66 protein-coding genes and 2 other annotated features (1 of these 68 only partly in view) are annotated in these 55,524 nt (G+C 47.6%); of the genes, 1 reads left to right on the plus strand and 65 read right to left on the minus strand.

Annotated elements, in window-relative coordinates:
- Positions 1-388: 388 nt before the first annotated feature.
- Entirely contained in the window at positions 389-1,246 is an 858-nt protein-coding gene (locus tag ACTTK7_RS11295) for an HAD family hydrolase (protein WP_462868218.1), read from the plus strand.
- A 48-nt stretch (positions 1,247-1,294) separates the two neighbouring features.
- On the opposite strand, the gene ACTTK7_RS11300 is transcribed toward ACTTK7_RS11295, so the two are convergent.
- The 65 genes from ACTTK7_RS11300 to ACTTK7_RS11620 all read right to left on the minus strand — a co-directional run.
- A complete protein-coding gene (locus ACTTK7_RS11300; RefSeq protein WP_462868219.1) occupies positions 1,295-2,347 on the minus strand; it encodes a P-loop NTPase in 1,053 nt (350 codons plus the stop codon).
- Between the two features lie 193 nt (positions 2,348-2,540).
- Positions 2,541-2,933: a 30S ribosomal protein S9 gene (rpsI, locus tag ACTTK7_RS11305; protein ID WP_091616686.1), complete on the minus strand. Its 393-nt coding sequence runs from the start codon at positions 2,931-2,933 to the stop codon at positions 2,541-2,543.
- A 20-nt stretch (positions 2,934-2,953) separates the two neighbouring features.
- Positions 2,954-3,391, minus strand: a complete 438-nt coding sequence (rplM, locus tag ACTTK7_RS11310; RefSeq protein ID WP_322527231.1) for a 50S ribosomal protein L13 — start codon at positions 3,389-3,391, stop codon at positions 2,954-2,956.
- A 242-nt stretch (positions 3,392-3,633) separates the two neighbouring features.
- On the minus strand, positions 3,634-4,371 hold the full coding sequence (truA, locus tag ACTTK7_RS11315) for a tRNA pseudouridine(38-40) synthase TruA (protein ID WP_462868220.1): 738 nt from the start codon (positions 4,369-4,371) through the stop codon (positions 3,634-3,636).
- 19 nt (positions 4,372-4,390) lie between these two features.
- A complete protein-coding gene (locus ACTTK7_RS11320) occupies positions 4,391-5,188 on the minus strand; it encodes an energy-coupling factor transporter transmembrane component T family protein (RefSeq protein ID WP_462868221.1) in 798 nt (265 codons plus the stop codon).
- Positions 5,181-6,056, minus strand: coding sequence for an energy-coupling factor transporter ATPase (locus ACTTK7_RS11325; RefSeq protein ID WP_462868222.1), 876 nt, complete (start codon positions 6,054-6,056; stop codon positions 5,181-5,183). Before ACTTK7_RS11325 ends, ACTTK7_RS11320 begins: the two co-directional genes overlap by 8 nt.
- A 4-nt stretch (positions 6,057-6,060) precedes the next feature.
- Positions 6,061-6,864: an energy-coupling factor transporter ATPase gene (locus tag ACTTK7_RS11330; RefSeq protein WP_462868223.1), complete on the minus strand. Its 804-nt coding sequence runs from the start codon at positions 6,862-6,864 to the stop codon at positions 6,061-6,063.
- Between the two features lie 137 nt (positions 6,865-7,001).
- Positions 7,002-7,361 (minus strand): 50S ribosomal protein L17, encoded by a 360-nt coding sequence (rplQ, locus tag ACTTK7_RS11335; RefSeq protein WP_022794495.1) that lies wholly within the window; start codon positions 7,359-7,361, stop codon positions 7,002-7,004.
- A 36-nt stretch (positions 7,362-7,397) separates the two neighbouring features.
- The gene (locus ACTTK7_RS11340) at positions 7,398-8,342 is read right to left on the minus strand and encodes a DNA-directed RNA polymerase subunit alpha (RefSeq protein ID WP_462868224.1); all 945 of its coding nucleotides are present in this window, start codon (positions 8,340-8,342) and stop codon (positions 7,398-7,400) included.
- A gap of 131 nt (positions 8,343-8,473) precedes the next feature.
- Complete coding sequence (gene rpsK, locus ACTTK7_RS11345) at positions 8,474-8,869, minus strand: 30S ribosomal protein S11 (RefSeq protein WP_022794492.1); 396 nt, start codon at positions 8,867-8,869, stop codon at positions 8,474-8,476.
- A 26-nt stretch (positions 8,870-8,895) separates the two neighbouring features.
- Positions 8,896-9,264: a 30S ribosomal protein S13 gene (rpsM, locus tag ACTTK7_RS11350; RefSeq protein ID WP_022794491.1), complete on the minus strand. Its 369-nt coding sequence runs from the start codon at positions 9,262-9,264 to the stop codon at positions 8,896-8,898.
- An 18-nt stretch (positions 9,265-9,282) separates the two neighbouring features.
- Positions 9,283-9,396, minus strand: coding sequence for a 50S ribosomal protein L36 (gene rpmJ, locus ACTTK7_RS11355; protein WP_084687350.1), 114 nt, complete (start codon positions 9,394-9,396; stop codon positions 9,283-9,285).
- Positions 9,397-9,466: 70 nt separating this feature from the next.
- Complete coding sequence (gene infA / locus ACTTK7_RS11360) at positions 9,467-9,685, minus strand: translation initiation factor IF-1 (RefSeq protein ID WP_022794490.1); 219 nt, start codon at positions 9,683-9,685, stop codon at positions 9,467-9,469.
- Between the two features lie 3 nt (positions 9,686-9,688).
- Complete coding sequence (locus ACTTK7_RS11365; RefSeq protein WP_022794489.1) at positions 9,689-9,997, minus strand: KOW domain-containing RNA-binding protein; 309 nt, start codon at positions 9,995-9,997, stop codon at positions 9,689-9,691.
- Between the two features lie 250 nt (positions 9,998-10,247).
- Positions 10,248-10,901 carry an adenylate kinase gene (locus ACTTK7_RS11370; protein WP_022794488.1) on the minus strand — a complete coding sequence of 218 codons (654 nt, stop codon included), beginning with the start codon at positions 10,899-10,901 and terminating at the stop codon, positions 10,248-10,250.
- A 70-nt stretch (positions 10,902-10,971) separates the two neighbouring features.
- Positions 10,972-12,264, minus strand: coding sequence for a preprotein translocase subunit SecY (gene secY / locus ACTTK7_RS11375; protein ID WP_322527237.1), 1,293 nt, complete (start codon positions 12,262-12,264; stop codon positions 10,972-10,974).
- Positions 12,264-12,704, minus strand: a complete 441-nt coding sequence (rplO, locus tag ACTTK7_RS11380) for a 50S ribosomal protein L15 (RefSeq protein WP_022794486.1) — start codon at positions 12,702-12,704, stop codon at positions 12,264-12,266. The genes secY and rplO overlap by 1 nt, the downstream gene beginning before the upstream one ends.
- Before the next feature lie 35 nt (positions 12,705-12,739).
- Positions 12,740-12,925, minus strand: a complete 186-nt coding sequence (gene rpmD, locus ACTTK7_RS11385) for a 50S ribosomal protein L30 (protein WP_022794485.1) — start codon at positions 12,923-12,925, stop codon at positions 12,740-12,742.
- Positions 12,926-12,938: 13 nt separating this feature from the next.
- Positions 12,939-13,439, minus strand: coding sequence for a 30S ribosomal protein S5 (rpsE, locus tag ACTTK7_RS11390; RefSeq protein ID WP_022794484.1), 501 nt, complete (start codon positions 13,437-13,439; stop codon positions 12,939-12,941).
- Positions 13,440-13,459: 20 nt separating this feature from the next.
- On the minus strand, positions 13,460-13,819 hold the full coding sequence (rplR, locus tag ACTTK7_RS11395) for a 50S ribosomal protein L18 (protein WP_298788702.1): 360 nt from the start codon (positions 13,817-13,819) through the stop codon (positions 13,460-13,462).
- A gap of 45 nt (positions 13,820-13,864) precedes the next feature.
- A complete protein-coding gene (rplF, locus tag ACTTK7_RS11400; protein ID WP_462868225.1) occupies positions 13,865-14,401 on the minus strand; it encodes a 50S ribosomal protein L6 in 537 nt (178 codons plus the stop codon).
- Positions 14,402-14,433: 32 nt separating this feature from the next.
- Positions 14,434-14,832, minus strand: coding sequence for a 30S ribosomal protein S8 (gene rpsH, locus ACTTK7_RS11405; RefSeq protein ID WP_022794481.1), 399 nt, complete (start codon positions 14,830-14,832; stop codon positions 14,434-14,436).
- Between the two features lie 64 nt (positions 14,833-14,896).
- On the minus strand, positions 14,897-15,436 hold the full coding sequence (gene rplE / locus ACTTK7_RS11410; RefSeq protein ID WP_022794480.1) for a 50S ribosomal protein L5: 540 nt from the start codon (positions 15,434-15,436) through the stop codon (positions 14,897-14,899).
- A 31-nt stretch (positions 15,437-15,467) separates the two neighbouring features.
- The gene (gene rplX, locus ACTTK7_RS11415) at positions 15,468-15,791 is read right to left on the minus strand and encodes a 50S ribosomal protein L24 (protein ID WP_079475115.1); all 324 of its coding nucleotides are present in this window, start codon (positions 15,789-15,791) and stop codon (positions 15,468-15,470) included.
- A 47-nt stretch (positions 15,792-15,838) separates the two neighbouring features.
- A complete protein-coding gene (rplN, locus tag ACTTK7_RS11420; protein WP_079475114.1) occupies positions 15,839-16,207 on the minus strand; it encodes a 50S ribosomal protein L14 in 369 nt (122 codons plus the stop codon).
- Positions 16,208-16,239: 32 nt separating this feature from the next.
- Positions 16,240-16,506 carry a 30S ribosomal protein S17 gene (rpsQ, locus tag ACTTK7_RS11425; RefSeq protein ID WP_462868226.1) on the minus strand — a complete coding sequence of 89 codons (267 nt, stop codon included), beginning with the start codon at positions 16,504-16,506 and terminating at the stop codon, positions 16,240-16,242.
- A 23-nt stretch (positions 16,507-16,529) separates the two neighbouring features.
- Entirely contained in the window at positions 16,530-16,733 is a 204-nt protein-coding gene (gene rpmC, locus ACTTK7_RS11430) for a 50S ribosomal protein L29 (RefSeq protein WP_091616711.1), read from the minus strand.
- Entirely contained in the window at positions 16,723-17,157 is a 435-nt protein-coding gene (rplP, locus tag ACTTK7_RS11435) for a 50S ribosomal protein L16 (RefSeq protein ID WP_022794475.1), read from the minus strand. Before rplP ends, rpmC begins: the two co-directional genes overlap by 11 nt.
- Position 17,158: 1 nt before the next feature.
- Complete coding sequence (gene rpsC, locus ACTTK7_RS11440; RefSeq protein ID WP_462868227.1) at positions 17,159-17,818, minus strand: 30S ribosomal protein S3; 660 nt, start codon at positions 17,816-17,818, stop codon at positions 17,159-17,161.
- Between the two features lie 3 nt (positions 17,819-17,821).
- Complete coding sequence (rplV, locus tag ACTTK7_RS11445) at positions 17,822-18,163, minus strand: 50S ribosomal protein L22 (RefSeq protein ID WP_022794473.1); 342 nt, start codon at positions 18,161-18,163, stop codon at positions 17,822-17,824.
- A 23-nt stretch (positions 18,164-18,186) separates the two neighbouring features.
- Positions 18,187-18,465 (minus strand): 30S ribosomal protein S19, encoded by a 279-nt coding sequence (gene rpsS / locus ACTTK7_RS11450; RefSeq protein WP_022794472.1) that lies wholly within the window; start codon positions 18,463-18,465, stop codon positions 18,187-18,189.
- Between the two features lie 60 nt (positions 18,466-18,525).
- On the minus strand, positions 18,526-19,368 hold the full coding sequence (gene rplB, locus ACTTK7_RS11455; protein ID WP_462868228.1) for a 50S ribosomal protein L2: 843 nt from the start codon (positions 19,366-19,368) through the stop codon (positions 18,526-18,528).
- A 32-nt stretch (positions 19,369-19,400) separates the two neighbouring features.
- On the minus strand, positions 19,401-19,688 hold the full coding sequence (gene rplW / locus ACTTK7_RS11460; protein ID WP_022794470.1) for a 50S ribosomal protein L23: 288 nt from the start codon (positions 19,686-19,688) through the stop codon (positions 19,401-19,403).
- Entirely contained in the window at positions 19,688-20,311 is a 624-nt protein-coding gene (rplD, locus tag ACTTK7_RS11465; protein ID WP_091616714.1) for a 50S ribosomal protein L4, read from the minus strand. Before rplD ends, rplW begins: the two co-directional genes overlap by 1 nt.
- Positions 20,312-20,329: 18 nt before the next feature.
- Positions 20,330-20,971, minus strand: coding sequence for a 50S ribosomal protein L3 (gene rplC, locus ACTTK7_RS11470; RefSeq protein ID WP_022794468.1), 642 nt, complete (start codon positions 20,969-20,971; stop codon positions 20,330-20,332).
- A 43-nt stretch (positions 20,972-21,014) separates the two neighbouring features.
- Positions 21,015-21,326: a 30S ribosomal protein S10 gene (gene rpsJ / locus ACTTK7_RS11475; protein ID WP_027847395.1), complete on the minus strand. Its 312-nt coding sequence runs from the start codon at positions 21,324-21,326 to the stop codon at positions 21,015-21,017.
- A 320-nt stretch (positions 21,327-21,646) separates the two neighbouring features.
- Positions 21,647-22,837, minus strand: a complete 1,191-nt coding sequence (tuf, locus tag ACTTK7_RS11480; protein WP_022794466.1) for an elongation factor Tu — start codon at positions 22,835-22,837, stop codon at positions 21,647-21,649.
- A gap of 130 nt (positions 22,838-22,967) precedes the next feature.
- Entirely contained in the window at positions 22,968-25,046 is a 2,079-nt protein-coding gene (fusA, locus tag ACTTK7_RS11485; RefSeq protein ID WP_462868229.1) for an elongation factor G, read from the minus strand.
- A gap of 51 nt (positions 25,047-25,097) precedes the next feature.
- Entirely contained in the window at positions 25,098-25,568 is a 471-nt protein-coding gene (rpsG, locus tag ACTTK7_RS11490) for a 30S ribosomal protein S7 (RefSeq protein WP_022794464.1), read from the minus strand.
- A gap of 39 nt (positions 25,569-25,607) precedes the next feature.
- Positions 25,608-26,027, minus strand: a complete 420-nt coding sequence (gene rpsL, locus ACTTK7_RS11495) for a 30S ribosomal protein S12 (RefSeq protein ID WP_462868230.1) — start codon at positions 26,025-26,027, stop codon at positions 25,608-25,610.
- Positions 26,028-26,144: 117 nt separating this feature from the next.
- Entirely contained in the window at positions 26,145-26,396 is a 252-nt protein-coding gene (locus tag ACTTK7_RS11500; protein WP_022794462.1) for a 50S ribosomal protein L7ae-like protein, read from the minus strand.
- 77 nt (positions 26,397-26,473) lie between these two features.
- Positions 26,474-30,091 carry a DNA-directed RNA polymerase subunit beta' gene (rpoC, locus tag ACTTK7_RS11505; protein ID WP_462868231.1) on the minus strand — a complete coding sequence of 1,206 codons (3,618 nt, stop codon included), beginning with the start codon at positions 30,089-30,091 and terminating at the stop codon, positions 26,474-26,476.
- 122 nt (positions 30,092-30,213) lie between these two features.
- Positions 30,214-33,753: a DNA-directed RNA polymerase subunit beta gene (gene rpoB / locus ACTTK7_RS11510; protein ID WP_462868232.1), complete on the minus strand. Its 3,540-nt coding sequence runs from the start codon at positions 33,751-33,753 to the stop codon at positions 30,214-30,216.
- 573 nt (positions 33,754-34,326) lie between these two features.
- Positions 34,327-34,923 carry a class I SAM-dependent methyltransferase gene (locus tag ACTTK7_RS11515; RefSeq protein WP_462868233.1) on the minus strand — a complete coding sequence of 199 codons (597 nt, stop codon included), beginning with the start codon at positions 34,921-34,923 and terminating at the stop codon, positions 34,327-34,329.
- A 104-nt stretch (positions 34,924-35,027) separates the two neighbouring features.
- Positions 35,028-35,390, minus strand: a complete 363-nt coding sequence (gene rplL, locus ACTTK7_RS11520) for a 50S ribosomal protein L7/L12 (RefSeq protein WP_462868234.1) — start codon at positions 35,388-35,390, stop codon at positions 35,028-35,030.
- Positions 35,391-35,442: 52 nt separating this feature from the next.
- A complete protein-coding gene (gene rplJ, locus ACTTK7_RS11525) occupies positions 35,443-35,946 on the minus strand; it encodes a 50S ribosomal protein L10 (protein ID WP_462868235.1) in 504 nt (167 codons plus the stop codon).
- Positions 35,947-35,990: 44 nt separating this feature from the next.
- Positions 35,991-36,144: a sequence feature (ribosomal protein L10 leader region), on the minus strand.
- A 101-nt stretch (positions 36,145-36,245) separates the two neighbouring features.
- Complete coding sequence (gene rplA, locus ACTTK7_RS11530) at positions 36,246-36,944, minus strand: 50S ribosomal protein L1 (protein WP_022794456.1); 699 nt, start codon at positions 36,942-36,944, stop codon at positions 36,246-36,248.
- 120 nt (positions 36,945-37,064) lie between these two features.
- Positions 37,065-37,490, minus strand: coding sequence for a 50S ribosomal protein L11 (gene rplK, locus ACTTK7_RS11535; protein ID WP_462868236.1), 426 nt, complete (start codon positions 37,488-37,490; stop codon positions 37,065-37,067).
- Between the two features lie 179 nt (positions 37,491-37,669).
- On the minus strand, positions 37,670-38,203 hold the full coding sequence (nusG, locus tag ACTTK7_RS11540; RefSeq protein ID WP_091616735.1) for a transcription termination/antitermination protein NusG: 534 nt from the start codon (positions 38,201-38,203) through the stop codon (positions 37,670-37,672).
- Between the two features lie 55 nt (positions 38,204-38,258).
- The gene (gene secE, locus ACTTK7_RS11545; protein WP_022794453.1) at positions 38,259-38,456 is read right to left on the minus strand and encodes a preprotein translocase subunit SecE; all 198 of its coding nucleotides are present in this window, start codon (positions 38,454-38,456) and stop codon (positions 38,259-38,261) included.
- Positions 38,457-38,758: 302 nt separating this feature from the next.
- Positions 38,759-40,288 (minus strand): glycerol kinase GlpK, encoded by a 1,530-nt coding sequence (glpK, locus tag ACTTK7_RS11550; RefSeq protein ID WP_462868237.1) that lies wholly within the window; start codon positions 40,286-40,288, stop codon positions 38,759-38,761.
- 33 nt (positions 40,289-40,321) lie between these two features.
- Complete coding sequence (locus ACTTK7_RS11555) at positions 40,322-41,149, minus strand: MIP/aquaporin family protein (RefSeq protein WP_462868238.1); 828 nt, start codon at positions 41,147-41,149, stop codon at positions 40,322-40,324.
- A gap of 351 nt (positions 41,150-41,500) precedes the next feature.
- Positions 41,501-42,151 carry an RNA polymerase sporulation sigma factor SigH gene (gene sigH, locus ACTTK7_RS11560; protein WP_462868239.1) on the minus strand — a complete coding sequence of 217 codons (651 nt, stop codon included), beginning with the start codon at positions 42,149-42,151 and terminating at the stop codon, positions 41,501-41,503.
- Between the two features lie 79 nt (positions 42,152-42,230).
- Complete coding sequence (locus tag ACTTK7_RS11565; protein WP_462868240.1) at positions 42,231-42,743, minus strand: NYN domain-containing protein; 513 nt, start codon at positions 42,741-42,743, stop codon at positions 42,231-42,233.
- Entirely contained in the window at positions 42,740-43,492 is a 753-nt protein-coding gene (gene rlmB / locus ACTTK7_RS11570; RefSeq protein ID WP_462868241.1) for a 23S rRNA (guanosine(2251)-2'-O)-methyltransferase RlmB, read from the minus strand. Before rlmB ends, ACTTK7_RS11565 begins: the two co-directional genes overlap by 4 nt.
- Positions 43,489-43,905 (minus strand): Mini-ribonuclease 3, encoded by a 417-nt coding sequence (locus ACTTK7_RS11575; RefSeq protein WP_462868242.1) that lies wholly within the window; start codon positions 43,903-43,905, stop codon positions 43,489-43,491. Before ACTTK7_RS11575 ends, rlmB begins: the two co-directional genes overlap by 4 nt.
- 1 nt (position 43,906) lies before the next feature.
- A complete protein-coding gene (gene cysS, locus ACTTK7_RS11580) occupies positions 43,907-45,301 on the minus strand; it encodes a cysteine--tRNA ligase (RefSeq protein WP_462868243.1) in 1,395 nt (464 codons plus the stop codon).
- The gene (epsC, locus tag ACTTK7_RS11585) at positions 45,301-45,975 is read right to left on the minus strand and encodes a serine O-acetyltransferase EpsC (protein ID WP_462868244.1); all 675 of its coding nucleotides are present in this window, start codon (positions 45,973-45,975) and stop codon (positions 45,301-45,303) included. The genes cysS and epsC overlap by 1 nt, the downstream gene beginning before the upstream one ends.
- An 88-nt stretch (positions 45,976-46,063) precedes the next feature.
- Positions 46,064-46,279, minus strand: a binding site (T-box leader).
- A gap of 9 nt (positions 46,280-46,288) precedes the next feature.
- The gene (gene gltX / locus ACTTK7_RS11590; protein WP_462868245.1) at positions 46,289-47,749 is read right to left on the minus strand and encodes a glutamate--tRNA ligase; all 1,461 of its coding nucleotides are present in this window, start codon (positions 47,747-47,749) and stop codon (positions 46,289-46,291) included.
- A 53-nt stretch (positions 47,750-47,802) separates the two neighbouring features.
- Entirely contained in the window at positions 47,803-48,282 is a 480-nt protein-coding gene (gene ispF, locus ACTTK7_RS11595; RefSeq protein WP_462868246.1) for a 2-C-methyl-D-erythritol 2,4-cyclodiphosphate synthase, read from the minus strand.
- Entirely contained in the window at positions 48,282-48,977 is a 696-nt protein-coding gene (gene ispD, locus ACTTK7_RS11600; protein WP_462868247.1) for a 2-C-methyl-D-erythritol 4-phosphate cytidylyltransferase, read from the minus strand. Before ispD ends, ispF begins: the two co-directional genes overlap by 1 nt.
- 240 nt (positions 48,978-49,217) lie before the next feature.
- A complete protein-coding gene (locus ACTTK7_RS11605) occupies positions 49,218-50,342 on the minus strand; it encodes a PIN domain-containing protein (RefSeq protein WP_462868248.1) in 1,125 nt (374 codons plus the stop codon).
- 183 nt (positions 50,343-50,525) lie between these two features.
- Entirely contained in the window at positions 50,526-51,914 is a 1,389-nt protein-coding gene (radA, locus tag ACTTK7_RS11610) for a DNA repair protein RadA (protein ID WP_462868249.1), read from the minus strand.
- A 132-nt stretch (positions 51,915-52,046) separates the two neighbouring features.
- Positions 52,047-54,503, minus strand: coding sequence for an ATP-dependent protease ATP-binding subunit ClpC (clpC, locus tag ACTTK7_RS11615; protein WP_462868250.1), 2,457 nt, complete (start codon positions 54,501-54,503; stop codon positions 52,047-52,049).
- Positions 54,504-54,533: 30 nt separating this feature from the next.
- Positions 54,534-55,524 carry the 3' portion of a protein arginine kinase gene (locus ACTTK7_RS11620; protein ID WP_462868251.1) on the minus strand. 74 nt of this gene lie beyond the right edge of the window, so only the last 991 of its 1,065 coding nucleotides appear in the window; its start codon lies off the right edge, out of view — the gene reads right to left on this strand; its stop codon occupies positions 54,534-54,536.

Below are 55,524 nucleotides of genomic sequence, written 5' to 3' on the forward strand. Positions count from 1 at the left end.
GGCATCAGTGATGCCCTAAATGTGTTTCTTTTCTTTGGGGCTCTGGCTTGTCTTTCCTTTTCAAAGAACGATCTGCCGCTCAAAGCGACAATTAATATCATACCAAGTAGGTAAGTGAAAATCAACAACTTTTTAAGAAATTTATTATTTCCGTTTGCTGTTTTTTCGCTTCTCTCGGAAGCGCATGTACAAATATATCACCGTGGCTCTAAGTGGTCAACAATTTTTTATAATTTCTTTTAAAAAATGCAGAAATAAATTAACGTATAATTAGCTATTGCTTCCATAAGACCTTTTATAGGCCTTTCCTTTGCATTCTGATTACTAACTGCTGCTGATTTTATGCTATTCTAGTGGTATGTAATGGAAGAAAGGAGAGAATTGAACGTTGGCCGATATCCATTGGAATGATAAAGAATTATTGATTTTTGATCTGGATGGCACTCTATATGAGGATACTGAGCACTTTGATTATTATGCTGAACGGCTGGCTGCTTTTATTGAAAACAAAGACCGGCCTGCGTTTTTCTCCGAGTACGAAGCTGTTCAAAACGGTGAACGTGATCTGCAGATAGGTACAGCATATGATGCAGAAAACGACCGGATTCTCTATCTCGACCCGGTCACCACCCAACCAGTAAGAGTCGTCAATTGGAGCGGGAGAGAAATAAAACCTTCTGTTTGGGCGGAAGAGTATAAAAACCTTTCTTTTGACTTTAACAAAAAAATAGCTATCGGGGACGGGTGGTGGACGCCGCATGCCACTGCCAGACATTTTGGAGTTTCGAAAGAAGAAGCCTACGCCGCTTATGTGGAAACAAAAACATATATGTCGTCTGAAGCCTTCCAGCTTTCCCAGACCCCTTCGCTTCGGTCCGGCCTGCAATGGCTTCAATCTAATGGAAAGCAGATGGTGTTAGTCACCAACAGCGACGAAGAAGATGCAGAGTCCATTTTACAGCAATTAAACCTTCACGATCTGCTTCCTCCCTACACCAGAATTACTTCCGCCAACAAACCGGCAGAAACGAAAGCTCATTACGAACAATTATTGGAGGAGTACCGGGTGAACCCCCAGGAAACGATGGTCATCGGGGATAACTTAATGAATGATGTGATGCCAGGCGTTCTTCTCGGGATTGAAGGTATTCACATAGGCCCCTTAACTGATTCTCCTTCTAAATATATTTATACCGTTCCCTCTCTCCAACAGCCGATGGAAGAGCTCATTCAATATAATAAATAGAAAGAAGCCGCCTGCAGATATCTGCGGGCGGCTTCTGTTTATTGACTGCTATTCAACAGGCACTTTATTCATAATAGTGGACGCCAATTCATCATAAAGCTCACCGATTGGATGTTCCGGCTGATAAACAGACGGAGCAAATACGCTGTCGTCTTCAAGTGGCTGTCCCAATGGAATGCGGCTGAGAATTCCAACCTTTAACTCATCAGACAGACGGTCTGCCCCGCCCTCGCCAAAGACATATTCCTTCTCACCGCTTCGGCTTTCATAATAAGCCATGTTTTCAATGATTCCCAATACACGGTGGTTGGTTTTGATCGCCATTGCTCCGGCACGGGCTGCTACGAATGCTGCCGTCGGGTGCGGCGTAGTAACAATGATTTCCTGACTTTCAGGCAGGGTAGTGTGAACATCGAGTGCCACATCCCCTGTGCCTGGCGGAAGATCCAGCAGCAGGTAATCAAGGTCGCCCCACTCCACTTCGTTAAAGAAGTTGTTCAGCATTTTTCCGAGCATCGGGCCTCTCCATACTACCGGAGCGTTATCCTCCACAAAGAATCCCATCGAAATGACTTTAACGCCGAAACGCTCTACCGGATAGATTCGTTCATCCTGTACCTTCGGCCGTTCTTCAATGCCCATCATGTCCGGTACGCTGAAGCCGTAAATGTCTGCGTCGATAATACCTACTTTTTTTCCAGCACGGGCCAGCGCCACAGCTGTATTTACTGTAACCGTGGATTTACCTACTCCGCCTTTACCGCTTGCAATGGTAATAAACTGAGTTTTGTTATCCTCGGATAAAATTTTCGGCCCTTCTTCCCCTTTTAACCCTCCGGCTTTTTCTACTTCTTCGGGTTCAAGAGTCTCGAAGCGGAGTCCTACTGAGTCAGCCCCGGCCTCTTTGATCGTATCCACTACCTGCTGCTGCATCTGCATCTGTTCGGGAGTACCAGTCTTTGCCAATGCTATTTTTAAACGCACCTTGCTGTCATCTTTGACACTGATACTGCGGATGCCGCCGGTTTCAACAATCGGCTTGCCCAGATCAGGATCTTCTATGGACTGAAGTGCTTCGCGCACCTGTTCTTCTGTAATCACATTGCACACCTTCCTTCTCTAAACTATAGCTGTCACTATTGGAAACATTCCATATCTAGCATACCGTTTTTAAGAAGCATATTTCAAACGTTTACAACTAAAACCTGCTGTTTTTCTCTATATACAAGCAAAACAGATAAAAAGAAAACTCCCTCTGCTGAATGCAGAAGGAGTTTTCGGGTGAAGAGATGAATTAACGCTTCGAGAACTGTGGCGCACGACGTGCTGATTTGAGACCGTATTTTTTACGTTCTTTCATACGTGCGTCACGAGTCAGGTAGCCTTCAGATTTCAGTGTAGGACGGAAATCCGGGTCTACTTTCAAGAGAGCACGCGCTACTCCGTGACGAATAGCACCAGCCTGGCCGGTGAAACCGCCGCCTCTTACAGTTACTTTAATGTCATAAGAACCTTCCGTGCCTGTAGCAGCGAGTGGCTGTTTTACAACAAGCTTCAAGGTTTCAAGGTTGAAATACTCGTCGAGTTCACGGTCGTTTACAGTGATTTTTCCATCGCCTGGCTCAAGAAAAACTCTAGCCGATGAGTTTTTCCGGCGTCCAGTACCGTAATATTGTACTTGTGCCAAATGTAGTCCCTCCTTTTATTTTAACCGCGCAGCTGCAGTTCTTCTGGTTGTTGTGCGTGGTGCTTATGCTCTGGGCCTTCGTATACGAATAACTTCTTGCCTTGTTCGCGACCAAGAGTATTTTTTGGAAGCATGCCTTTAATAGCAATTTCGAGCATTTTTTCTGGTTTCTCACGGCGCATGTCGTCTGCGCGTGTAGATCTCAGTCCACCCGGATAACCGCTGTGACGGTGATAATACTTTTGAGAAAGCTTTTTCCCGGTCAAGTGGATTTTTTCTGCATTAACAATAATCACGTTATCCCCAACGTCGATGTGCGGGGTATATTGTGGCTTTGTTTTACCGCGAAGGATTGCAGCGACTTCACTGGCAAGACGTCCGAGTGTCTGGCCTTGTGCGTCTACTACGTACCATTTGCGTTTTACGTCGCCTGGCTTAGCCATGTATGTCGTACGCATAGTTGTTTCCCTCCTAAATCAATTCTCTGCCGATTATATCATCGATCATTTGTCATATTTACGCTCATCATTCCGTATCCCGGGGCAGTGGGACGTGAAATGCCAAATAACATCGTATAATAATAGGGGCCAAATGTCAATGTTAAAACACCAGGAAACGTTGTTTTTTTATAATCAATTTTCTTCGAATCCAGGTACGCTCTCAGCTGACCTTATAGGCTGTTAAAGCAAGGCTTTTTCTGTCAGTAATTCACTTTCCAAAGATACAGCCCGTGGCCGGGAGCGGTATTGCCTGCAGCTGCCCGCTCTTTTGCTTCAATAATGGACTTCATTTCTTCAGGGGAGCGGTTTCCCTTCCCTATTTCCAGAAGCGTTCCTACAGCAATACGAATCATATTATACAAAAAGCCTGATCCACGAAACGTAAACCACAGCTCTTCCCCATCGAACGCAGCATCCGCTTTATATACCGTGCGGGTTTTTTCCTTTACATCGGTATTGGCGGCGCAAAAGGAGGAAAAGTCGTGCTCCCCTTCGATGTAGCGGACTGCTTTCTGTACAGCTTCAACGTCCGTAGGATATGGGTAATAAAAGGCATGGTTCCGGCGGAACACATCCCGTTCCTTACGCAGCAGCACACAATACCGGTATTCTTTTTCCACCGCGTCAAAACGTGCGTGAAAATCCCCGGCGGCATATGCGGAATGCCAGACGTGGATATCTTTTGGCAGAAAGGACTCGAGGGCCTTTCCCCATTTGTGCTCCGGCAGCTGCAGCGGAGAATCAAAATGAAAGACCTGGCCTTTTGCATGCACGCCCGAATCTGTCCTCCCCGAAGCGTGAACCGGCACATGAACACCTTTATGCATTTTTTGAAGCGCCTCCTCGATTTCTCTCTGGACAGTCCGGCGTCCCGGCTGCACCTGCCAGCCTTCAAAAAACGTACCATCATATGCTACTGTTGCTTTCACTCTCGGCATTAGACTCTCCCCCTTTCGTTTACTGGCGTAAAAATAATAAAATAACTCCAAACACCGCAATCAGAAAACAGCATAAAGTATCTCTCCAGCCCCACACGAGCAGACGAAGCTTTGTCCGGCCTTCTCCTCCGTTATAGCCACGGGCTTCCATCGCATAGGCCAGATCCTCCGCCCGGCGGAAGGCACGTACAAATAACGGCACCAGGAGGGAGACGAACGCCTGCATCCTGTCCCGCATAGAGCCTTTGTTAAAATCAGCGCCACGGGCCGTCTGGGCTTTAATAATTTTTTCCGTTTCCTGCAGCAGCGTTGGAATGAACCGGATCGCAATCGACATCATCATCGCCACGTCGTAGGCAGGAAACTTAAAGCGCTCGAGCGGGGAAAACATTTGCTCCAATGCGTCTGTAAGGTCAATCGGACTCGTTGTCAGCGTTAAGAGCGATGTAAAGTATACGAGCAGGAGCAAGCGAAGCGAAATAAACAGCCCCTGGCGGATTCCTTCTTCATAAAACGAAAATACACCAACCGAAAAAAGAATATCGCCCTCTCTTGTAAAAAAAGCATGCAGAAAAAATGTTAATATCACTAAAATAAATACCGGAAACATGCCTTTACGGATATACCGAAATGGGACTCCGGAAAGAAAATAAACGGCTATCGCCGCCGCTCCGAAAAGCGCGTATCCGTTCCAGCTGTTCACAAGAAAAATGACGATGATCAAAAATAATACGGCGGCAATCTTTGCCCGGGGGTCCATATGATGAAGAAAGGAGCGCCCCGGCAGGTACTGTCCGATTATGACATTTTCAAACATGCGGCACCTCCCCGTTCTGAACCGCCTGCTCCCAGTAGTCGGCAGCTTCTGCCGGAGAAAGCTTATAATGCGGGAATCGGATGCCGCTGTCCCGTTCAATCTGCTGAAGCACCTGTACCTGTTCGGGGATATCCAAATCCATTTCCCGCAGCTTTTCCCGCTGGGCATAAATCGCTTCGGGCTCTCCCTGCATTCTGATCTCTGCATCGTCCATCACATACATGTATTCCGCAAATGCAGCCGCCTCTTCCATTTGATGCGTAATCATAATCGTCGTCGGCTGATACGCACGCTGCCAGTTCATAAAAAGCTCCAGAATTTCTTTTTGCCCCTGGGGGTCGAGCCCCGCGGTCGGTTCGTCCAGGATAAGAATATCCGGGTTGGTGGCAAGCACACCGGCTATTGCTACCCGACGCATCTGCCCCCCGCTCAGCTCGAACGGCGAGCGCTCCAGCAGTGTTTCACTGAGCCCGACCTGCTGCAGCAATTCGGGAAGCTTCTTTTGTATCTCTGCTACCTCCATTCCTTTGTTTTTCGGTCCGAATAATAAATCTTTTTCGACAGTTTCCTCAAACAGCTGGTGCTCGGGATACTGAAACACCATCCCCACGTGACTCCGAACCGTTTTGACCATTTTTCGTTTTGTCCTGGCCTCCAGCCGGTGATCTCCTACAGTTACCACGCCGGCGGAAGGCTTCAGCAGTCCGTTGATGTGCTGTACAAGTGTCGATTTCCCGGAGCCGGTACGCCCTATGACAGCTGTCACGGAAGAAGAGCGGAAGCAGGCATTTATGTTTTTGAGTGCCAATGTTTCAAACGGCGTTTTTTTCATATATACATGGCTTACGTTTTGAAAGTTCACATCCATGCAGCTACTCTCCTTCAACCATGGTACGGAGCGTACGTATCTCGATTCTCCGCTTCTTTGCTTCCCGGTAAAGCTGATATTTATACGGCAGGGGCATCCCTTCTGCCTCCATCCACTCCAGCTGGTCCGGAATGCTGGCCGTTGTTACATCTTTTTCAATTCGCCCTGCTTTCATAAACCAGATACGGTCGGACATGAAGGCTTCTTCGAGGTAATGGGTGATCGATACGATAGTGATCCCCGATTCCCGGCACAGTCGGTTCATTGTTTCCAAAATTTCTTTTCTGCCATTCGGATCAAGCATCGAAGTGGATTCATCAAACACCATCACCTGCGGACGCAAAGCAAGAATTCCGGCTATGGCCGCCCGCTGCTTCTGGCCCCCGGACAGGCGATGAGGCTCCATATGTAAAATATGCCCGATATTGACCCAGCGGCTGACTTCATCAATACGTTCAAGCATCACTTCGCGCGGAATTCCGGCGTTTTCCATCCCAAAAGCAATGTCATCCCGGACTGTCGGCGCCACAAACTGATGCTCCGGGTTTTGGAAAACCATGCCGACTTCCCGACGAATCATCTGCAAAGACGCCTCGTCCGTTGTTTTTTTACCCAGCACAAGCACTGCCCCCCCGGTTGGCTGGGCCAGGCCGTTAAAGAGACGGGAGAGTGTCGATTTTCCCGAACCGTTGGCTCCTATAATCGAAAGCCATTCCCCCTGATCGATTTTTTTATTTAATCCTTTCAACACCTTCCCGCTGCTCTCTGCATATTGGTATTCAAGATCCTGGAGTTCGATAATCGCCATGCCCTCTCCCCTCCCTTTAATGTTCGATTTTTGCATAGAAAAAAAGCAAGACGCAGTCTTTACAGACATCGTCCTGCCTCTTTTACATGTAACCTTCATTTGCAAATGAAAGAAATGTATAAACGAGGACTTCCCGTTTATACAAGTTCGATGATAGCCATTTCAGCAGCGTCCCCACGGCGCGGTCCGAGTTTCAGTACGCGCGTGTAGCCGCCCTGGCGGTCTTCGTAACGAGGACCGATTTCAGAGAACAGCTTCTGAACAGCATCCTGGCCTTCTTCGTTAGCTGTTTCCTTGCGAACAAATGCAGCTGCCTGACGGCGGGCGTGCAAATCTCCACGTTTTCCAAGAGTAATAATTTTTTCTGCGATCGGCTGTACTTCCTTCGCTTTTGCGTGAGTTGTTTCAATCCGGCCGTTAATAATGAGGTCGGTAGTCAAATCACGAAAGAGCGCTTTTCTTGCCGAAGTGTCGCGTCCAAGCTTTGAGTATGGCATTACAATTCCCTCCTTTGATCAAACAAATATTTATGATTAGTCCTCTTCGCGCAAGCCGAGGCCGAGTTCACCGAGCTTTTCCTGAACTTCTTCCAACGATTTGCGTCCGAGGTTGCGGACTTTCATCATATCTTCTTCTGACTTCTGCGTCAGCTCCTGCACAGTATTGATGCCTGCGCGTTTCAGGCAGTTATAAGAACGGACCGAAAGATCAAGCTCTTCAATTGTCATTTCAAGCACTTTTTCTTTTTGGTCTTCCTCTTTTTCCACCATAATCTCCGCATTCTGTGCCTGGTCGGTCAGGCCGATAAAGATATTCAAGTGCTCATTCATGATTTTTGCACCAAGGGATACCGCCTCTTCAGGACGGATGCTACCGTCTGTCCAGACATCCAACGTTAACTTGTCGTAGTTGGTAATCTGTCCGACACGGGTATTTTCCACCTGGTAATTTACACGCTCGACCGGCGTATAAATAGAATCAATGGGAATGACACCGATTGGAAGGTCGTCGCTGTTGTTTCCATCAGCCGGGACATAGCCGCGTCCGCGATGAGCGGTAAGGCGCATATGCAGGTTGGCGTTTTTCGATAAAGTAGCGATGTGAAGATCCGGATTCAGAATTTCCACGTCGCTGTCGTGCGTGATATCGCGTGCAGATATTGTGCCTTCACCCTGCACATCCACTTCAAGCACTTTTTCATCATCAGAGTACACCTTTAAAGCGAGCTTTTTCAAATTCAAAATAATGGTCGTTACGTCTTCAAGTACGCCTTCAATCGTAGAAAACTCGTGAAGAACCCCATCGATTTGAACAGTAGAAACCGCTGTTCCCGGTAACGAGGATAAAAGAATACGACGCAGGGAATTCCCCAGGGTAGTACCATAACCACGTTCCAATGGTTCAACAACAAATTTGCCAAACTTGGCATCTTCGCTCACTTCGACCGCTTCAATGTTAGGCTTTTCAATTTCGATCATTTGTTTGCGTACCCTCCTTCAAACGTCGTACATCCGGCAGCCGGTGCCGGAAAGTAAGGAAAACAGGAAAGCGAAATGCAAAAGCACCTCTTCCAGCCTGTCTCCTTTGCAATGGTCATGTTCGCTTTCAGTTATGCACGTGGACGTTTTGGCGGGCGGCACCCGTTATGAGGTACTGGTGTAACATCACGAATAACCGTAACTTCTACACCGGTTGCCTGAAGGGAACGAATTGCAGCTTCACGTCCAGCTCCTGGACCTTTCACTGTAACTTCTACGCTTTTCAATCCGTGTTCCATTGCAGCTTTGGTTGCTGTTTCTGCAGTCATTTGAGCTGCGAAAGGAGTGGATTTACGGGAGCCTTTAAAACCAAGCACTCCAGCGCTTGCCCATGCGAGTGTGTTCCCCTGCACGTCGGTAATGTTTACAATCGTGTTGTTAAACGTCGAGCGGATATGAGCCACACCTGACTCTATATTCTTGCGCTGACGGCGTTTACGTGGTGCGTTCGACTTTGCTTTTGCCATAATAGGTAACCTCCTTTATGAATAAATTATTTACGTTTGTTTGCTACGGTACGACGCGGACCTTTACGGGTACGGGAATTGTTCTTCGTGTTTTGTCCGCGAAGCGGCAGTCCACGACGATGACGGATTCCACGATAGCTTCCGATCTCCATCAAGCGTTTGATGTCGAGGGACGTTTCACGGCGAAGATCCCCTTCTACCGTATGGTTGTTATCAATAGCCGTACGGATACGGGCGAGCTCGTCTTCTGTTAAATCACGCACACGGGTGTTCTGGTCAACATCAGCTTCGTTCAGAACCTGAACTGCAAGCGATTTGCCGATGCCGTATACGTAAGTGAGTGAAATAGCAATACGCTTATCACGCGGAATATCTACTCCTGCAACACGTGCCATGCGGGCACCTCCTTTTTATTATCCTTGTCTTTGTTTATGCTTCGGGTTCGAGCAGATTACCATTACCGAACCTTTACGGCGAATAACTTTACAATTGTCACAAATCTTTTTAACGGAAGCTCTTACTTTCATTTTCCATTTACCTCCTTCACTGCATGCATGCCATGCATTGGTAAGAGTGCTCAAGAATGAACTTGCGGGTCTATTTGTAGCGGTACGTAATACGTCCGCGGGAAAGATCGTACGGTGAAATTTCTACAGTTACTTTATCACCAGGAAGAATCCGGATAAAGTGCATACGGATCTTACCGGAAACATGCGCTAAAATTTTGTGTCCATTTTCAAGCTCAACACGAAACATAGCGTTTGGAAGAGGCTCGACCACCGTACCTTCCATTTCAATAACATCATCTTTAGCCATGAATTAATTCTCCTTTTCAAATAAGGCTTCTTGTTCAAAAAAGGTGTAAAGAGCGTGCCGGATTTTCGCGTTAGTCACTCGGCCGGTTTCTATTAAACTCGACTGTACTTCCGGTGAAATATACGAAAGCAATTCTACGTGGGACGTGTTTTTCTTCTTTCCCCGATCGAACTTTCGTCTTTCCCCGTCCGCCAGCATCAGAAACTTATCATCCAGCACATCAATTACTACCGCGTACTGACCAGCTTCGCGCCCCCGGGTCACTCGAACGATTTGTCCCAGATCGGGTCGCCTTGACTCCGAATCTTTCATGCATGCATCCTCTTTTCCTTAGGCTTCGTTAGGATTTAGCAACCTGAAACCGTAATAAAAGGCCCAGGCTGTCCAACCATCGGAGAGGGTGTATACGTGTTTGCTCTAGGCAAATTCAGTGTACCCCTAAAATGATGGTATTGCATCATGTTCCCGGATCGTATCGATGAGATTCACGTTACTTATGAAACGATTCTGCCACATCGCACTTCCCGTATTATAACGAGTTCCCGACCCGTTTTACAAACAATCATGCACGAAGGTCTTTCAAGAGTGCTTCAATGTCATGAAATACTTTATCTATATCCTGATCTCCATCGATGTTACGGAGATATCCTTTTTCTTCATAGAAATCAATCAGCGGCTGCTGCTGCTCAATGTTTACTTCCAAACGGCGCTTAACCGTTTCCGGTTTATCATCATCGCGCTGAACGAGTTCACTTCCGTCTACATCATCAATACCTTCCTGCTTCGGCGGATTGTAAATCACGTGATAAGTCCTGCCTGAAGAAGGTGAAACGCGACGGCCGGTAAGACGTTCTTCAAGTTTTTCTTTTGGAACATCGATGTTCAGTACGTAATCGAGCTGCCTGCCCATATCCGCCAGCATTTTTTCCAGTGCACCGGCCTGAGCCGGAGTTCTAGGAAAACCATCGAGCAAAAATCCGTTTCGGCAGTCTTCTTTCTGCAAACGTTCTTCAACAATACCGTTTGTGACTTCGTCTGGAACTAAATCACCAGCATCCATGTAAGACTTTGCCTGTCTGCCAAGCTCGGTCTCTTCTTTAATGGCTGTGCGGAACATATCCCCAGTAGAAATGTGGGGAATATTGTATTCTTCACTAATTGTTGCAGCCTGCGTGCCTTTTCCAGCACCCGGCAGCCCCATCAATATCAGATTCACGCTATCTCCTCCAACGACTATTTTACCCGAAGGGAAGCGGCATAGGCGAGCTTCGTCTTCGAGGCCAATTCTATTTAATGAAACCGCGATAGTTCCGTTTAACTAACTGGCTTTCTACTTGCTTCATCGTTTCCAAAGCAACCCCTACAACGATTAGAAGGCCTGTACCGCCAATTTGAATCGACTGTGGGAGACCCATCTGTGTGATGAAAAAGACTGGAATGATGGCAACCACGGTTAAAAACAGGGCTCCGACGAATGTAAGCCTGTAGAGCGTCCGTCGGATGTACTTTTCAGTGGCAAAACCTGGGCGTATGCCAGGAATGTAGCCACCCTGCTTTTTCAGGTTCTCCGTCATTTGTTCGGGATTCACCTGCACAAAGGCATAAAAGTACGTAAACGCAATGATTAAAGCTGCATATACGACCATTCCTATAGGCTGCGTATAATCAAAGTTATTTACAATCCAGTTGGCAATCGCATTCTCTTCTCCAATAAAGCTTGCTGCTGTTGGCGGAAAAATAAATAAAGCCAAAGCAAAAATTACCGGGATAACCCCTGCAGCGTTTACTTTTAAAGGAAGGTGTGTCGACTGGCCGCCAACCGGGCTCCGTCCAACAGTTCGTTTTGCGTATTGAATAGGAATTTTGCGCAGCGCCTGCTGTACAAAAATGACGCCTACAATAATAGCAAGAACTGCTACTGCCAGAAGCGCTATAGTGATAATGCCTATATATAACTCTCCGCCAGCATCCTCGATCTGCGTCGCATAAATTTGGTTGATTCCATTAGGAATACCCGCCGCAATACCGGCAAAGATCAGGATAGAGATACCGTTCCCCACACCTTTTGCAGTGATTTGCTCACCAAGCCACATTAAAAAAGCCGTGCCGGCTGTCATTATCAACGCAATAAATATATACTTTGCAGCATTTGGGTCCGGAATAAGCCCTGGAAAATAGTTGTTAAATCCAACAGACATTCCAAGTCCCTGAACAAACGCAAGAACAATAGTAAAGTAACGGGTAAACTGATTAAGCTTCCGTCTTCCTGTTTCTCCCTGCTTTGCCCATTCCGAAAATTTAGGCACAACATCCATACGAAGCAATTGTACCACAATTGAAGCGGTAATGTATGGCATGACGCCCATCGCAAATATGGAATACTGCGACAGCGCCCCGCCTCCAAACGTGTTTAAAAAGCCAAATGCACTTGCCTCATCAGAGAAATTTAGCACCTGGCGGTTTGTTCCAGGCACCGGAATAAAACTTCCGATCCGAAATATAATCAACATGGCTAAGGTGAACAACACCTTGTTCCGAATGTCACTCACACGAAACATGTTGATAATCGTGCGGAACATTAGACCACCTCGGTTTTTCCGCCTGCTGCCTCAATTGCTTGCACTGCTGAAGCAGAGAACTTGTTCGCGTGCACCTGAAGCTCTTTCTCCAACTTGCCGTTGCCTAAAATTTTCACGCCATCTTTATACTTGCTGATTACGCCTTTTTCAAGCAACGCTTCTGGAGTCACTGTTGTACCATTGTCGAAGCTATTGAGCGTTTCCACATTAACAATAGCGTACTCTTTACGATTAATATTCGTAAAGCCGCGCTTTGGCAAACGCTTGAAGATAGGGTTCTGCCCACCTTCAAAACCTGGACGTACACCACCGCCGGAACGGGCGTTCTGCCCTTTTTGTCCGCGGCCGGAAGTTTTGCCGTTGCCGGAAGCCGGCCCGCGGCCTACACGGTTACGCTGTTTGTTTTTGCCTTTTGCAGGCTGAAGTTCGTGGAGTTTCATGCTGCCACCTCCCTGTCATTTAGGAATGAAATTTATTAGTTCAGTTCTTTTACCGTCAGCAGGTGAGCTACTTTGTTCACCATACCGCGGATTGCAGGATTGTCTTCTTTTACTACCGTACGGTTGATTTTATGCAAACCAAGTGTACGAACTGTAACACGTTGTTCTTCCGGGCGCCCGATCATGCTGCGGGTAAGGGTGATTTCCAATTGTTTGGCCATTTGCTTTCCCCCCTTATCCTAACAATTCTTCGACGCTCTTACCACGCAATTTAGCTACTTCTTCAGCTGTTTTCAAAGAAGTTAATCCGTTGATAGTAGCGCGAACCATGTTAATAGGATTGTTGGAACCGAGAGATTTCGACAGAATGTCCTGTACGCCGCCAAGCTCTAAGATGGCACGTACCGGTCCTCCAGCGATTACTCCAGTACCTTCAGATGCAGGCTTCAATAGAACGTTTCCTGCGCCGAAGTGACCAGTGATTTCGTGTGGAATAGTTGTGCCTACGATCGGAATCTGCACAAGGTCCTTCTTAGCGTTTTCTACCGCTTTACGGATCGCTTCTGGTACTTCAATAGCTTTTCCCTGGCCAAAGCCGACGTGGCCGTTGCGGTCTCCAACTACTACGAGTGCTGCAAAGCGGAAGTTACGTCCACCTTTTACAACTTTTGCGACACGATTGATGGTTACAACACGTTCTTCAAGCTCCAGTTTATTCGGATCAATACTTTGCATTCTTGTCCCTCCCTTACTTTTTAGAATTTTAGTCCGTTCTCGCGGGCTGCTTCAGCGAGTTCTTGAACACGGCCGTGATAAACAAATCCACCCCGGTCAAAAACGACTGTGTCATAGCCTTTTTCGGTAGCACGCTTGGCGAGAGTTTCCCCGATTTTACGGGCTGCCTCTTTATTGCCGCCATTTTCGATTCCGGAATTTTTCTCCATTGTCGATGCTGCTGCCAGAGTCACTCCTGCTTCGTCGTCAATCAGCTGCGCATAGATATGCTTTGCAGAACGGAAAACGTTCAGACGAGGACGTTCTGGTGTGCCGCTGATTTTACGGCGGATACTCATATGGCGTTTCTTACGTTTTTCATAACTTGTTGCTTGAGCCATCGTACAGTTCCTCCTTTCGTGCTTGTTGCGATGTTAATTAACCGATTATTTACCCGTTTTACCTTCTTTGCGGCGAACCTCTTCACCTTCGTAGCGGATTCCTTTGCCTTTGTAAGGTTCAGGAAGACGCACAGAGCGAATGTTGGAAGCTACTGCCCCAACGCGTTCTTTATCAATACCGCGGACGGTTACTTTCGTGTTGGAAGGTACTTCAATATCGATTCCTTCCTCGGAAACAAATTCTACCGGGTGGGAGTAACCAACGTTTAACACTAACTTCTCACCAGTCTTCTGCGCACGATAACCTACGCCGACGAGCTCGAGGTTCTTTTCGAACCCTTTTGTTACACCTTCTACCATGTTGTTTACAAGGCTTCGGGTCGTACCATGAAGCGAGCGGTACGTTTTATTGTCAGAAGGGCGTTCAAAAGTCACTTCCGACTCTCCAATATTCACAGTAATAACCGGGTGAAGATCACGGCTCAATTCACCTTTTGGTCCTTTAACTGTAACTGTATTTCCGTCTTTAGCGATTGTGACGCATTCTGGAATTTCGATTGGTTTCAGGCCAATACGAGACATATTGCACACCTCCGTTCTTTATAACGATTTTATTACCAAACGTATGCGAGTACTTCGCCGCCAACGTTTTGTTTTCTTGCTTCTTTATCAGACATAACGCCTTTAGATGTAGAAATTACTGCGATACCAAGTCCGCCCAGCACTTTAGGAACCTCGTTGGATCCTGCATAAACACGGAGACCTGGTTTACTGATACGTTTGATACCGGAAATGACTTTCTTGTTTTCCGTACCTGCTTTTAAGAATAAGCGGATCATTCCCTGTTTTTTATCATCAACATATTCAACGTCGCGGATGAAACCTTCCAGCTTGAGGATTTCAGCGATTTCTTTTTTGAGATTCGATGCAGGAAATTCTACTTTTTCGTGGTTCACCATGTTTGCGTTGCGGATACGAGTAAGCATATCAGCAATCGGATCTGTCATGACCATTTGAATACCTCCCTCCCAGTTACGGGGTCGTGCGCCGGCGCCTGCCGGCGTTTACGCGAATAATTTATTTTTGAAACGGCATGCCCATTTGATCGAGCAGCTCGTAAGATTCTTCATCTGTCGAAGCAGTAGTAACGATAACAATGTCCATTCCGCGAACTTTTTCTACCTGATCGTAGGAAATTTCCGGGAAGATCAATTGTTCACGCACACCGAGTGTGTAGTTGCCACGGCCGTCAAATGCTTTGTTTGACACCCCGCGGAAGTCACGGACACGTGGAAGCGTGACGTGAATTAATTTCTCCAGGAAGTCATACATACGTGCTCCGCGCAAAGTTACCTTTGCACCGATTGGCATACCTTCACGAAGTTTAAATCCTGCAATAGAACGTTTTGCTTTTGTAATCAAAGGCTTCTGCCCGCTGATTGCTTCCAGCTCTTCTACTGCTTTATCCAATGAGCGAGGGTTTTGTACTGCTTCCCCGACACCCATGTTAATAACAATTTTATCAACCTTCGGTACTCCCATTACGGAAGAGTAGTCGAATTTCTCGTGCAGACTCGGTACGATTGATGTTTGATACTTTTCTTTTAAAGCGTTCATTCGTGTGACCTCCTCTCGTCCTTTGTCTTACTTAGTTCAGGGCTTCACCTGATTTTTTGGCGACACGTACTTTTTTGCCGTTTTCCACTTTGTGACCAACACGTGTTGGTTCGCCGGATTTCGGATCAAGCGGCATAACGTTTGATACGTGAATGGCAGCTTCTTGGTTTAAGATACCGCCTTGTGGGTTTTCCTGAGAAGGCTTCGCATGTTTTTTCACGATGTTAACACCTTCGACGATTACACGTTCCTGTGCAGGCATTGCTTTAAGGATAACGCCTTCTTTGCCTTTATCCTTGCCGCTGATTACTTTTACTTTTTCACCCTGTTTAACATGAAGCTTATTTTGGGCCATTTTCGCACCTCCTTAACGGGACATCACGACTTCGCATGATATTTGTATTACAGAACTTCCGGTGCAAGGGAGATAATTTTCATATACTGCTCATCACGAAGCTCTCTTGCTACTGGGCCAAAGATACGTGTTCCACGTGGTCCTTTGTCCGTACGTACGATTACAGCTGCGTTTTCGTCAAAGCGAATGTAAGAACCGTCTGGACGGCGCACGCCGCTGCGGGAACGTACAATAACTGCCTGAACGATCTCGCCTTTTTTGACAACGCCCCCTGGTGTTGCTTGTTTGACAGAGCATGTAATCATATCACCGATATTAGCCGTTTTACGGCCGGAACCGCCTAAAACTTTTATGCACTGTACTTCGCGGGCACCAGAGTTATCCGCTACTCTTAAGCGTGATTCTTGTTGGATCATAGGTCACGGTACCTCCTTTCTTTAAAAACGATTTAAAGAATAACTGATTCTTCTATTACTTTTACGAGACGAAAACGCTTGTCTTTCGAAAGCGGGCGGGTTTCCATGATCTGGACGATGTCGCCAACTTTTGCAGTGTTTTCTTCATCGTGGGCTTTAAACTTTTTGGAGTCTCTGACACGTTTGCCGTACAACGGGTCTTTTTTATAAGTTTCAACAACAACAGCAATCGTTTTATCCATTTTATCGGATGTCACGCGGCCGTTATAAACCTTACGGTTGTTACGTTCTTCAGCCATAGTGGTTTAACCTCCTTTTCCTTTTAGCCTTTGTTCATCCCGAGTTCACGTTCACGCAACACGGTTTTGGCACGTGCAATATCTTTTCTTACAGTACGGATGCGGGCGGGATTTTCCAACTGACCAGTCGCTAATTGAAAACGAAGGTTAAAAAGTTCTTCTTTCAGGCTTTTTGTTTGGTCTTCGATTTCTACTGTGGTTAAATCTCTCAATTCATTAGCTCTCATTTGCCTCACCACCCACTTCTTCGCGTTTCACAAATTTCGTTTTAATCGGTAACTTGTGAGCTGCAAGTCTCAAAGCCTCACGGGCAATTTCTTCGTTAACCCCGGCAATTTCAAACATGATTTTTCCTGGTTTTACAACGGCTACCCAGCCTTCAGGAGAACCTTTACCGGAACCCATGCGGACTTCTAGGGGCTTCGCTGTATATGGCTTGTCCGGGAAGATTTTGATCCAGACTTTACCGCCACGTTTCATATAACGAGTCATAGCGATACGTGCAGATTCGATCTGGCGGTTCGTGATCCAGGAAGCTTCCACTGCCTGCAGTCCGTACTCGCCAAAGGTGATTTCTTTGCCGCCTTTTGCACGGCCTCTCATTTTGCCACGGTGTTCGCGACGATACTTTACGCGTTTTGGCAATAACATATTAGTTGCCTCCTTCCTCTTTGTTCGTTCCTTTCGTTGGAAGGACTTCTCCGCGATAAATCCAGATTTTTACACCCAGTTTACCGTACGTTGTATCTGCTTCTGCAGTTCCGTAATCAATATCTGCACGCAACGTATGGAGAGGTACTGTTCCTTCACTGTATCTTTCAGAGCGGGCGATGTCTGCGCCGCCTAAGCGTCCGTTTACTTCTGTCCGGATACCTTTTGCTCCTGCGCGCATCGTACGCTGAATAGACTGTTTCATTGCACGACGGAAAGAAATACGATTTTCAAGCTGGCGGGCAATGTTTGCCGCTACGAGACGGGCATCCATGTCTGCCTGCTTTATTTCTGCAATGTTAATGTGCACCCGTTTGTTAGTCAAATTGTTCAAGTCTTTACGGAGTGCTTCCACTTCCGAACCACCGCGGCCGATAACCATTCCTGGTTTCGCAGTATGGATCGTAATATTTACACGGTTTGCCGCACGTTCGATTTCCACAGTAGAAATAGAAGCGTCAACGAGCTTCGTTTCGATGTGACGGCGCACTCTGTAGTCTTCATGAAGCAAAGTCGCGTATTCTTTTTCCGAATACCATTTCGATTCCCAATCACGGATGACTCCAACACGAAGTCCGATAGGATTAACTTTTTGTCCCACGCGTTATCCCTCCTTTTTTTCTTCGACGATTACAGTAATGTGACTCGTACGTTTGTTAATGCGGCTTGCGCGCCCCATTGCCCGTGGACGGAAACGCTTGAGTGTTACTCCCTCGTCTACGAATGCTTGGCTGATGTAAAGATTTTCTGGTTCCATCTCATAGTTGTGCTCTGCGTTGGCGATAGCAGAGTTGATAACTTTTTCAACAATCGGAGACGCCGATTTTGGCGTGTTCTTAAGGATGGCAATAGCTTCTCCGACGGATCTTCCCCGGACTAGGTCTATCACAAGACGAGCCTTGCGGGGGGCGATACGGATCTGCTTTGCTACTGCTTTTGCTTCCATGTTTCTTTACCTCCCCTCAGGTCTTATCTTTTCGTTTTTCTATCGTCATTTTTATGGCCTTTAAACGTTCTTGTTGGTGCGAATTCACCAAGCTTATGGCCTACCATATCTTCAGATACATAAACAGGTACGTGCTTGCGTCCGTCGTACACTGCAATCGTGTGGCCGACGAATTCCGGGAATACTGTGGAACGGCGTGACCAGGTGCGAATAACTTCTTTATTGTTCGAATCGTTTAATCTCTCGATTTTATTCATCAAGTGCAAGTCGACGAAAGGTCCTTTTTTTAAACTACGACCCATGAGAGAACCTCCTTTCGCGATTAACCTGCGATTCCGGAGAACCGCAGCTTCATCTTTTTATTATTTTTTCTTATTACGGCGACGGCCCCGTACGATATATTTATTGGAATCTTTATTGCGTTTTCTTGTTTTGTAGCCAACTGCAGGCTGACCCCAAGGGGATACAGGTGCAACGCGTCCGATTGGCGCACGGCCTTCACCACCACCGTGTGGGTGATCGCTAGGGTTCATTGCGGAACCACGAACGTGTGGACGTTTGTTTAACCAACGGGAACGTCCGGCTTTACCGATGTTCACCAGTTCATGCTCTACGTTTCCAACCTGACCGACAGTTGCACGGCAGGAAGCTAGGATTAGACGGGTTTCACCGGAACGAAGACGCACGAGTACGTACTTACCTTCTTTACCGAGAACCTGGGCTTCTGCGCCAGCGGAACGAACGAGCTGTCCGCCGCGGCCCGGCTTCAATTCGATGTTATGAATAACAGTACCTACCGGAATATCACGAAGGTCCAATGCGTTACCAAGTTTGATATCTGCACTCGAACCAGCCATGATTTCCTGGCCAATCTTCAACCCTTTTGGAGCAAGGATGTACCGTTTTTCGCCATCAACGTAGTTGATAAGCGCGATATTTGCTGAACGGTTTGGGTCATACTCGATCTCAGCAACTTTACCTGGTACGTCGTTTTTATTACGTTTAAAGTCAATAACACGGTATTGACGTTTATGCCCGCCGCCCTGGTGACGACTGGTCATACGACCCTGGTTATTACGACCGCCTTTTTTGTGAAGCGGTTCAAGCAGCGAACGCTCTGGTGTTTCTGAAGTGACTTCGCTGTGCTTGTTTACCGACATGTGACGGCGGCCGTTTGTGGTCGGTTTATACTTTTGGATAGCCATGCTCATTACCCTCCTTCGTATCTATTTGTTAATTAAGCACCTTCGAAGAATTCAATATCTTCGCTATCTGCTGTAAGCGTCACGATCGCTTTTTTACGGTTGGGTTTATACCCTTCATGACGGCCAAAACGACGGAATTTACCTTTTTTGTTCATTGTATTTACTTTCTCTACCTGAACATCAAAGATTTCTTCAACCGCGTTTTTGATTTGGAATTTATTAGCTTTCACGTCTACTTCAAACGTGTATTTCTTTTCGTCCATCAAGTCAGCGGAGCGTTCTGTAATAACGGGTTTTTTAATTAGGTCACGTGCTTCCATTATGCGAACACCTCCTCTACTTTCTTCACGGCGTCCTGTGTCATAACCAATTTGTCATGTTTCACAACGTCCAGGACGTTTACACTGCCTGCCGTGAGGAATGTTACGTTAGGAAGATTGCGTGCAGACAGACCGACGGTTTCATCGTCGTTGCCGGTAACAATCAATACCTTCGTATCAATGGAAAGAGAAGAAAGTACTTTAACCATCTCTTTCGTTTTTGGAGCATCAAACTTCAGCTCATCAAGCACGACAAGATCATTTTCCTGTGCTTTGCTTGCAAGTGCTGATTTGATAGCCAGACGGCGAACTTTTTTCGGAAGCTTGTAGCCGTAAGACCTTGGCGTTGGACCGAACACGATACCACCTTTCACCCATTGCGGGGAACGGATGGAACCTTGACGGGCCCGGCCTGTGCCTTTTTGGCGCCATGGCTTGCGTCCGCCACCGCGGCGTTCGGAACGGTTTTTCACTTTATGCGTTCCTTGTCGTAACGATGCTTGCTGCATGATTACTGCGTCATACAGAACGTGCTCATTTGGTTCAATACCGAAGACAGTGTCTGCTAATTCGATATCTCCTACGCGGGAACCGGTTTGGTTTAGTAAATCTACTGTTGGCATCTTGCGCCCTCCTTTCTATTATGCTTTTTCAGTGTTTGCTTTCACAGCGTTCTGTACTGTTACGTAGCTGCGTTTCGCACCAGGAACATTGCCTTTAACTAAAAGCACGTTGCGCTCGGTATCTACTTTAACAATCTCCAGGTTTTGTACTGTAACCGTGTTGTTACCCATACGTCCTGGGAGCTTTTTGCCTTTCAATACGTGGTTAGGGTCGATAACACCCATCGCACCAGGGGCACGGTGGAAACGGGAGCCGTGCGTCATTGGTCCGCGGGATTGGTTATGGCGCTTGATGGCACCCTGGAACCCTTTCCCTTTGGATTTTCCAGTGACGTCTACGATATCTCCTTCTGCAAATGTTGCTACACTGACCTCTTGACCAACCTCGTAATCCTCTGGGTTTGTCCCGCGGATTTCTCTAACGAAGCGCTTGGGGGTCGTATTTGCTTTCTCAGCATGTCCTTTTTCCGGTTTGATTACGCGTGCTTCTTTTTTGTCGTGGAAACCTAGCTGAATAGCTTCGTATCCATCGGACTCAGTAGTTTTCTTTTGAAGCACAACGTTTGGCTCTGCTTCAATGACCGTAACTGGAAGCAGTTCGCCGTTTTCTTTAAACAGTTGCGTCATGCCGAGTTTTTTACCCAAGATTCCTTTGGCCATGAGTCACACCTCCTAATAAATTTTGATTTTCATATATTTGTTATTATAATTTGATTTCGATGTCTACACCCGATGGTAGATCTAAACGCATAAGCGAATCTACCGTTTGCGGCGTTGGCGTTAAAATGTCGATTAAACGTTTATGTGTACGCATTTCAAATTGCTCACGAGCATCTTTAAATTTGTGCGTAGCACGAAGAATTGTATAAACAGATTTCTCTGTTGGCAATGGAATCGGTCCAGAAACACCTGCACCAGAACGTTTTGCCGTGTCTACAATCTTTTCAGCGGATTGATCCAACACTCTGTGATCATACGCTTTTAAACGAATACGAATTTTTTCATTAGCTGCCATTAAAAGCCCTCCTTCTCGTCCGATTTTACAGACATACTCCGCGAAAATTTCCTCACACCTGGTCATGGCAATGGACCCGGGTGTGTCAGCAACCTTCCGCATCATCGCCTGACCGTGGGTGGATATAGAAGTATTTCTATGTCTCCCATGGTCACACTTCATCTATTATAGTGATCGTTCGCCTTTTACGCAAGGGTTTTTTCAAAAAAATCTCGATATACCTCCCCCTTTTTCTCTTTTATCTTTAAGAGCCCTAATTAATATGGAAGAAATAAAAAACCTCTAATGCTTTTCAGCATTAGAGGAGAATAATCGGGTGATTATTTTTGGATAGTGGAAACAACGCCGGCGCCAACTGTACGGCCGCCTTCACGAATAGAGAACTTAGTTCCTTCTTCGATAGCGATCGGGTTGATGAGCTCAACTGTCATTTCTACGTTATCGCCAGGCATTACCATCTCAACGCCTTCAGGCAGCTGGATGATACCAGTTACGTCCGTAGTACGGAAGTAGAACTGTGGGCGGTAGTTAGAGAAGAATGGAGTATGACGTCCACCTTCGTCTTTGGAAAGTACATAAACTTCTGCTTTAAAGTTAGTGTGTGGAGTAATCGAACCTGGCTTTGCAAGAACCTGGCCACGTTTGATGTCATCACGGGACACACCACGCAGAAGCGCGCCAATGTTGTCGCCAGCTTCTGCATAGTCAAGAAGCTTACGGAACATTTCCACACCAGTAACTGTGGATTTGCGGGAGTCTTCATCGATACCGATGATTTCAATTTCGTCCCCAACGTTAAGAACGCCACGTTCAACACGGCCAGTTGCAACTGTACCACGGCCTGTGATAGAGAATACGTCCTCTACAGGCATCATGAATGGCTTGTCTTTGTCACGGTCTGGAGTTGGAATGTAGTTGTCTACAGCTTCCATCAGTTCAAGAATTTTGTTTTCGTACTCTTCGTCGCCTTCGAGGGCTTTCAGAGCAGAACCGCTGATGATTGGTACATCGTCACCAGGGAAGTCGTATTCGGATAAGAGGTCACGAACTTCCATTTCTACGAGTTCGAGAAGCTCTTCGTCGTCTACCATGTCAACTTTGTTCAAGAAAACAACGATGGATGGTACACCAACCTGACGGGAAAGCAGGATGTGCTCACGAGTCTGAGGCATTGGGCCGTCAGCTGCGGACACCACGAGAATCGCTCCGTCCATTTGAGCTGCACCAGTGATCATGTTTTTAACATAGTCAGCGTGACCTGGGCAGTCAACGTGTGCATAGTGACGGGAATCAGTTTCGTACTCTACGTGTGCAGTAGAGATCGTGATTCCACGCTCACGCTCTTCAGGTGCACCGTCGATTGCGTCATAAGCCATAGCCGTTCCGCGGGAATATTTTTTGTGAAGTACCGTTGTGATCGCAGCGGTCAAAGTTGTTTTACCATGGTCAACGTGACCGATAGTACCAATGTTCGCATGCGTTTTCGAACGGTCGAATTTTTCTTTTGCCATTATAATTGTCCTCCCTTTATTTCAGGTAATTAATGTTATATAGCAGCCAGGCGGGCGCTGCTATCAGTAAACGCCCTACCTTAGCTTACAATAAATCGGTCATGCATACAATCATCAGGCTGCCGGATTTTTACTGTCCTGTTGCCTGCTTGATAACATCTTCAGAAACACTTTTTGGCACTTCTTCGTAATGATCGAAGAACATGGAATACGTTCCGCGGCCCTGCGTATTGGAACGAAGAGTCGTAGCGTACCCAAACATCTCAGCAAGCGGTACAAATGACCGGATAACCTGAGAGTTGCCCCGTGCTTCCATACCGTCTACACGGCCACGGCGGGATGTTACATCACCCATGACGTCGCCCATGTATTCTTCTGGAACCACGATGTCTACTTTCATTAACGGTTCAAGCAGTACCGGCTTACATTTTTGCTTTGCTTCACGCAGAGCCATGGAAGCCGCAACTTTAAATGCCATCTCGTTAGAGTCGACATCGTGATAGGAACCGTCAAAAAGAGTAGCTTTTACGTCGATGACCGGATAACCGGCGAGCATACCGCTTTGAAGGGACTCTTCAATACCGGACTGCACGGAAGGTACATACTCACGAGGTACCACACCGCCGACGATTTTGTTTACAAATTCAAAGCCGGCGCCTTCTTCGTTTGGCTCAAATTTAACCCAAACGTGTCCGTACTGACCGCGTCCACCGGACTGACGTACGAATTTACCTTCGCAGTTAGCCTCCTGGCGGATTGTTTCACGATAGGATACCTGAGGGGCACCTACAGTTGCTTCTACTTTGAATTCCCGTTTCAAACGGTCAACGATAATATCAAGGTGAAGCTCACCCATACCTTTGATGATCGTTTGTCCGGTTTCTTCGTCTGTTTCTGTCTGGAAGGTCGGATCCTCTTCTGCAAGCTTTCCGAGAGCGATACTCATTTTGTCATGGTCCGCTTTCGACTTCGGCTCTACAGAAAGGGAGATAACCGGTTCAGGGAAGTCCATTGATTCAAGCACGATGTTGTCTTTTTCTGCCACAAGTGTGTCACCGGTGCTCGTATCTTTCAAACCGACGCCCGCTGCAATATCACCGGCATATACCGTTGAAATTTCTTCACGGGAGTTTGCGTGCATTTGAAGAATACGGCCGACGCGCTCACGTTTGTCTTTCGTGGAGTTTTTGACGTACGACCCGGAACTGAGTGTGCCAGAATACACACGGAAGAAGGTCAGCTTACCGACATAAGGGTCTGTGGCCACTTTAAAGGCCAGTGCAGAGAACTTCCCGTTGTCGTCTGCCGGGCGCTCTTCCTCTTCTTCCGAATCCGGATATTTACCTTTAATAGCAGGAACATCCAATGGAGATGGAAGATAGTCGAGAACAGCGTCGATCATAAGCTGAACGCCTTTGTTTTTAAAGGCAGAACCACAAAGTACTGGATAAAACTCAACGTTCAGCGTTCCTTTACGGATTGCCAGTTTGAGTTCTTCATTTGTGATTTCTTCTTCTTCAAGATATTTCATCATAAGATCTTCATCGAGTTCTGATACAGCTTCCACCAGCTTCTGGCGGTATTCCTGCGCCTGTGCCTGATACTCTTCCGGAATTTCACGTGCTTCTGCACGGGTTCCGAGATCATCAAGGTAGTAGTAAGCCTGCATTTCGATAAGATCAATAATTCCTTGAAAGTCATCTTCAGCACCGATTGGAAGCTGAATTGCCTGAGCATTCGCGCCGAGACGCTCTGTCAGTGTGCTTAAGGAATAAACAAAATCCGCGCCTACCTTGTCCATTTTGTTAACAAAAACAATACGTGGAACATGGTAGGTAGTTGCCTGGCGCCATACAGTTTCTGTCTGCGGCTCCACGCCGGACTGAGCATCCAATACAGCCACAGCTCCGTCAAGCACACGCAGGGAACGCTCTACCTCTACGGTAAAGTCTACGTGGCCGGGAGTGTCGATGATATTGATACGGTGGTTTTTCCATTGGGCTGTCGTCGCAGCGGAGGTGATAGTAATACCACGCTCTTGTTCCTGCGACATCCAGTCCATTTGAGAAGCACCTTCATGGGTTTCACCAATTTTATGGATACGACCCGTGTAATAAAGGATACGCTCTGTTGCTGTCGTTTTACCAGCATCAATGTGAGCCATGATCCCAATATTACGGGTTTTTTCCAAGGAGAATTCACGTGCCATGGACTTTCTTTCTCCTTCCATTCATCAAAGTAGTATTTTCCGCGGTAGTGCTTACCAGCGGTAGTGAGCAAACGCTTTGTTTGCTTCAGCCATACGATGAGTATCTTCACGACGCTTAACAGCAGATCCTGTATTGTTGGAAGCATCAAGAATTTCATTTGCAAGACGCTCTTCCATGGTTTTTTCTCCACGAAGACGAGCGTAGCTTACGATCCAACGAAGCGCCAGAGTCGTACGACGGTCTGGTTTAACTTCAATTGGAACCTGATAGTTAGCTCCCCCTACACGGCGGGCTTTTACTTCCAATACAGGCATAACGTTTTTCATAGCCTGATCAAAAACTTCCATCGGCTCCTGACCGGAACGCTCCTGCACGAGGTTAAATGCTCTGTATAGGATATTTTGCGCTTTTCCTTTTTTACCATCATTCATTACACGGTTGATCATGCGTGTAACAAGCTTGGAGTTATAAATAGGATCAGGCAGAACATCACGGCGTGGTGCTGGTCCTTTACGAGACATAAATCCTCCTCCTTTCTTTATATTATGAACGAGCTGTTATTATTTCTTTTTCTTTCCGCGCTTGGTTCCGTATTTGGAACGGCTTTGCATACGGTTTTGTACACCGGCAGTATCAAGAGCGCCACGAACAACGTGATAACGCACACCAGGAAGGTCCTTAACACGGCCTCCACGGATCAATACTACGCTGTGCTCCTGGAGATTGTGTCCAATACCAGGGATGTATGCTGTAACCTCGATTTGGTTAGTCAGGCGCACACGTGCGTACTTACGAAGAGCCGAGTTTGGTTTCTTCGGGGTAAGTGTGCCTACACGAGTACATACACCACGTTTTTGCGGAGCATTTTGATCTGTTGGGATTTTACGCAAGCTATTGTAACCTCGGTTCAATGCCGGAGAGTCAGTCTTTTTAGTCTTCATCTGACGGCCTTTACGAACCAGCTGATTAATAGTTGGCATAGTTGTTTTCCTCCTTTCCGACTAAGTTATTTCAAGACCACCGTTCCAGGTGGTTCATTGATAAGCAAAATGAAAGTTTTTGCCGATGAGATCCGAAATCCCACCAGCAAAAACTCGTTATTGCTTTTTTAAAGCGATCGTAGCCGCTCCTACATCAATTCCGCAAGCTTTCCCAAGTTTTTTCATCGAATCGACAAACTGGATGGAAACACTGCTTTCATTTGCTGCTTTAAGAATGCGCTGCTGAATTTCTGCAGCGGCATCTTCTGCCACAATGATTTCGGAAGCTGTGCCATGTTCAATCGCTTTAAGCGTTTGTTTAGTTCCAATTAAAACTTCGTCAGCCTGTGTTACTTTTTCATAAGACATCATTCATCCTCCAAAGCACAGGAGCTTAACGCACCTTAGATAGCATATCACCGCGTTTTTGCGATGTCAACACTATTTCATTCCGACGAATATACTTCTTCGCCCGATTCCTGCATTTCCTGAACGGCTTCTTCCGGGAGAACCTGTTCGAGGCTGCGGTAACGCTGCATGCCTGTACCGGCCGGAACCAGTTTCCCGATAATAACGTTTTCTTTCAGACCTAAAAGCTCGTCGCGCTTGCCGCGAATCGCTGCGTCCGTAAGAATTCTTGTCGTTTCCTGGAACGAAGCGGCCGAAAGGAAGGAGTCCGTCTCAAGCGATGCTTTCGTAATACCAAGAATGACCGGCTGGCCGACGGCTGGCTGATGGTGTTTTTGAAGTGCTTCACGGTTTGCTTTTTCAAACGCATGCACTTCCACCAGACTGCCAGGCAGAGCATCTGTATTACCGGAATCGGTAATCCGGATTTTACGGAACATTTGACGTACCATTACTTCAATGTGCTTGTCGCCAATTTCAACGCCCTGCATGCTGTATACCTTCTGAACTTCTTTCAGAAGATACTGCTGTACCTGGTCGAGTCCGGTTACCTTCAACAGTTCTTTCGGATCAATCGAACCTTCAGTAAGAGCCTGGCCAACTTCCACCTGATCTCCTATGCCTATGCGGAGGCGGGCACCATAAGGAGTTGTATAGGAGCGACTTTCAAGCGCGCCCTGCACCGTAATTTCTTTTTTGTCCGTCAGATCCTTCACATCGACAATTTCGCCGGAGAGTTCGGAAATGACAGCCTGACCTTTCGGATTACGGGCTTCAACAAGCTCCTGGATACGAGGAAGACCCTGGGTAATGTCATCCCCGGCTACGCCGCCTGTGTGGAACGTACGCATTGTAAGCTGCGTGCCCGGTTCACCGATAGACTGGGCAGCGATAATTCCTACTGCTTCGCCCACTTCAACGTCGGCTCCTGTAGCAAGGTTACGGCCGTAGCATTTTTTGCAGACACCGTGATGCGTATCGCACGTAAAGACAGAGCGAATAACGACTTTTTCGACGCCGGCTTCTTCAATAATACGGGCCGAATCTTCATTCAGAAGCTCGCCTTTTTGAGCCAGTACTTCGTTCGTTTCAGGATGACGCACTGTTTCAAAGGCTACACGGCCGATTAGGCGGTCCTGAAGTTTTTCAATGATTTCGTTACCTTCACGAAGCGTCGCTACCGAGAGTCCGCGGTCGGTGCCGCAGTCATCCTCACGGATGATAACGTCCTGGGCCACGTCCACAAGACGACGGGTCAGATAACCCGAGTCGGCAGTTTTAAGCGCTGTGTCGGCAAGACCTTTACGCGCACCGTGCGTGGAAATAAAGTATTCAAGCACAGTAAGACCTTCACGGAAACTCGATTTAATCGGAAGCTCGATGATTCGTCCCGATGGATTGGCCATCAGTCCGCGCATACCTGCAAGCTGGGTAAAGTTTGATGCGTTACCACGGGCACCGGAGTCACTCATCATAAAGATAGGGTTCCGTATATCAAGCGTGCCCATAAGCTTTTCCTGAATGACGTCTTTGGCACTGCCCCAGATGCTGATGATTTTATCGTAGCGTTCTTCTTCAGTGATTAGACCACGACGGAATTGTTTCATTACCTTCGAAACCTGGTCTTCAGAATCCGAGAGCACATCCTGCTTGTCCGGAAGCACGACAATATCGGAAATACCAACCGTAATTCCTGCTTTTGTGGAGTAATGGAAGCCAAGATCCTTCATACGGTCAAGCATCTTCGATGTTTCGATGATCTGGAAGTTTTTAAACACCGCTGCGATGATGTCACCCAGGAAGCCTTTTTTAAACGGCTGGATGAGTTCGCGGTTTTTAAATTCTTCTTTTACATCTGTCGTACTAGGAACTACATATTTTTCTGGGAGCTCCTGTTCAAGGTTTAATGCTGTCGGCTCGTTCACGTAAGGGAACGACGTCGGCAGTATTTCATTAAAAATGAGCTTTCCTGGCGTTGTTAAAACGAGCTTGCTCATTTCTTCTTCACTGAAGTTTGTTTTATTTAACGCACGCACCGGCAGAGCAATACGGGTGTGCAGGTGCACATAGCCGTTTTGGTAAGCAGTGAGCACTTCTTTTATATCGTTAAAAGTAGAACCTTCACCCATCGCGTTTTCACGTTCAAGGGTCAGATAATAGTTTCCAAGCACCATGTCCTGGGACGGTGTAACAACCGGTTTACCATCCTTAGGGTTCAGAATGTTCTGCGCTGCAAGCATGAGCACGCGTGCTTCTGCCTGTGCTTCTGCTGATAGCGGAACGTGTACGGCCATCTGGTCCCCGTCAAAGTCAGCGTTATACGCTGTACATACGAGCGGGTGAAGCTTGATGGCGCGCCCTTCGACCAGCGTCGGTTCGAACGCCTGGATACCAAGGCGGTGAAGCGTCGGGGCACGGTTCAGAAGAACCGGGTGTTCACGGATAACGTCTTCAAGCACGTCCCACACTTCCGGATGCACGCGTTCTACCTTCCGTTTTGCACTCTTAATATTGTGTGCCAGGCTCCGGTTCACGAGTTCTTTCATTACAAACGGCTTGAACAGCTCAAGAGCCATTTCTTTAGGCAGTCCGCACTGATACATTTTCAGGCTCGGCCCGACCACGATAACAGAACGGCCGGAATAGTCGACACGTTTACCGAGAAGGTTCTGACGGAAACGTCCCTGCTTCCCTTTAAGCATATGAGAAAGAGATTTTAGCGGACGGTTGCCGGGACCAGTAACTGGACGGCCGCGGCGCCCGTTGTCGATCAAGGCGTCGACAGCCTCCTGAAGCATCCGTTTTTCGTTCTGTACGATGATGCTCGGTGCTCCCAGGTCAAGAAGGCGTTTCAAACGGTTGTTCCGGTTGATAACGCGGCGGTACAGATCGTTCAGATCAGATGTGGCAAACCGGCCGCCGTCAAGCTGAACCATCGGACGGATCTCCGGTGGAACAACCGGAAGCACATCGAGAATCATCCATGCCGGATGGTTACCGGAGTGACGGAAAGCTTCAAGCACTTCCAGACGCTTGATTGCACGGGTACGGCGCTGGCCCTGCGCTGTTTCGAGTTCACCTTTTAAGCCGTGCACTTCTTTTTCAAGATCAATATCCTGAAGAAGCTTACGGATGGCTTCTGCGCCCATTTGAGCAGAGAAGGTTTTGCCGTACTTATCGTAATACGCACGGTACTCTCTTTCGGAAAGCAGCTGCTTGTATTCAAGCGGTGTCTCTCCCGGGTCTGTAACTGTATAGGAAGCAAAATAAATAACTTCTTCGAGTGAACGCGGGGACATATCAAGGACAAGTCCCATACGGCTCGGAATACCTTTAAAATACCAAATGTGAGATACCGGAGCTGCGAGTTCAATGTGGCCCATACGTTCCCGGCGCACCTTCGAACGGGTAACTTCTACTCCGCATCTGTCACAGACTACGCCTTTGTAGCGAATACGCTTGTATTTACCACAGTGGCATTCCCAGTCCTTGGTCGGACCAAAAATACGCTCGCAGAACAGCCCGTCTTTTTCCGGTTTTAACGTCCGGTAATTGATCGTTTCTGGCTTTTTCACTTCGCCGTGGGTCCAGGAACGAATTTTTTCCGGAGAGGCAAGTCCAATTTTCATATATTCAAAGTTATTGACGTCTATCAAGAGGTCGACCTCCCTTTCAATCTTTAAAGGTGGCATGGCTGAAAGAGGGACAAGAGGTGCCTACAAAAAGCCGAAAAGCTTTTAATTAGACACCCCGTGTTCTCCGTTTTACCGATGAGACCTTATGCGTTTTCCGTGGACTCGATTCTAAGATTCAAGTTATCTCCGGGTTGTTCATCTTCGTCATCGAGCTCTTTCATTTCGATTTCCTCTTCATTGCTCGAAAGCATTTTTACGTCCATGCCAAGGCTTTGAAGCTCTTTAATCAGAACCTTAAACGACTCGGGAACACCAGGCTCCGGCACGTTTTCCCCTTTAACAATCGCTTCGTACGTCTTCACACGGCCGACAACATCATCGGATTTAACCGTGAGAATTTCCTGCAGTGTATAAGCTGCGCCGTACGCTTCAAGGGCCCATACTTCCATTTCCCCGAAGCGCTGGCCGCCGAACTGCGCTTTACCACCGAGCGGCTGCTGGGTAACGAGGGAGTAGGGTCCGGTGGAACGGGCGTGAAGCTTGTCGTCCACCATGTGGGCAAGCTTGATCATATACATAACCCCGACCGAAATACGGTTGTCAAAGGTTTCCCCTGTACGTCCGTCATACAAAACGGTCTTTCCGTCCCGGGCGAGGCCGGCTTCCTGAATGGTTTCCCAAACGTCTTCTTCACGGGCGCCGTCAAATACCGGTGTTGCCATATGAAGGTTCAGGGAGCGGGCCGCCATGCCCAGGTGCATTTCAAGCACCTGTCCGATGTTCATACGCGAAGGCACCCCGAGAGGGTTCAGCATGAGATCAATCGGTGTTCCGTCCGGCAGGTAAGGCATATCTTCTTCTGGAAGAATACGCGAAATAACACCTTTGTTTCCGTGACGGCCGGCCATTTTATCCCCTTCGTGAATCTTACGCTTCTGCACGAGGTATACCCGGACAAGCTGATTCACTCCTGGTGGAAGTTCATCTCCGTCTTCACGGTTAAAGATTTTTACGTCGAGTACAATGCCGTCTGCCCCGTGAGGCACACGAAGCGAAGTATCCCGTACTTCACGGGCTTTTTCCCCAAAGATCGCGTGAAGCAGGCGTTCCTCTGCAGAAAGCTCTGTCATGCCTTTCGGCGTTACTTTTCCAACAAGAATGTCGCCGTCCTTCACTTCCGCACCGACGCGGATAATACCGCGGTCATCCAGGTCCTTCAGCGCCTCTTCGCCGACGTTTGGAATATCGCGAGTGATTTCCTCCGGACCGAGCTTCGTATCGCGGGCTTCTGACTCATATTCATCGACGTGAATGGAAGTATAGACATCGTCTTTTACGACCCGTTCGCTTAGAATAACGGCGTCCTCATAGTTATAGCCGTCCCAGGTCATAAAGGCGGTCAACACGTTACGGCCCAATGCCATTTCCCCGTTGTCCATCGATGGACCGTCTGCAAGTACTTCGCCTTTTTCAATACGGTCTCCGTCTTTAACGATCGGACGCTGGTTGTAGCTTGTTCCCTGGTTGGAACGAACGTATTTCATCATCCGGTATTTATCGATATCCGTTTCTACTTCTTTTCCGTCTACATCTTCAATGCGGCGGATCCAGATTTCACGTGCGGAGGCGCGCTCAACTACGCCTTTATGACGGGCAATGATAGCAGCACCTGAATCTTTTGCTGAAACGTATTCCATGCCGGTACCTACAAGAGGTGCTTCCGGCTCAAGAAGCGGCACTGCCTGGCGCTGCATGTTTGCTCCCATCAATGCCCGGTTGGAGTCATCGTTTTCAAGGAACGGAATACAAGCTGTTGCAGCAGAAACTGCCTGCTTTGGCGATACGTCCATGTAGTCGATTTTTTCTTTCGGAACGATCGTGTTATCTCCGCGGAAACGGGCAATAACTTCGTCATCGGCAAACGTGCCGTCTTCAGCAAGGGAAGCGTTCGCCTGAGCGACTACGTAGTTATCTTCTTCATCGGCAGTAAGGTAGTCACACTGCTCGGTAACCACTCCCGTATCCGGATCTACACGGCGGTAAGCTGTTTCGATAAAGCCGAATTTATTTACCTTGGCATAGCTGGATAAGGAGTTGATCAGACCGATGTTCGGGCCTTCCGGCGTTTCAATCGGACACATGCGCCCGTAGTGGGAATAGTGAACGTCACGGACTTCAAAGCCGGCACGCTCACGGGTCAGACCACCTGGTCCAAGCGCTGACAGACGGCGTTTGTGCGTCAGTTCAGCCAGAGGATTGGTCTGGTCCATAAACTGCGAAAGCTGCGAGCTTCCGAAAAACTCTTTAATAGAAGCAATTACCGGGCGGATATTGATAAGCGCCTGCGGTGTGATGGAGCTTGGATCCTGAATGGACATACGTTCACGCACGACACGCTCCATACGGGAAAGCCCAATACGAAATTGGTTCTGGAGCAGCTCTCCGACGGAACGAAGACGACGGTTGCCCAAGTGGTCGATGTCATCTGTCCGGCCGACGCCGTGAAGAAGATTGAAGAAATAGTTAACCGAAGCAATCATGTCTTCAGGAGTAATATTCTTCGTATCATGATCAATATTTCCGTTACTGATTACGTTAATTTCACGGTCTTCGCCCTGACCGTCATCTGCATAAATCTTAATAGACTGTACATCCAAATCTGCATCTTCCACTACTCCGCCGGAAACGGTGTAGCGTTTAAATCCAAGATTGTTTTCCAGATACGGCATCAGGCGGTCCAGTGTCCGGCGGTCGAGCATCGTGCCCGCCTCGACAATAACCTCTCCCGTTTCTGGGTCAGCAAGCGTTTCGGCTAAGCGCTGGTTGAATAAACGATTCTGGATGTGAAGCTTCTTATTCATTTTATAACGCCCGACATTTGCGAGATCGTACCGCTTTGGATCAAAGAAGCGCGTGTTTAATAAACTTTTCGCGCTATCCACTGTTGGCGGCTCCCCAGGGCGGAGACGTTCATAAATTTCGAGAAGGGCTTTTTCGCTGCCTTCTGTATTATCTTTTTCGAGTGTGTTCCGCAGGTACTGGTCTTCACCCAGAAGATCGATAATCTCCTGATCGGACCCAAACCCAAGTGCGCGAAGGAGCACTGTAACCGGAATTTTCCGGGTGCGGTCAATACGAACGTGAACGACATCTTTTGCATCTGTTTCAAGCTCGAGCCACGCGCCGCGGTTCGGAATAACGGTTGCGGTATGGCCGCGCTTACCGTTCTTGTCTACTTTATTATTAAAATATACGCTTGGTGAACGTACGAGCTGGGAGACGATAACACGCTCAGCCCCGTTTATCACAAAAGTACCTGTGTCGGTCATAAGCGGGAAATCACCCATAAATACTTCCTGCTCTTTTACTTCGCCGGTCTCTTTGTTCATCAGGCGAACCTTGACCCGGAGCGGTGCAGAATACGTAGCATCGCGTTCTTTTGATTCGTCAATCGGATATTTAGGCTCTCCTAAATTATAATCGATGAATTCAAGCACCAAGTTTCCGGTAAAATCTTCAATCGGCGATATGTCCTGAAACATTTCGCGAATACCTTCATCTAGAAACCATTGATAAGAAGCCGTCTGAATCTCAATGAGGTTTGGAAGGTCCAACACTTCATTGATTCGGGCATAGCTTCTCCGCTGGCGGTGACGTCCAAATTGAATAAGTTGACTTGACAACAGATTCACCCCTCAAATCTCGCATGATATCCGCCTGTTTTAAAAACAAGCGTTTTTCCAAGGCAATTATCGGTAATATAGCTAAATAATGATAAATGCAGAGACGCGTCGTCATATAGACGGACGGCTCTTTCTATTCTGATTAAAAGCGCCCGTGAATCAGAACACAAAGAACAGCCCGCACACACGCCGCCGTTAAAAAGTTTCACAAACCGAATAGCCAGTTTGAGAACACTGATGGCTTCTCCCTGACTTATGTTGATTATTTTAAATGGAATTGTGTTTCCTAATACTTATTACGATCGATTCTCCCATTTCTCATTCGAGTGTGTTAGAATAAGAAGGAATCAAAAGCACAAGCGTTCTCGTTTTAGTGGATAAGCTTGCTGCAACCGTAATTCAGCCCAGCCGTGAAATGGCAAATAGAAAAGAAATGGATGATACATCTTACGGTATCACCTGATTTAATAAGTAGAATGTTACATGTAGTTTGATGCGCACGGATACTTATACGCATTAAATTATAATACCATATCAAAACAGCACCGTCAACTTATGATGGTGCTGTTTTATTTACTTACGCGCACGAAAAATATAATAGCCTTTATTCTTTTTCACATTTTTTACTACCGGGAACAGCTCATTAAGCTTTTCCTTCGCTGAAGGGGCCCCCTGCTTTTTTTGAATGACAATCCAGCATTCACCGCCCGGCTTCAGCGCTTCGTAAGCCTCTTCAAACAGCCGGTGCACTACTTTCTTTCCAGCCCTGATAGGCGGGTTTGTCAAAACTGCCGCCGCTTCACTCTTATAGGCACTAAATAAATCACTCTCCGCCGCTTCCGCATTCCCGGCCTGGTGCCGCTGGATGTTTTTCCCGGCCAGCTCTACGGCACGTTGATTGATATCAAAAAGCAGAATGTTCCGGGAAGTTTCCTTAGCGAGGGTAACTCCTACTACACCGTAGCCACAGCCAATATCTACAATATCTCCGTCTATGTCCGGCCACTCAAAGGCTTCAAGCAGTGTCGCTGTACCAAAATCCACCGTTTGCTTCGAGAACACCCCGCTGTCTGTAATAAACGACCAGTCTCTGCCTCTAAGCTCTGCATAAATGACTTTTTCATTGCTCGCCGCGTTTGGATTTGTATGAAAATATTGTTCCCCGCTCATAGTATCGCTCCGTTCTGATTATTGGAATATTATCATAGCAGGGACAGCCAGTTTATTGCAACAAAAAACTCACCCGCACAGGTGCGGATGAGTTTATACAAATATTACTTCAATTCGATGGAAGCGCCTGCTTCTTCGAGTTGACCTTTCATTTCTTCAGCGTCTTCTTTAGATACGCCTTCTTTCAACGTGTCAGGAGCTCCGTCTACCAATGCTTTAGCTTCTTTCAAGCCAAGGCCGGTGATTTCGCGGACAACCTTGATGACGTTGATTTTAGAAGAACCAGCGCTTTCGAGTACTACGTCGAATTCTGTTTGCTCTTCCTCAACGGCTTCACCGCCGCCACCGCCAGCTGCTACTGGTGCAGCTGCTGTTACGCCGAATTCTTCTTCAATTGCTTTTACTAGGTCGTTCAATTCCAGAACGGACATTTCCTTAATTGCATCAATCATTTCTTGATTACTCATGGATAATCCTCCTCTTAATATTAATATTTAAGCCGAGCTAAACGCCGGTTGGTTAGGCGCTCTCTTCTTCTTTTTGTTCTGCCACTGCTTTTGTAGCCAGTGCGAAGTTACGGATTGGCGCCTGCATAACGCTAAGCAGCATAGCCACAAGTCCATCGTGGGATGGAAGGCTTGCCAATTCCTTGATCTGCTCCTGGGAAACAACGCTGCCTTCAATAACACCCGTTTTGATTTCCAGCGCTTCGTGATCCTTAGCGAAATTGTACAATACTTTCGCAGGAGCTACTGCGTCTTCTTTGCTTGTCGCAATAGCCGTAGGACCTACCAGGTGTTCGTTCAACTCGTCTTTGAGATTCACGTCTTCTGCCGCACGACGCGCCATTGTATTTTTATATACTTTAAAATCAACGTCTGCTTCACGAAGCTGCGCACGCAACTCTGTGATTTCCGCTACGTCCAGACCGCGATAGTCTACCAGTACAGTCGATACGCTGTCTTTCAGCTTAGCCGCGATTTCATCAACAACCGCCTGCTTTTGTTCGATTACTTTGCTCATCCGTTCCACCTCCTGCCATTCTTTATTGTTTGCCGCCTGCCACCGCAGACACAAAAAATCTTCCTGTCTCATTTAGCAGACACGAAGAAACTACTCCCGTAAAACGCCTTAGAGCGTTCAATGTATAGGAATGGTACCTCGGCAGGATGTTTAAGTGCCATGCACTCCTGCTGTCTGCGGCAACAATATAAAATTGTTGGCTAATCCGTCATTTAGTATAAATGGAAGCAGCACCCGGGTCAAGAACTTTTTCAGGATCCGCCCGGGAGCTGCCGGCAAACAAAGTATTACGGTTTAATTTATGCGAATTTCAACGAAGAAGTGCTGACTTTTACGCCAGGACCCATGGAAGTCGTTACAGCAACGCCTCTCATGTACGTTCCTTTAGCAGCTGCCGGCTTCGCTTTTTGAAGCGCATCAGCTACTGTATTGAAGTTTTCCACAAGGCTTGCAGTATCAAAGGATACTTTGCCGATTGGCGCATGGATATTACCGGACTTATCGACACGGTATTCCACTTTACCTGCTTTAATTTCTTCAACAGCTTTGGTAACGTCCATCGTAACCGTACCAGTTTTCGGGTTAGGCATAAGGCCTTTTGGTCCGAGAGTACGGCCCAATTTCCCTACCTGGGCCATCATGTCAGGAGTAGCCACCACTGCATCAAAGTCAAACCATCCTTGCTGCACGCGGTTCACGAGATCTTCTTCTCCTACATAATCAGCGCCGGCTGCTTCTGCTTCCTGAGCTTTTTCGCCTTTAGCAAAAACAAGCACGCGCTGGCTTTTTCCTGTTCCGTTTGGAAGTACAATCGCGCCACGGATCTGCTGATCGTTTTTACGCGGATCAATTCCAAGACGAAACGCCACTTCTACCGTTGCATCAAAGTTTACGATCGATGTTTTCTTTGCAAGCTCAATCGCCTCTTCAGCATTGTACTGCTGCTCCTGGTCGATGAGCTGCGCCGCCTCGCGGTATTTTTTACCTCTTTTAGGCATTGTTTTTCCTCCTTGTTGTGGTTTAACGGTAAGACCTCCCACTAGTAAAGGTTGCGAGCCGTCTCTTCGGCAAGAGCGTCAGAGGCGTCCACACAACCTTCAGCAAGGCAAATCTTTCAATTAGTCTTCAACGTTTAAGCCCATGCTGCGGGCTGTTCCTTCAACCATACGCATTGCTGAATCAACGTCAGATGCGTTCAAATCCTGCATTTTCGTTTCAGCAATTTCACGAACCTGATCCCGGGTTACTGAACCGACTTTGTTACGGTTAGGCTCACCGGAACCGCCCTTGATTCCAGCTGCTTCTTTAAGAAGCACAGGAGCTGGCGGAGTTTTCGTAATAAAAGTGAACGAACGGTCTTCATAGACACTGATTTCTACAGGAATGATTGTTCCTGTCTGCTCTTGTGTACGAGCGTTGAATTCTTTACAGAATCCCATGATATTCACACCGGCTTGACCAAGCGCTGGGCCTACCGGTGGTGCCGGGTTCGCTTTACCAGCCGGAATTTGAAGTTTTACAACCTTCTCGACTCTTTTAGCCACGCGACACACCTCCTTCGTCCGTGATGTGGTAGCCGGATACGATGTATCCTCCCACTCATTCTAAAACACCATGTGCTTTAGGCTGTGATATCTTTCAATACCAAACAGAATAATTTTATCACCTGCAGCCAAAATAAGCAATGGTAAATTCATGAGAGAGTGGACACCGTAAGCCGGATCTAGATTTTTTCTACTTGAGTAAATTCCAGTTCAACCGGCGTTTCGCGGCCGAACATGTTTACATAAACTTTGACCTTCTGCTTCTCTGCATTAATTTCTTCGACCGTGCCGGTGAAATCAGCAAACGGCCCTTCAGTAACCTTTACTGCTTCTTTAAGCTCGAAATCAACCTCTGCCTTCGGTTCCTTCTCGCCCATCTGACCGAGAATAGCATCCACCTCGTCGGGCAAGAGCGGCGTCGGCTTCGATCCTGCTCCTGTCGAACCGATAAACCCGGTTACTCCAGGCGTGTTGCGGACAACGTACCAGGAATCGTCTGTCATTACCATTTCAACAATGACATACCCGGGAAAAACCTTTTTGGAAACCGTTTTGCTCTTTCCGTTTTTGGTTTCCGTCTCTTCTTCCACCGGTACCAGCACACGGAAAATCTTATCCGTCATCCCCATGGACTCCACCCGTTTTTCCAGGTTTGTTTTTACTTTGTTTTCATAGCCCGAATAAGTATGGACTACATACCAGCTTTTTTCCATATCTAGAGTGGGAGCTAACTCCCTTCCCTCCTTTATTCCAAACGTTCAACCGTCACTACTCCAAAAATATACGAACAAGTTCAGAAAGCCCTAAATCGATAACAGCAAAATAGATTACAAAAAAGATGACAGTCAGCACCGTGACAATTGTATACTTCGTTAGCTCTTTGCGTGTCGGCCATGTAACACGCTTCATTTCCTGTCCTACTTCTTTAAGAAAGCGGATAGGGCTTTTTTTCGTACCCCCAGCCATGCAGCCACCTCCATCAACCGGTGTTTACGGTTATAGAATTATTAATATAAGGTCTCGTACGAACAATGTATCTGCCTCTTTTTCTGCATCCCATGTACCTTCAGACTTCTATGTCCTGCTTGTTTTCAACCATTAAAAAAACAGCCGCTCCTAAGGGCTCTGCGGTCTGTTTGCTTTAGGTGCACATATATTTCTACCAGTATCAATCATAAACAACTTCCGCACCATAATCAAGGAGAAATTAAAGGGCATATAAAAACCGGCGCTCCACAGGGAACGCCGGCCCCAACATATCATAATTATTAGTTAGTTGACTGGGTTGGTGCTTTCTTTTTTCCCGGCTTGAACGCTCTGGTAGCGTCCACCGCTTCCTTCCAGCCATCGTACAGTTCTGTTCTTGTATCTTCGTTGATTTGCGGATCAAACTGTTTTTCTTTTTTCCACTGCTTCTTCACTTCTTCTTTACTGCTCCAGAAGCCGGTGGCAATCCCCGCTAAATACGCTGCCCCCATTGCAGTAGTTTCAATGACAGCCGGACGTTCTACAGGCACACCGACAATATCGCTTTGAAACTGCATCAGAAAATCATTTGAAACGGCGCCGCCGTCGACACGGAGAGATTTCACTTCAATACCCGAGTCCGTTTCCATCGCACCGAGAACATCCTTTGTCTGGTAGGCAAGCGATTCAAGCGTCGCTCTTACAAAATGTTCTTTTTCCGTGCCCCGGCTGAGTCCAAAGATCGCTCCGCGGGCTTCACTGTCCCAATAAGGAGCACCGAGCCCCACGAATGCCGGTACAAAATATACGCCATTTGTATCGTCAACGCGCTCAGCGTACTTCTGGCTGTCCGGAGCATTCGTAAACATCCGCAGGCCATCGCGCAGCCACTGAATAGCCGATCCGGCTACAAAGATACTTCCTTCAAGAGCATATTCAACCTTCCCGTCAATCCCCCAGGCGATCGTAGTCAACAGGCCATTGTTAGAAGGCACTGGTTTGTCTCCGGTATGCATCAGCATAAAGCAGCCGGTGCCATACGTGTTCTTTGCCATCCCTTTTTCAAAGCATGCCTGGCCGAACAGGGCAGCGTGCTGGTCTCCTGCTACGCCGGCAATAGGAACCTCCTGGCCAAAGAAGTGGTAGTCCACTGTATTGGCATACACCTCGGAAGAAGAACGCACTTCCGGAAGCATGCTCTTCGGCACTCCCAGGACATCAAGCAGTTCATCGTCCCACTGCAGATCATAAATATTGTACATAAGCGTCCGGCCAGCATTGGTATAGTCGGTTACATGCGCTTTTCCTCCGGAAAGCTTCCAGATGAGCCACGTATCAATGGTACCAAACAGAAGATCTCCGTTATCCGCTTTTTCCCGGGCACCATCCACATTATCGAGAATCCATTTTACTTTCGTCCCTGAGAAATAAGCATCAATCAGGAGACCGGTTTTATTACGGAACATTTCCCCATATCCCTGCTCGTTCAGTTCGTTGCAAATGTCCATCGTCTGCCGGGACTGCCATACGATGGCGTTATAGACAGGGCGGCCGGTGTGCTTGTCCCATACAACCGCTGTTTCACGCTGATTCGTGATTCCAATCGCGTTAATTTCCTCAGCCTGGATATCATTTTCACCAAGCACCTCTGCAAGGACTGCAAGGACAGACGTCCAGATTTCCTGGGCGTTATGCTCCACCCAGCCGGATTTTGGGAAGTACTGCTTGAATTCTCTTTGCGCGGTGCCTACAATTTCTCCTTCTTTGTTAAAAATAATGGCACGTGAGCTTGTCGTTCCCTGGTCGATTGCTAAAATGTATTTCTTCTCCATCCGCTTCATCTCCTCTTTCGTATACAAATTGTGTTAGTTTTTCACTTCAGGGTTGGACATGATTGTTTTTTCGGAACGTTTGCCCATGTAGTACAGGCTTCCCAGGAAAACTGCTACGACAACCGAGTAAATCATTAATGCCATCGCGCCTTCTCCTAAGAAGAACGACCGGTAAACCATTGCACCGAACACACCGCCGGCAGCCGGAGCTACAACTGGAATCCAGGCGTAGGACCAGTTGGAATCTCTTTTACCCGAAATCGGCAGCAGGGCGTGAGCAATACGCGGGCCAAGGTCACGAGCTGGGTTGATCGCGTACCCGGTCGTACCGCCAAGAGAGAGACCGATCGCTACGATTAGAAAGCCGACAATTAACGGGTTCAACCCTTCAGTAAACTGGTTGGCCCCAATTCCTAAAATACCACCGACAAGTACGGCTGTGCCGATGAATTCGCTTAAGAAGTTATTAAACCTATTTGGAAGAGCCGGGTCGGTCGAAAATACCCCGAGCTTTGTATTCGGATCCTCCGTTTCTTTCCAGTGACCGAGAAAGTGAAGATAAACTACTACGCCGCCTAGTGCAGCACCAATTAATTGAGCAATAATGTAGCCTGGAACCTGGGCCCATGCGAATTCTCCAACAGAAGCAAGACCGAGCGTTACCGCCGGGTTAATGTGCGCTCCGGAGAACTGGCCTACTGCGTAAACTGCCATTGCCACCGCAAACCCCCACCCAAGTGCTACAACAATCCAGCCGCCGCCCTGAGCTTTTGATTTGTTCAGGCTGATGTTGGCAACTACGCCGCCGCCAAAGATAATAAGAATCATCGTACCGATAAGCTCCGCTAAATAAACAGACATTTCTTTTTCCTCCTTTTTTTATTAAAGCTTACTTATCGTCATAACGTTAGGCGGTTCGTCTTATTATTTGTTGCGGCGCCGCAAGACCCAGACCTTTAATCCCGGTTATCTTCCAGAAAAACGCTTTCATAATAATGAATAAAAATTAGCATGAACAACTGGAAGTAACCGGGTGAGCCTGAAAAAAGCCGCACACGTATCCCAATGGAATGACTGGTGTGCGGCTTTCATATACTCAACCTAACGTATTAACTTAAATAAAGCTTACCACTATGAGAAAACGCTGTCAATAACTTGTCACGTAATTATTTTTGATTTTTCTGAAATCAAAAAGCCTGCAAAGCCCGTCTTTCAAGAGATTAATGCATTCCACTCTTCACAATTTTCAAGCTTGCGCTTGATTCTTTGAAGCGCATTGTCGATGGATTTATTTCTTCTGCCGAGCAGTCCGGACATTTCCTGATAGGAACGGCCATCAATGTAAAGTTGCAGCACCTGCTGCTCAAGTTCACTCAGAACGCTGCCGATTTTTGTTTCCATGTCCTCCTGCTTCTCCCTGATAATAAGCAGATCTTCCGGACTTTTGGCATGGGTCTCTACTAAAATATCGAGCAAAGGCCTTTCTGAATCTTCCTCATACACTGGCTTGTCCAACGAGATATATGAGTTCAGCGGCGAATGCTTCTGCCTTGTCGCCGTCTTTATAGCTGTAATGATCTGCCTCGTAATACACAACTCAGCAAAGGCACGGAACGAGGATAGTTTGTCCCCCCGGAAATCTCGTACAGCTTTATAAAGCCCGATCATTCCTTCTTGTATAATATCTTCATAATCTCCCCCGATGAGAAAATACGATCGTGATTTCGCCCGCACCAAATGCCGGTATTTCTCAATCAGTCGTTCTAACGCCTGGTTATCGCCTGCACGTGCAAATTCAATCAGTATTTCATCTTCGGTTCGGGTAGTTTGATGTTGTTCCGGTTTCTTGAGGTCTGTACTCAATACAATCCCTCCGCCCATGCGCATAGTAGTATAAATATAGCAATCATTATATCGGAGTGTTCATAAGAGCGTCAACTGCCTACAGATCCCTTTTGCGCCATTTGTCGAAAATTTCTGCCATTTCTTCCGTAATAGGAAGAGCAGTCTTATGAATGGCTTTTTTTTGATTTTCAAGCTCTTCTTCGATGCCTTTTTCGACAAGCTTTGTTTCATGGCGGAGCTCCCTTGCCGATTTTCTTAACGCCCCGCTCCCAAACGTCATTGACTGTTCAGCGTAATCAGAGGTGGCCACATGCACTCTCGTTTCCACGTTTTTTAACTCCCCGACTAGTTTTTCGATGCGCTCATCGGCTGTCTCGTGCTCTCTCGTGTATACCACCTCCACACGTTTCAGCTGATAGTTTTTTCCGATGCCGGGAACCATGTGGGCATCAAAAACCACAATAACTCTCCACCCCTTATACGTCTGGTACTCTGCCATCGCATCAATAAGCCGGTCCCGGGCCTCCTCCAGATGACCGGCACGGAGCGGCTTCAGCTCCGGCCAGTCGCCAATCACATTATATCCATCTACGAGAAGAATGTCCTTCATGGTGTCTGCCTTCCCTTCTCCTGTCGTTTGCGCAGCACTTCGTACATTAGAACACCGCCGGCAACAGAAGCGTTCAATGAAGTAACCGGTCCATACATCGGAATCTGTACCAGAAAGTCGCATGCTTCCTTTACAAGCCGGCTCAGTCCTTTTCCTTCGTTTCCGATTACAAGGGCAAGCGGCATATCCGCCTGCATTTGTCTGTAATCAGAGGCATTATCCGTCCCCGTCCCGGCTATCCAAAGACCCTTGTCCTTTAATTCATCCAGCGTTTTATTAATGTTTGTTACCCGGACTACCGGCACGTACTCCACAGCTCCTGCCGATGTTTTTACAACGGTCTGGGTCACGCCGGCTGCCCGCCTTTTTGGAATAATAACGCCGTGCACGCCGGAGGCGTTCGCTGTCCGTATCATGGAGCCCAGATTATGGGGATCCTCCACCCCGTCCAGTACAAGGAAAAAAGGGTCCTCCTGCTGTTTTTCTGCCTTACGGAATAAATCGTCCATTCCTGCGTACTGATAAGCCGGTACGGCAGCCGCTACTCCCTGATGTACGCCTGCATCGAGCTCATCGAGTTTTTTCTTTGAAACTTCCTGCACTTCTATTCCCTTTTTCCCCGCCAGCGCTCGTATTTCCTGTGCTGCTCCTTTTTTGGACGTATCTGCGATCATAACTTTCTCAATTTTCCGGTCGGCTTTTAACGCTTCTATAACAGGATTTTTTCCCGCAATCCATTCCTGGCTCATAGTGACTGGCCTCTTTCTTGTGTTTTGTCTATCGCAAATGCAATAATTTCGCTTACCCGCTCCTGCCTTCCGGCAAAATGCAGATACCCAAGCACTGCTTCAAACGCTGTACTCATACGGTAAGTGGCCAGATCCGCATTTTTGGGAATGCTGCCGGATTTCGCGTTACGTCCACGCCTGGCCACGGCGGTCTCCTCTTCCGTTAAATATCCTTCCTCCCACATGGATCGCAGTACCTCCGCCTGGGCCTGAGCCGATACGTAGGAGGTAGCCTGCTTATGCAGCTCCTGCGGCCGTACTTTCCCTTCCGAAATTAAATAATGGCGGATATGGGTTTCGAGCACTGCATCACCCATATAGGCAAGCGCCAGAGCATTTAACTGCTTTTCGTCTACTTTACTATAGTTTATCATGTTATTTCCTCTTCCACCGGGTTCCCTGCGGTGTATCTTCTAATAAAATTCCGTCGTTCTCGAGCTGGTCCCGAATTTCATCGGCACGGGCAAAGTTTTTATTTTTTCTTGCTTCCACCCGCTCTTCGAGAAGCCGTTCGATGTCTTCATCTAGCATTTCTTCCTCTTTTTCCAAAGAAACTCCGAGTACGCCTCCGATTTCAGTCATCGTTTCAATAATTGCGTCCAGCGAAGCAATACTTGTCTGCGGCTGCTGCATATATTTATTTGCTTCCCGCGCCAGGTCAAACAGTACGCTGACAGCATTTGCCGTGTTAAAATCATCGTCCATTTCCTCCAGAAAACGCTCCTTGGCCCGTTCTGCCGCCTCCAGACCCTCTTTGCTGCCCCCGTCCGCGCTTTCACCACGGCGATGCTTAACGTTTTCAAGCGTCGAGCGCAGCCGCTCCAGCCCGGCCCTGGCTGATTCAAGCAGGTCGTTGTCAAAGTTAATAGGATTGCGGTAGTGTGCCTGCATCATGAAAAAGCGGATTACTTCGGGATCGTGCTGCTGAATCATGTCATGCACCAGTACGAAGTTCCCGAGAGATTTCGACATTTTTTCATTGTTAATATTAATATAGCCATTGTGCATCCAGTAGTGGGCCATGGGTTTGCCGGTCAATGCTTCCGTTTGGGCAATTTCATTTTCGTGGTGGGGAAATTTTAAATCCTGGCCGCCGGCATGGATATCGATAGTATCCCCCATATATTTTTTCACCATCGCCGAGCATTCAATATGCCAGCCCGGGCGTCCTTCACCCCACGGGCTCTCCCACGCAATTTCGTTTTCCTTTGCTTTTTTCCAGAGCGTGAAATCCATCGGATCCTCTTTCTGCTCGCCTACTTCAATACGCGCGCCCATCTGCAGATCTCCGACAGACTGTGAGGAAAGCTTCCCGTAATTTTTGAATTTCTTCGTTCGGTAATACACATCGCCGTTTGATTCATAGGCAAATCCTTTTGCAATCAGCTGCTCGATAAACTCAATCATTTCTGTAACTGTTTCGGTCGCCCGCGGATGAAGGTCCGCCTTTTCCACCCCGAGAGATTCGATATCTTCAAGGTACGTGTCGATAAAACGATTAGCGAGCACTGGCACTTCTTCGTTCATTTCCTGGGCAGCTTTAATAATTTTGTCATCCACATCGGTAAAATTCGACACGTAATACACATTGTATCCGCGGTACATCAGATAGCGGCGGACAGCATCAAAAACAATAGCTGGACGGGCGTTGCCGATATGAATGTAGTTGTACACCGTCGGCCCGCACACGTACATCGTAATCCGGTCCGGGTCTATCGGTTGAAACAGCTCTTTTTGATTGGTTAATGAATTGTATATATGAATCGCCATTACTGCTCTCTTCCTTTCACCGATTGTTCGCGCTCTGCGCTTTCATGCTCAGGGATCCGTTCTTTCAGCATTTCGATTTCCTCTTCAAGTGAACGAATCTTATCGGCCACCGGATCCGGGAGATTCTGATGGTCGAGCGAGTTTCTGTTAATCTTCACGCCGTCCTGCACAACCACCTTGCCCGGAATACCGACGACTGTCGAATTGGGCGGCACTTCGTTCAATACCACCGATCCCGCGCCGATACGGGAATGCTTTCCGATCGTCATAGAACCAAGGACTTTGGCGCCGCTTGCAATCAATACATGGTCCTCAATCGTCGGGTGCCGCTTGCCTTTTTCTTTGCCCGTGCCGCCCAGAGTAACGCCCTGGAAAATCGTAACGTTATCACCGATTTCACACGTCTCCCCAATAACGACTCCCATGCCGTGATCAATAAAAAGCCGTTCACCGACGACCGCTCCGGGATGAATTTCTATTCCGGTGACAAAGCGGCTGAGCTGAGAGATCACCCGGGAGAAAAAAAACATCTTTTTCTTCCACAGCCAATGGGCGAAACGATGAGACCATACTGCGTGTACACCCGCGTACGTGAAAACCACTTCAAGACGGTTCCGCGCTGCCGGGTCCTGGTCAAATACAACATCCAAATCATTTTTCAGCTTTTTCCACATGGTGCTTCCCCACTTTCTATTCCTTCTCTCAAGCTTTCATATTATATGCTTAGTATATCAATAAAAAAAACGTCTCTGTGCGAATACGCACAGAGACGTTTTATAACGCGGTCCCACTCTGTTTAAGCGCCGGAACAGGCGCTTCTCTTTTTACCGTAACGGGGTACGCCGCCGCTGCCTACTACATTCAGCAGAGGACTCCAGGACGCATTTCAAAAACCGGCTCAGTGCCCTCTCTCAGCCACCGGAGAGCATCTCTGTATAAAGCCTGTTGTTCTTTACTTCTTCCTGTCGTAGCTTTAAAGATATTTATTTAGGAGGAGAGAACCTGCTGCAGCCTTGCCTGCACGACGTTTCTTCCGAGGAGCGAAATGGCTGCCGGGAGCTCGGGTCCGTGCGTCTGACCGGTCGTTGCCACCCGGACTGGCATAAATAGCTGCTTTCCTTTATAGCCTGTCGCCTTCTGGGTAGCTTTTACCGCTTTTTTCACCGTTTCCGGTTCAAAATCCGGAGCCTCGTCAAGCTCTTTCGAGAAGTGCTGCAGTACGGTGCTTACATGCTCCTGCTCGAGTACTTCCCGGGCTTCCTGGGTATAGTCGATCTCTGTTTTGAAGAACAGATCTGTCAGATCGACAATTTCTGCTGCATAGTGCATTTGTTCCTGATAGATCCCGACAAGCTGCTTCAGCCACTCGTACTGGGCTTCCGAAAGCTCTGCCGGCAGCTTTCCTGCTTCCTGCAGATGCGGAAGTGCAAGCAGCGTGAGACGTTCTGTATCCACTTCTTTTACGTACTGGTTGTTCATCCAGGCAAGTTTGTCTGTATCAAAGACCGCCGGGGCCTTCGAAACCCGCTCAAGTGAAAACTGTTCTTTTAATTCTTCAATCGTAAACAGCTCCTGTTCTCCTTTTGGAGACCAACCGAGCAGTGCCAGGAAGTTCACGATAGCTTCCGGCAGATAGCCAAGATCACGGTACTGTTCTACAAATTGAATGACGGAGCCATCGCGCTTGCTCATTTTCTGGCGGTTCGGATTCAAAATCAGTGATGCGTGGGCAAAACGCGGCTTTTCCCAGTCAAAGGCATCGTAGACCATAGCCTGCCGCGGCGTGTTGGAAAGATGCTCTTCTGCACGGATGACGTGGGAAATTTCCATCAAATGATCATCAATCACTACCGCAAAGTTGTATGTTGGTATGCCGTCTTTACGGGCGATGACAAAATCACCAATATCGTTGGATTCGAAAATAACATTTCCTCTTACAACATCATCAATGATGACGCTCTGTCCCTCCGGAACGCGGAAGCGAACGACCGGCTTAATTCCCTGGTCTTCATATGCCTTCCGCTGATCCGGCGTAAGGTCCCTGTCACGTCCGCTGTATTTCGGTGCTTCCCCGCGGGCCATCTGCTCTTCTCTTTCCTGGGCAAGCTCCTCTTCTGTCATATAATCATAGTAGGCCTTGCCTTCATCAAGAAGACGCTGGACATATTCTTTATACAGCCCGATTCGCTCCATCGACTGATAAGGCTCATGCGGGCCTCCGACATCCACACTTTCATCCCATTCAATGCCAAGCCAGCGCAGGCTTTCCATTAAACGGGCGGTAGCGTCTTCCACATTACGCTCCTGATCTGTATCTTCAATCCGCAGAATAAAATCTCCGCCCTGGCTTCTTGCGAATAAATAATTAAACAATGCCGAGCGCGCTCCGCCGATATGAAGATGGCCGGTTGGACTCGGAGCAAACCGTACACGTACTTTTTCACTCATTTCCTTCACCCTCCGTAGACTTTCTGTTTTTGTATTCTCTATTTTACGTATATTTAATCGACTGGCTGCAGAAGTACAACAGCATGAGCAGCAATACCTTCTTTTCGGCCGACGAACCCGAGCTTCTCTGTGGTCGTCGCTTTTACATTCACCTGCTCCTCTGCTTGCGCTTCAAGCAGTTCGCCGATACGCTTTTTCATTTCCGGAATATGCGGAGCCATTTTTGGCTGCTGGGCCAGTATCGTCGCATCGACATTTCCAAGCTTCCATCCCTTTGCTTTCACAAGACTGCAGGCATGAGAAAGCAGGTCCGCAGAATCAGCATCTTTAAATTCCGGGTCCGTATCCGGGAAATGCCTGCCGATATCGCCGAGCCCGACTGCCCCCAGTATCGCATCTGTTACTGCATGAAGTAAAACGTCTGCATCCGAATGTCCGAGAAGTCCTTTATCGTGAGGAATGTTTATCCCTCCCAGGATTAAAGGACGGCCTTCCTGCAGCTGGTGTACATCGTATCCATGTCCAATTCTCATTACTTTCTTCCCTCTCTTCGCTTCTGCAAAATCGCCCGGGCCACCACCATGTCTTCGGGAGTGGTCAATTTAATATTGTCGTAGCTTCCTTCCACAATCTTTACCGGCCGGCCCATATATTCCACAAGGCTGGTATCGTCTGTGCCAATAATCTGGTGGGCGGCTGCGTAATCGTAGGCTTCCGTCACCACCGCTGCCTGAAACGCCTGCGGGGTCTGTACCGCCCATAAGCTGGAACGGTCGATCGTTTCAAGAACCGTCTCCCCATCTGTACGTTTGACGGTGTCTTTCATTTTTGTGCCAAGCACTGCTGCCCCTGTTTGCTCTGCCTGTTCCACGAGGCGGTGGATATCATCCTGCTCAACGAATGGGCGGGCCCCGTCGTGCACCAGAACTACTTTATGCTCAGGAAGAAGGCATTTCAACCCTTCATGCACGCTGTTCTGGCGCTCGTTTCCACCTACAACCACCTGCTTCACCTTCCGAATGCCCCATTCGTTGAAAAGCTCTTCCATATCATAAATTTCTGAAGCGTTGGCAACAACAATAATTTCTTTACACCACGGATCCTGCTCGAAAACAGATGCAGTATGAATTATTAATGGCCGTTCTTCTAAAACGAGAAACTGTTTATTATGGCCTGCCTGCATTCGTTTCCCCTGGCCGGCTGCAGGAATGACTACCGCATAGTTCATAGTACCTCTCCAATTTCAAGACATTGTGTTCCCGGTATATGTATCGTGTTTTCTCTGCTTTTTAAGCAAAGTCCGACTGTTAATAATATGCTGATACCCGAAAAACGCTGTATTTATTCTACCGCACCGCTTATCAAACATTAATTTTACCAAAACTTCCCCTATAGGAAAAGCTGCCGGCTATTTATATTTGATGGAAATCCGCATTAAAAAAACCCTGTGCAGGCACAGGGCATCTCATTATAAAGCTTTTTCGCGCTTCGATACCTTTGGTTTTGCAAATATCATCCGTCCAGCGCTTGTCTGCAGGACACTCGTGACTACCACTTCTATCTCCTGGCCGATATAGCCTTTGCCGCTTTCGACCACAATCATCGTGCCATCGTCTAAGTATCCAATCCCCTGGCTTTGTTCCTTCCCGTCTTTGATCACCTGGACCATCATTTCCTCACCAGGAAGAACCACCGGTTTGACTGCATTAGCCAAATCATTAATGTTTAATACGCTGACGCCCTGAAGGTCGCACACTTTGTTTAAATTAAAATCATTGGTAACGACAATACCATTTCGCACTTTCGCAAGTTTTACCAGCTTGCTGTCCACTTCATGAATGTCTTCAAAATCAGCGTCCGTAATCTCTACTTCAATAGGAAGTTCCTTTTGAATACGATTTAAAATATCAAGTCCGCGACGGCCCCGGTTACGCTTTAATACGTCTGAGGAATCCGCAATGTGCTGAAGCTCTTCAAGTACGAACTCCGGGATCACCAGCTTCCCTTCAATAAACCCTGACTGGCAGATATCTGCAATGCGCCCGTCAATAATTACGCTTGTATCGAGCAGCTTCTCCCACGCCTGGTTTTCTTCTGAAGCTGCCGCAGCAGCCAGCGCTGCTTCTTCCTTTGCTGCAGCGTTTTTTGAGCTTGAAAAAAGGGCCAACAGTTCATCACGCTTTTTAAATCCAATCTGAAAGCCAAAATAGCCGCAGAAAAAGGATAAAAATAAGGGAAGAACGGATTCAATTACTGGGATACGGATTGAGTTGAGTGGAAGAGAAATAAGAAAGGCAACCACCAGTCCGAAAATCAGTCCGAGCGTTCCGAACAATACGTCTGTGACAGGAGCTTTCACCACCTTTTCTTCCAGGAATCGCATGCCGTTCACGATTGGCCTCGCGATCCAAAGGCTCACAGCCCAAAACACAAAGCCAACGATTACCGCTCCTACAACAGCACCGATATATGCGTTGTAGACCCATTCAGGAAAAGTATAAAAAGGAAATAAAGAAATAAGTTCAGGAATATAAAGGAATCCTAACGTAATACCGGCAAGAACAAAAAATAACTGTACGATCTTTTCCAACACTTTCCAAACACCTCCTTAATTGTATTATAAACATTTTTCCTCTGGTACAAACCACCAACGTCATATTTATCATAACTTTGGACAATTTGATACAATATGTTCATAAGATTGTTGAATTTTCTTAATTGTTAGGAAAAAGGATAGAGAAGATCCTCATATACGATCAGGACCTTCATCTTTAATTTATCTAAGCGGAGCTGGTTCGAGTGCAGCATCGAGTGCTTCTTCAAGTGTTTTGACGCCTATTACCTGAATGCCTTCCGGAAATGTCCAGCCCCCGATATTCTTCGATGGAATAATCGCCCGCGAAAACCCAAGCTTTGCTGCTTCTTTCACGCGCTCCTCCACCCGGGAAATACGCCGGATTTCTCCGGTAAGGCCGACTTCTCCCATGACAATGTCACCCGGGTTCGTGGATTGATTCCGAAAGCTCGAGGCAACGCATATAGCAATGCCAAGATCGACTGCCGGCTCGTCGAGCTTCACGCCTCCGGCGACATTAATATAGGCATCCTGGTTTTGAAGAAGCATGCCAAGGCGCTTTTCCAGCACTGCCATCAGCAGCGCAATCCGGTTCTGGTCAATTCCTGTAGCTGTCCGGCGCGGGTAAGCATAGCTGGTAGGGGCGATTAGCGCCTGCAGCTCTACAAGTACCGGCCGGGTCCCTTCCAGAGAAGCTACGACAGCCGATCCGGAAGTACCTTCCGTCCGCTCTTCAAGAAAGATTTCTGAAGGGTTTGTTACTTCCTTCAGTCCTGCTTCTTTCATTTCAAATATCCCGATTTCATTCGTCGAGCCAAATCTGTTTTTAACGGCCCGTAGAATCCGGTACGTATTATGCTGTTCGCCTTCAAAATAAAGCACGGAATCCACCATATGCTCTAGCATTTTCGGCCCGGCAATGGACCCCTGCTTGGTCATATGGCCAACAACAAATACAGCAATGCCCTGATTTTTTGCAATGTGCATAAACGTCGACGTCGATTCACGCACCTGCGCTACGCTTCCGGGCGCCGATTGGATTTCATCCGAATGGACGGTCTGAATCGAATCAATAATCACAAGATCCGGCTTCACTTCCTCCATCGCGGCTTCGATCCGCTCCATGTTTGTTTCGGTAAAGACAAACAGCGTATCCGCTTCCACACCGAGCCGTTCCGCTCTCATTTTCGTCTGCTTGACCGATTCCTCTCCGGAAACATAAAGGACACGGTACTTCTGAGAAGCAAGCAGAGCAGAAACCTGCAGAAGCAGCGTTGACTTCCCAATCCCCGGGTCTCCCCCAACCAGTACGAGTGAGCCGGGCACGATGCCCCCGCCTAATACTCTGTTTAGCTCGCCGACAGACGTTGAAATGCGGTTTTCCTTTTCCCCGGTTACCTGGGTAATCGGCGTCGGCTTGTCGGCTTCGCTGAATACATTTGCCGCCGGGCGGCGGCCTGCTTTCGATGCCGGTGCTTCTTTTTCCTCTACCATCGTATTCCAGTTGCTGCAGGAAGGGCAGCGCCCCATCCACTTTTGGGTTTCATACCCGCACTCCTGGCAGACAAATTTTGTTTTAGCTTTTGCCATACGCTCCTCCTCTTTTACTACGGGCTGTATCCATTTTTCGTTTCGATTTTACGTGATTTTATCGTTCATAAAAAGAAAAACAGCTGCCCCCTGACATTAATATGCCACAAGGCAGCTGTTTCGAGTATAGCTTTATTGCGCTTTTGCTGTGCCTGATTTCGTTTCAACAATAAATTCATCGTCTTTCACGTCAATCACAGCAGTGTTGCCTTCTTCAAGCGTGCCTTTAAGCAGTTCATCGGATAAACGGTCTTCCACGTGACGCTGCAGAGCACGTCTGAGCGGCCGGGCTCCGTATTCAGGATCGAAACCTTCATCGGCAATTTTATCAAGTGCTGCCTCGGTAATTTCAATGCTGATACCGTGCTCTTCCACACGCTTTTTAAGCTGCTCTGTCATTAAGCGCACGATCTTTTTGATGTGCTCTTTTTCCAGGCTGTGGAAGACAATAATTTCGTCCAGACGGTTGATAAATTCAGGACGGAACGTGTTTTTCAGCTCGCCCATGATTTTATCCCGCATATCATCGAATTTCTGCTCGGTGGACTGGGCAGCAAAGCCGACACTTTTATTTTGACGCAGAGTACTTGCCCCAACGTTCGAGGTCAGAATCAGCGCTGTATTTCTAAAGTCGACCCGGCGTCCCTTGGAGTCGGTAAGAAAACCGTCTTCAAGTACTTGAAGCAAAATGTTAAATACTTCCGGGTGAGCTTTTTCGATTTCGTCCAACAAAATCACCGAGTACGGGTTACGGCGTACTTTTTCTGTCAGCTGTCCGCCCTCTTCATAGCCGACATAGCCTGGAGGAGAACCGACCAGGCGGCTCGTTGCGTGACGTTCCATATATTCGGACATATCGATCCGGATAATCGATTCTTCATCGCCAAACAATGTTTCTGCAACAGCGCGCGCCAGTTCCGTTTTACCTACACCGGTAGGTCCGAGGAAGATAAAGGAGCCGATCGGCCGTTTTGGATCCTTCAAACCGGCACGGGCACGGCGTACTGCCTTGGAAATAGCGTTAACTGCCTCGTCCTGGCCGACCACCCGGTTATGCAGGATGTCCTCCATATGAAGCAGGCGGTCCGTTTCTTCTTCTGCGAGCTTGGATACTGGGACGCCTGTCCAGCTTGAAACCACCTGAGCAATGTCTTCTGTCGTAATCGCAGAGTTTTCCTGCCCCTGTTTTTCTTTCCATTCGTTTTTCATCTCTTCGACTTCCGCCCGAAGCCGCTGTTCGGAATCACGGAGTGAAGCCGCTTTTTCGAATTCCTGGCTCTGCACGGCCGCATCCTTTTCCTTACGCGTTTCTTCGAGATTCTGCTCGAGTTCTTTCAGGTTCGGCGGCGCTGTATATGAGCGTAGGCGTACCCGTGAACCAGCTTCGTCGATTAAGTCAATTGCTTTATCCGGAAGGAAACGATCCGAAATATACCGGTCGGATAATTTTACTGCCTGCTCAATCGCCTCATCCCCGATAGTTACCCGGTGGTGGGCTTCGTAACGGTCTCTCAGTCCGGCAAGAATTTGAATGGATTCTTCCAGTGTCGGTTCGTCCACTTGAATTGGCTGGAACCGGCGTTCAAGCGCGGCATCCTTTTCAATATACTTGCGGTATTCATCCAGGGTGGTGGCACCGATGCACTGAAGCTCTCCACGTGCGAGTGACGGCTTCAGGATGTTCGAGGCATCGATTGCCCCTTCTGCACCGCCGGCACCGATTAATGTATGAAGTTCATCAATGAACAACAGCACATTTCCGGACTGACGGATTTCTTCCATTACTTTCTTCAAACGGTCTTCAAATTCACCGCGGTATTTTGTACCAGCAACAACGGTACCCATATCGAGAGTCATAACCCGCTTATTGCGGAGCGTTTCCGGCACTTCATTGGAAACGATAGACAAAGCGAGGCCTTCAGCGATAGCTGTTTTACCTACACCAGGCTCCCCGATAAGAACCGGGTTGTTTTTTGTCCGGCGGCTTAACACCTGAATAACACGTTCAATTTCCTGGCTTCTTCCGATCACCGGATCAAGACCTTCTTCTTTCGCTACTGCCGTCAAATCCCTTGCTAAACTGTCGAGAGTCGGTGTGTTGGCACTTCCACCTGCTCCCGCAGCCTGCTGGCTTCCGGAGCTTGAAGCCCCCTCATTGCTTCCGAGAAGCTGAAGCACCTGCTGGCGGGCTTTGTTCAGGCTAACCCCAAGATTATTCAGTACCCGGGCTGCAACGCCTTCTCCTTCACGAATTAAACCAAGGAGAATATGCTCTGTTCCTACATAAGAATGTCCAAGCTTTCTGGCTTCGTCCATGGAAAGCTCGATAACTTTTTTCGCCCGCGGGGTATAATGAATCGTTTTGGACCCCTGCTGGCCAGTACCAATAAGGGTTTCCACCTCCTGCTGAATCTGATCTGTATCCAAATTCAGCGCCTGGAGAGCTTTTGCAGCAATGCCCTCACCTTCACGCACTAAACCGAGCAGAATATGCTCTGTTCCTATATTATTATGGCCAAGGCGGATAGCTTCTTCCTGAGCTAGCGCCAGTACTTTTTGAGCTCGTTCTGTAAAACGGCCGAACATCATGTTGCACGCACCTCCTATGCATTAGTAAATCTATAGTTCAAGTTTTATTCTCTCACGGATCACATTTGCCCGTCTTATATCTGCTTCTTCCTGACTCAGTGATTCTCCTGCATACTGCTCAAGAAAACCAGGCTGAGTCAGTAACATAAGTTCATTCAAAATATTACCCGAAATTCCTTTAATCAAATCCAGATCGATACCAAGCCTCACATCTGATAAACGGTTGGCAGCCTCTTTCGTTGTCATCGTGCGGCTGTAAGCAAGAATGCCGTAGGATCTGAACACGCGGTCTTCGAGTTTTACCCTTGAAGAGTTCAGCAGGGACTCGCGTGCATGGCGTTCTCTTTGAATCACCTGCATTACTACACCGCGCAGATCTTCAATGATATCTTTTTCAGATTTTCCCAATGTCATCTGGTTGGAAATTTGAAAAAGGTTGCCAACTGCTTCACTGCCCTCTCCGTAAATGCCTCTCACGACCAGGCCAAGCTGGTGAATAGCCGGAAGAATACGGCTGAGTTGATTGGTCCAGACTAAAGCAGGAAGGTGTACCATTACTGAAGCTCTCATACCTGTCCCTACATTCGTTGGGCAGCTTGTTAAGTAACCGAGCCGTTCATCAAACGCATAGGTTAGGTTCGCTTCTGCCCAATCATCCAGGCGGTCAGCTTCATTGTAACATTCTTCAAGCTGCATGCCGTTACTCAGGCATTGAAGACGCAGGTGATCTTCCTCATTAACCATAATACTGATTGATTCATCGTTATTCAAAAGAACAGCACTATGTTCCGTGTTTTTTATTAAATATGGGCTCACAAGATGCTTTTCCACCAGTACCTGCCGTTCATTCGGGCGAAGCTCATTCATATTCAAAGCTTCAAGAGAGCCTACTTCTTCTGAATGATTCAACAGAGTGGAGGAAGCATAGCGCAGAAGTGTTGCACTCGCTTCTTCTGAAGCAAAAACAGGAAAGGGGTACTGCTCTATATTACGTGCAAGCCGGATCCTGGTGCTGAGAGCA

The organism is Marinococcus tarijensis (genome assembly GCF_054971385.1).

Bases quoted from the DNA above. Each gene is read 5' to 3' on its own strand.
- rplM (WP_322527231.1), bottom strand. From the start codon at position 3,391: ATGCGTACGACATACATGGCTAAGCCAGGCGACGTAAAACGCAAATGG.
- truA (WP_462868220.1), bottom strand. From the start codon at position 4,371: ATGCCGAGAGTGAAAGCAACAGTAGCATATGATGGTACGTTTTTTGAA.
- ACTTK7_RS11320 (WP_462868221.1), bottom strand. From the start codon at position 5,188: ATGTTTGAAAATGTCATAATCGGACAGTACCTGCCGGGGCGCTCCTTT.
- ACTTK7_RS11325 (WP_462868222.1), bottom strand. From the start codon at position 6,056: ATGGATGTGAACTTTCAAAACGTAAGCCATGTATATATGAAAAAAACG.
- ACTTK7_RS11330 (WP_462868223.1), bottom strand. From the start codon at position 6,864: ATGGCGATTATCGAACTCCAGGATCTTGAATACCAATATGCAGAGAGC.
- rplQ (WP_022794495.1), bottom strand. From the start codon at position 7,361: ATGCCATACTCAAAGCTTGGACGCGACACTTCGGCAAGAAAAGCGCTC.
- ACTTK7_RS11340 (WP_462868224.1), bottom strand. From the start codon at position 8,342: ATGATCGAAATTGAAAAGCCTAACATTGAAGCGGTCGAAGTGAGCGAA.
- rpsK (WP_022794492.1), bottom strand. From the start codon at position 8,869: ATGGCAAAAGCAAAGTCGAACGCACCACGTAAACGCCGTCAGCGCAAG.
- rpsM (WP_022794491.1), bottom strand. From the start codon at position 9,264: ATGGCACGTGTTGCAGGAGTAGATATTCCGCGTGATAAGCGTATTGCT.
- rpmJ (WP_084687350.1), bottom strand. From the start codon at position 9,396: ATGAAAGTAAGAGCTTCCGTTAAAAAGATTTGTGACAATTGTAAAGTT.
- infA (WP_022794490.1), bottom strand. From the start codon at position 9,685: ATGGCTAAAGATGATGTTATTGAAATGGAAGGTACGGTGGTCGAGCCT.
- ACTTK7_RS11365 (WP_022794489.1), bottom strand. From the start codon at position 9,997: ATGAAAGATTCGGAGTCAAGGCGACCCGATCTGGGACAAATCGTTCGA.
- secY (WP_322527237.1), bottom strand. From the start codon at position 12,264: ATGTTCCGCACGATTATCAACATGTTTCGTGTGAGTGACATTCGGAAC.
- rplO (WP_022794486.1), bottom strand. From the start codon at position 12,704: ATGAAACTCCACGAACTTCAGCCTGCAAAAGGCAAAAACAAACAGCGT.
- rpmD (WP_022794485.1), bottom strand. From the start codon at position 12,925: ATGGCCAAACAATTGGAAATCACCCTTACCCGCAGCATGATCGGGCGC.
- rpsE (WP_022794484.1), bottom strand. From the start codon at position 13,439: ATGCAAAGTATTGATCCGAATAAACTGGAGCTTGAAGAACGTGTTGTA.
- rplR (WP_298788702.1), bottom strand. From the start codon at position 13,819: ATGGCTCAAGCAACAAGTTATGAAAAACGTAAGAAACGCCATATGAGT.
- rplF (WP_462868225.1), bottom strand. From the start codon at position 14,401: ATGTCTCGTATTGGCCTGAAACCAATCGAAATTCCAGAATGCGTCACA.
- rpsH (WP_022794481.1), bottom strand. From the start codon at position 14,832: ATGGTCATGACAGATCCGATTGCTGATATGCTTACTCGTATCCGCAAC.
- rplE (WP_022794480.1), bottom strand. From the start codon at position 15,436: ATGAACGCTTTAAAAGAAAAGTATCAAACATCAATCGTACCGAGTCTG.
- rplX (WP_079475115.1), bottom strand. From the start codon at position 15,791: ATGGCCCAAAATAAGCTTCATGTTAAACAGGGTGAAAAAGTAAAAGTA.
- rplN (WP_079475114.1), bottom strand. From the start codon at position 16,207: ATGATCCAACAAGAATCACGCTTAAGAGTAGCGGATAACTCTGGTGCC.
- rpsQ (WP_462868226.1), bottom strand. From the start codon at position 16,506: ATGGCTGAAGAACGTAACAACCGTAAGGTTTATAACGGCCGCGTGACA.
- rpmC (WP_091616711.1), bottom strand. From the start codon at position 16,733: ATGAGAGCTAATGAATTGAGAGATTTAACCACAGTAGAAATCGAAGAC.
- rplP (WP_022794475.1), bottom strand. From the start codon at position 17,157: ATGTTATTGCCAAAACGCGTAAAGTATCGTCGCGAACACCGTGGCAAA.
- rplV (WP_022794473.1), bottom strand. From the start codon at position 18,163: ATGGAAGCAAAAGCAGTAGCAAAGCAGATCCGTATCGCCCCCCGCAAG.
- rpsS (WP_022794472.1), bottom strand. From the start codon at position 18,465: ATGGGTCGTAGTTTAAAAAAAGGACCTTTCGTCGACTTGCACTTGATG.
- rplB (WP_462868228.1), bottom strand. From the start codon at position 19,368: ATGGCTATCCAAAAGTATAAACCGACCACAAACGGCCGCCGTCACATG.
- rplW (WP_022794470.1), bottom strand. From the start codon at position 19,688: ATGGAAGCACGTGACCTAATTAAAAAACCCGTTATTACAGAACGCTCC.
- rplD (WP_091616714.1), bottom strand. From the start codon at position 20,311: ATGCCAACAGTAGATTTACTAAACCAAACCGGTTCCCGCGTAGGAGAT.
- rplC (WP_022794468.1), bottom strand. From the start codon at position 20,971: ATGGCCAAAGGAATCTTGGGTAAAAAACTCGGCATGACGCAACTGTTT.
- rpsJ (WP_027847395.1), bottom strand. From the start codon at position 21,326: ATGGCAGCTAATGAAAAAATTCGTATTCGTTTAAAAGCGTATGATCAC.
- tuf (WP_022794466.1), bottom strand. From the start codon at position 22,837: ATGGCAAAAGAAAAATTCGACCGTTCGAAAACGCATGCGAACATTGGT.
- fusA (WP_462868229.1), bottom strand. From the start codon at position 25,046: ATGGCACGTGAATTCTCCTTGGAAAAAACCCGTAATATTGGGATCATG.
- rpsG (WP_022794464.1), bottom strand. From the start codon at position 25,568: ATGTCTCGTAAAGGACCAGCACCACGCCGTGATGTTCTGCCTGATCCT.
- rpsL (WP_462868230.1), bottom strand. From the start codon at position 26,027: ATGCCAACTATTAATCAGCTGGTTCGTAAAGGCCGTCAGATGAAGACT.
- ACTTK7_RS11500 (WP_022794462.1), bottom strand. From the start codon at position 26,396: ATGTCTTATGAAAAAGTAACACAGGCTGACGAAGTTTTAATTGGAACT.
- ACTTK7_RS11515 (WP_462868233.1), bottom strand. From the start codon at position 34,923: ATGAGCGGGGAACAATATTTTCATACAAATCCAAACGCGGCGAGCAAT.
- rplL (WP_462868234.1), bottom strand. From the start codon at position 35,390: ATGAGTAATCAAGAAATGATTGATGCAATTAAGGAAATGTCCGTTCTG.
- rplJ (WP_462868235.1), bottom strand. From the start codon at position 35,946: ATGAGCAAAGTAATCGAACAAAAGCAGGCGGTTGTTGATGAAATCGCG.
- rplA (WP_022794456.1), bottom strand. From the start codon at position 36,944: ATGCCTAAAAGAGGTAAAAAATACCGCGAGGCGGCGCAGCTCATCGAC.
- nusG (WP_091616735.1), bottom strand. From the start codon at position 38,203: ATGGAAAAAAGCTGGTATGTAGTCCATACTTATTCGGGCTATGAAAAC.
- secE (WP_022794453.1), bottom strand. From the start codon at position 38,456: ATGGCTGGGGGTACGAAAAAAAGCCCTATCCGCTTTCTTAAAGAAGTA.
- glpK (WP_462868237.1), bottom strand. From the start codon at position 40,288: ATGGAGAAGAAATACATTTTAGCAATCGACCAGGGAACGACAAGCTCA.
- ACTTK7_RS11555 (WP_462868238.1), bottom strand. From the start codon at position 41,149: ATGTCTGTTTATTTAGCGGAGCTTATCGGTACGATGATTCTTATTATC.
- ACTTK7_RS11565 (WP_462868240.1), bottom strand. From the start codon at position 42,743: ATGAAGGACATTCTTCTCGTAGATGGATATAATGTGATTGGCGACTGG.
- rlmB (WP_462868241.1), bottom strand. From the start codon at position 43,492: ATGAGCCAGGAATGGATTGCGGGAAAAAATCCTGTTATAGAAGCGTTA.
- ACTTK7_RS11575 (WP_462868242.1), bottom strand. From the start codon at position 43,905: ATGATAAACTATAGTAAAGTAGACGAAAAGCAGTTAAATGCTCTGGCG.
- cysS (WP_462868243.1), bottom strand. From the start codon at position 45,301: ATGGCGATTCATATATACAATTCATTAACCAATCAAAAAGAGCTGTTT.
- epsC (WP_462868244.1), bottom strand. From the start codon at position 45,975: ATGTGGAAAAAGCTGAAAAATGATTTGGATGTTGTATTTGACCAGGAC.
- gltX (WP_462868245.1), bottom strand. From the start codon at position 47,749: ATGAGTGAAAAAGTACGTGTACGGTTTGCTCCGAGTCCAACCGGCCAT.
- ispF (WP_462868246.1), bottom strand. From the start codon at position 48,282: ATGAGAATTGGACATGGATACGATGTACACCAGCTGCAGGAAGGCCGT.
- ispD (WP_462868247.1), bottom strand. From the start codon at position 48,977: ATGAACTATGCGGTAGTCATTCCTGCAGCCGGCCAGGGGAAACGAATG.
- radA (WP_462868249.1), bottom strand. From the start codon at position 51,914: ATGGCAAAAGCTAAAACAAAATTTGTCTGCCAGGAGTGCGGGTATGAA.
- clpC (WP_462868250.1), bottom strand. From the start codon at position 54,503: ATGATGTTCGGCCGTTTTACAGAACGAGCTCAAAAAGTACTGGCGCTA.